Genomic DNA, 55,023 nt, shown 5'->3' on the forward strand with positions numbered 1-55,023 from the left:
AGGACCTCGTTGTGTTTCGGCACGGGGCTTGCGACCTCTTCCAGCACCAGATTGCCGGCCGGGCCGAGGGTTTTGCACAACACAGCTTTCATCGGGCTATTCCTTTGCGTGTAGTGGCCGATAAGTGTAGGAGTGCAGCCCGCCCGGTCAACGAGCATGGTCCGCCCTGATGGGCCGGCATAAGCCTGGGCTTGGGTTTGCGCAGCATGCTGGGTAAGCTGGCGCCAACTGTGTTTAGGAGCGAATTCGTGAAAGCGTGGATCTTGATGGTACTGGCGTTGCTGCTGCCAGCGGCGGCCATGGCTGAAGAGGCCAAGGAAGAAGGCGCACCCAAGGTGTCCTACATCAGCCTGAGCCCGCCTTTCGTCGGCAACTATGCGCTCGATGGCAGCCCCAAGCTGCGTGTGTACAAGGCCGATGTCGCCCTGCGCGTGACCGGCGATGCCGCGGCTGCGGCGGTCAAGCATCATGAGCCGCTGATTCGCAACCAGCTGGTGGCGCTGTTCACCCAGCAGACGGTGGACAACATGAGCAACGTCGACGCCAAGGAGCGGTTGCGCCAGGAAGCACTGAAGCAGGTTCAGCAGGTGATGGAGGCGGAGGAGGGCAAGCCGATCGTCGAAGATCTGTTGTTCAACAACCTGATCGTGCAGTGATCGGCCTGAGCTGACTGGCCCGACGGGCCTGGTCAGGGCTGGTTGATGTCGCGCTCTACGGCTAGGCCTTGCTAGTCAGCTAGCGCCACGATCGCCGACCATTGCGCTTCGGTCACCGGCATCACCGACAGGCGTGTGCCTTTCTGTACCAGCGGCAACTCGGCCAAGGCGCTCTGTTGCTTCAACAGACCCAGCCCCAGCACCTGCTTGAAGGTCCGTACATGGGCCACGTCCAATGCGCTCCAGGGATTCTTCTCGGCGCTGGCCTTGGCATCGTGGTAATGACTTTGCGGGTCCAGGGCAGTGGGGTCAGGGTAGGCTGGCGTGGTGATCCGGCCGATGCCGGCAATACCAGGCTGCGGGCAGCTGGAGTGGTAGAAGAAGAACTCATCGCCAACCGCCATGGCGCGCATGAAATTGCGTGCCTGATAGTTACGCACACCGTCCCAGCGCGCTTCGCCCACACGCGCCAGGCCTTCGATGGAAAGTTCATCAGGCTCGGATTTCATCAGCCAGTAAGCCATCGGCATTGCTCCTGAAAAAGTTTGAAATAACCTGTTGCACGAAACCGACGGCCGGTTGGCGTCAACGTTTGCGTGTCGACTCAGGTTGTCGGAAAATGCGCCGATTTTAAGCTAGACGCTCCGGCGGCACCAAGAAGGTCGCCGAGCCTGAACGTATGCCTAGGGGGGCATTCTTCAATGAATCAACGTAAACCGGATCTGCTCTGGATCCTGGTCTTCATCTTTGGTCTGGGCGTGGTCACCACCGGTTATGCCCAAGGCTTCTGGGAGCGCAAGCTCGACACTGCCTACCAGACCCCGATCGAGGCTCCCGCTCAGCAGCGCTGACCGGCCTCGCTCATTTACCCGCCAAGTACCAGCCGCGATCACTGACCGTACCTTGTAGCGGCACGTCCCAGCTGGCCTGCGCCAGTCGTTCGACTTTCTGGCACTCATGGGCCAACCCCAACAGCAGCGGCTTCTTCCATGTCTTGCGCCGTGTCTGATAGGCCAGGCTGCGGTCATAGAAGCCCCCGCCCATGCCCAGCCGGCCACCGACCGCGTCAAATCCCACCAGCGGCAACAGGATCAGGTCCAGCGACCAGATCGGCCGTTGACGCCGTCGGTCGGTGACCGGCTCGGGGATGCGAAAGCGGTTGCGCTTGAGTCTTTCACCCTGATCGAAGCGCTGGAATACCATGCGCGTGCGCGGCCACGCATGCAGCACCGGCAGATAGATGCGTTTGCCCCGCCGCTGCGCTTCACGCAGCAGCAGACGCGGGTCGATTTCACCGTCGTTGGGCAAGTACATGGCAATGTGCCTGGCGCGGCGAAATAGCGGGTCTTGCGCCAGTTGGCGGTACAAGCCGAGAGAGGCCTGGCGTTGCTCGGCGGGGGTGAGGGCGCGGCGCGCGTTGCGCAGCAGGCGACGAAGCTGGGGCCGGGTAAGCGGTGCGAGTTCAGTCATGGCACGGGCTACCCCAGGTGTCGAGCTGCCCAGCTGGACACTGGGCAAGAGGAATCAGGCTCCCCGATAAGACCGCTATCGGTGTAGCCCTTGAACCCGAAAGTTCAAGGTGGAGATTGCAGGGGGCGTTAAGGCTTTCCGTCTAGCGGACATGCACACCGGCCCCAGCGTGCAACCCCCGTGGTTGTGCGTATCGGCTCAGGGACATAACCGACTGGCGCATCCACCAGGGAGTGGCGCCAGTATACCAATCTCAGCCGTTTTTGGTACCCGCATCGTCGGCCAGTGCCTGATCGACCCGCTCCAGCAGATCGCGCACCTGTTCGCGGCTGGTGCCACCGCCTGGGGTGTCGTTGCGGTCTTCCTGACGGTGCAGCATCTCATGGGTAATGTTCAACGCCGCCATCACCGCGATGCGGTCGGCACCGATCACCTTGCCGCTGCTGCGGATCTCGCGCATCTTGCTGTCGAGGTAGCGCGCCGCGCTGACGAGGTTGTTGCGCTCCTCGGGCGGGCAGATGATCGAGTAATCCTTGTCGAGGATCTGCACGGTGACGCTATTGCTTGAACTCATGAGTCTTGCTCCAGGGCCTTGAGGCGTAAAATCATCGACTCGACCTTACGCTTGGCGATCTCGTTCTTTTCGATGAGGTGGGCGCGTTCCTCGCGCCAGGATCTTTCCTGAGCTACTAGGAGTGCATTTTGCCGTTTTAGTTGCTCGACACGTTCAATCAGCAACTCGAAGCGGCTCATCAGCGCTTGCAGGTCTTTCTCTTGCGTGGGTTGCACTCGATTCGCTCCGTCGTTCAATCACCCGCGATGATGCCTCTCCCTGTGCCACGACGGCCAGTGCCGATGGTCTTGGCGCGCCTGCCGGTGCTAGGATACAAGGCCTTCATTCTAGTCAAATGCGCCCTCTGGCGCCTAGCCGACCATGCCTAATACCCAATCACCTTATACCGCCTTCGCCGCGCTGCTCTCGAGCAACGGTCACCCTGTCTCCCCAGCCGAGCTGCACGGCCTGCTGATTGGCCGTAGCTGCGCCGGCGCGGGCTTCGATACCGAAGCCTGGCTGGCCGACGCTGCCGGCTTGCTGGAAAACGAGCCGCAAGACACCGTGCGCGCCGCGCTGCTTGGCCTGCAGGAAATGGTCAAGGCCGAACTGACCGGCGAAGACATCGCCATCGTCCTGCTGCTGCCGGGCGATGAAACGCCGCTCAGCGAACGCGCTACCGCCCTGGGTCAGTGGTGCCAAGGCTTCATCGCCGGTTTCGGGCTCAACGCCGGTGGCAAGGACCTGTCCAGCGATGCCAAGGAAGTGCTGCAAGACCTGGTCGCCATCTCCCAGGTCCAGGAAGCCCTCGAGGAATCCGAAGACGGCGAGACCGACTACATGGAAGTCATGGAATACCTGCGCGTCGCGCCGCTGCTGCTGTACACGGAACTGGCCGCGCCTGTCGCAGCTGCGCCCAAACCTTCGCTGCATTGATCGAACGGGGGTCGTTCTGCCCATGAGCCACATACCCAAGGCCGAATATGCCCGTCGGCGCAAGGCGCTGATGGCGCAGATGGTCCCCAACAGCATTGCCATCCTGCCGGCGGCCGCGGTGGCGATTCGTAACCGCGATGTCGAACACGTGTACCGCCAGGACAGCGATTTCCAGTACCTCAGCGGTTTTCCAGAGCCAGAGGCGGTGGTCGTGCTGATCCCGGGCCGCGAACATGGCGAATATGTGCTGTTCTGCCGCGAGCGCAACCCTGAGCGGGAGCTGTGGGACGGCCTGCGCGCCGGCCAGGAAGGCGCGGTGCGCGACTTCGGCGCCGACGATGCCTTCCCCATCACTGACATCGACGAGATTCTGCCGGGCCTGATCGAGGGCCGCGAGCGGGTCTACAGCGCCATGGGCAGCAACCCTGAATTCGACCGCCGGCTGATGGACTGGATCAACGTGATTCGCTCCAAGGCGCGCCTCGGTGCCCAACCGCCGAACGAGTTCGTTGCCCTGGATCATCTGCTCCACGACATGCGCCTGTATAAATCGGCAGCGGAAGTGAAAGTCATGCGCGCCGCGGCGGCCATTTCCGCGCGGGCTCATGTGCGGGCCATGCAGGCCTGTCGGGCGGGCTTGCACGAATACAGCCTGGAAGCGGAACTGGACTACGAGTTCCGCAAAGGCGGGGCGAAAATGCCGGCCTATGGGTCGATTGTCGCCGCAGGGCGCAACGGCTGCATCCTGCACTACCAGCAAAACGACGCGCCGCTGAAGAACGGCGACCTGGTGCTGATCGATGCCGGCTGCGAGATCGACTGCTATGCCAGCGACATCACCCGTACCTTTCCGGTCAATGGGCGATTCTCGCCTGAGCAGAAGGCCATCTACGAGCTGGTGCTCCAGGCGCAGGCCGCCGCCTTTGCTCAAATCGCCCCAGGCAAGCATTGGAACCATGCACACGAAGCTACCGTGCGGGTCATCACCGAGGGCCTGGTAAAGCTTGGCTTGCTCAAGGGCGAGGTGCAGGCGCTGATCGACAGCGAGGCTTATCGCGCGTTCTACATGCACCGCGCTGGGCATTGGCTGGGCATGGATGTGCATGATGTCGGCGAGTACAAAGTCGGTGGCGAATGGCGCGTGCTCGAGCCGGGCATGGCGCTGACGGTGGAACCGGGCATCTACATCGCCGCGGACAATCTAGACGTCGCGAAGAAATGGCGCGGCATTGGCATCAGGATCGAGGACGACGTGGTAGTGACCAAGCAAGGCTGTGAAATCCTCACATCGGGCGTACCGCGTACGGTCGCGGACATCGAGGCGCTGATGCAGGCTGCGCGCGCAGAAGCACCATGAGCCGGGTCAATCTGGCGATCGTCGGCGGTGGCCTGGTGGGCGCCAGCCTGGCCCTGGCCCTGCAGGCTGGCGCCAAGGCCCGTGGCTGGAAGATCCTGCTGATCGAGCCGTTCGCCCCTGGCGACAATTTTCAGCCCAGCTACGATGCGCGTTCCTCGGCGCTGTCGTTCGGCACGCGGCAGATCTATCAGCAACTGGGGGTGTGGCAGGCCATCAGCCCGCGTGCCGAACCGATCCTGCAGATCCAGGTGTCCGACCGTGGCCGCTTCGGGGCCACGCGGTTGGATGCGCAGGAAGAAGGCGTGCCGGCGTTGGGCTACGTGGTAGAAAATGCCTGGCTCGGGCAACGGCTGTGGCAGGCCCTGGATCCCGACGTGATCGCCTGGCGCTGCCCTGCTGAGGTGAAGGCCATGCAGGCCATCGAAGGTGGCTACCGCCTGCAACTGGATGACGACACGGATCTGGAGTGCGATCTTGCGGTGTTGGCCGATGGTGGTCGTTCCGGTCTGCGTGAGCAGCTTGGCATCCATGTGCGCCGAACGCCCTACGAGCAAAGCGCCTTGATCGCCAACATCACGCCAGGCCAAGCCCATCGCGGCCAGGCGTTCGAGCGTTTTACCGAACAGGGGCCAATGGCGTTGCTGCCATTGCCGGACAACCGCTGTGCCCTGGTTTGGACCCGACAGGGCATGGACGCCAAGCGCCTGGCAGAGATCGACGAGCGCAGTTTCCTGCACGAGCTGCAGGATGCCTTTGGCTATCGTCTCGGCGCCATGCGTCAGGTCGGCGCTCGGCATCTGTATCCGCTGGCGCTGGTGGAGGCCGAGGAGCAGGTGCGTCCGCATCTGGTGGTGCTGGGCAACGCTGCGCACAGCTTGCATCCGATCGCCGGACAGGGCTTCAACCTGTCGTTGCGCGATGTCCAGGCCCTGGCCGATGCCCTGCTGGCCGGCCCACAACATCCGGGCGATCTGGCCAGTCTGCAAGCCTATCGTCAGCGCCAGCGCCTGGACCAGGCGCTGACCGTGGGCTTCTCCGACCAGGTCACCCGCCTGTTCGGCAGCAATCAGCCACTGCTGGCCGCCGGGCGTAACATCGGTTTGCTCGGGCTCGACCTGCTGCCGCCGGCAAAAAGCTGGTTCGCCCGTCAGGCCATGGGCCTGGGCACCCGCCCCGATTCGCGGGGCCGAGCATGAGCAACCCGCGCAAACTCGCGCGCCGGGCGCGACTGTTGCGCTGGCTGTTGAACTTCTACCCGCCGTACATCGGTGCGGGTATTCGCATCCAGCACATCAGCCCAGACATGCGCAGCGCCAAGGTGTGCATGAAACTCACCCGCTGGAACCGCAATTACGTCGGTACTCAGTTCGGTGGCAGCCTGTATTCGATGGTCGACCCGTTCTACATGCTGCTGCTGATCGAGCAGCTTGGCCGGGAATACATTGTCTGGGACAAAGCGGCCGCCATCGATTTCATCGCGCCTGGCAAAGGCCCGGTGTACGCCGAATTCAACGTCGATGACGCGCTGCTCGACGAGATCCGTCAACAGACCGCCAACGGTAAGAAATACCTGCCGCGTGTGCAGGTCGATATCCGTGACGAAGCCGGTGAACTGGTAGCGCGGGTCGATAAAACCCTATACGTGCGGCTCAAGCCGCAAGCGAGGCAGGCGTAGGCATGGAAACGCGCGCAGATGTGTTGATCGTTGGTGCCGGCATGGTCGGCAGCGCCCTGGCCTTGGCGCTGCGCCACAGTGGTCTGGAAGTTCACCTGCTCGATGGCGGCCCGCTTGCGCTCAAGCCGTTCGATGCCCAAGCGCCATTCGAGCCGCGGGTCAGCGCCTTGTCGGCCGCCAGCCAGCGCATTCTCGAGCGGCTCGGTGCCTGGCAAGGGATCGCCGGCAGGCGGGTGTCGCCGTATACCGACATGCACGTGTGGGATGGTAGCGGCACCGGTCATGTGCACTTCTCGGCGGCCAGTGTGCATGCCGAGGTGCTGGGCCATATCGTCGAGAATCGGGTGGTTCAGGACGGCTTGCTGGAGCGCCTGCACGACAGCGACATTGGCCTTTGGCCCAATGCCCGTCTGGAACAGCTGCGGCGCTCGGGTGACGACTGGCTGCTGACCCTGGCAGACGGGCGCAAACTGCGCACGCCCTTGGTAGTGGCCGCGGATGGCGCCAACTCGGCGGTGCGGCGCCTGGCCGGTTGCGCTACCCGCGAATGGAATTACCTGCACCATGCCATCGTCACCAGCGTGCGCTGTAGCGCGGCGCATGCGGCCACTGCCTGGCAGCGCTTCACCGATGACGGGCCGCTGGCCTTTCTGCCGCTTGCACGTGACGGCAACCAGCAGTGGTGCTCGATCGTCTGGTCGACTACCCCTGAGCAGGCCGAGCGCGTCATGGCGCTCGATGATGCGGCCTTCCTCAAGGCCCTCGAGCGTGCCTTCGAAGGGCGTCTGGGCAGCGTGCTGCACGCCGATGCGCGCCTGTGCGTGCCGTTGCGCCAGCGCCATGCCAAGCGCTATGTCGACGAAGGCCTGGTGCTGATCGGTGATGCCGCGCACACCATCCACCCGCTTGCCGGGCAGGGCGTCAACCTCGGCTTTCTCGATGCGGCGGTATTGGCCCAGGTGCTCGAAGACGCCAGCCGGCGCGGTGAGCGCCTGGCAGACGTCAAGGTGCTCAGTCGCTACGAGCGTCGGCGCATGCCGCACAACCTGGCGTTGATGGGCGCGATGGAGGGCTTCGAGCGCCTGTTCCAGGCTGACCAGCTACCACTGCGTTGGCTGCGGAACAGCGGCTTGAAATTGATCCAGCACATGCCCGATGCCAAGGCGCTGTTCGTCCGGCAAGCGCTTGGCTTGATCGGCGACCTGCCGCCGCTGGCAAAGCCTTGAGCGAAGGGGCTGCCAGGCAGCCCCGTTCTGCAACATTCGGTAACTGCTGTGTGGATGAGTCGGAAAATGGGATTCACTACCATTTGCGCCTCTCATACGATCCGAGGAGCGCTTTCCATGTTGCCACGCAAGCCCCTACTGGCCGCCTTGGCCCTGACCCTGATCGGCGGCACCGCCCAGGCGGAAGAGGAAGTGGTGGTGTATTCCTCGCGCATCGACGAGCTGATCAAACCGGTGTTCGACGCTTATACCGCCAAGACCGGCGTGAAGATCAAGTTCATCACCGACAAGGAAGCGCCGTTGATGCAGCGCATCAAGGCCGAAGGGGAAAACGGCTTGGCCGACCTGCTGCTGACGGTCGATGCCGGCAACCTCTGGCAAGCCGAGCAGATGGGCATCCTGCAACCGATCGAGTCGGCGATCATCGAACAGAACATCCCGCCGCAGTACCGCGCTTCGTCCCACGACTGGACCGGCCTGAGCCTGCGCGCGCGCACCATCGTCTATGCCACCGAGCGGGTCAAGCCCGAGCAGCTGAGCACCTACGAGGCGCTCGCCGACAAGGACTGGGAAGGTCGCCTGTGCCTGCGCACAGCGAAGAAGGTCTACAACCAGTCGCTGACGGCGACATTGATCGAGAACCACGGCGAGGCCAAGGCCGAGCAGATCGTCAAAGGGTGGGTGAATAACCTGTCCACCGACGTGTTCTCCGACGATAACGCGGTGATCCAGGCCGTGGCCGCCGGGCAATGCGATGTGGGGGTGGTCAACACCTACTATTACGGCCGCCTGCACGCGCAAAACCCTGATCTGCCGGTAAAGATCTTCTGGCCCAACCAGGCTGATCGGGGTGTCCACGTAAACCTTTCAGGTATCGGCCTGACCAAGCATGCGCCGCACCCCGAAGCGGCGAAGAAACTGGTCGAGTGGATGACCGGCGAGCAGGCGCAGAAGCTGTTCGCCGACATCAACCAGGAGTTCCCCGCCAACCCGAAGGTCAAGCCTTCGCCTGAGGTGGCGGCGTGGGGCAGCTTCAAGGCCGATGACATCCCGGTGGAAGTGGCTGGCAAGCGCCAGGCCGAGGCCATCCGCCTGATGGATCGCGCCGGCTGGAACTAACCGCCAGATGCCGAGCCCGCGTTCCTCGCGGGCCGCGGCGATACACACCCTGACCCGCCATAGAGACTTCCAACTTGCCCCGTCACCACCAACGCCGCTGGTTCCTGCCGGTAGTCCTGACCGCAGCCTTGGTGCTCCTGCCGCTGAGCGTATTACTGCTGTCCTGGCAGTCGGTCGACCTGCAAATCTGGTCGCACCTGCTCGACACGCAGATGAGCCGCTTGCTGGGCAACACCGTGACGCTGGTGGTCGGGGTGGGCATCGGCGTGACGTTGCTGGGCGTAAGCCTGGCCTGGCTCACCAGCCTCTGCGAGTTTCCCGGCAGGCGCTGGCTGGATTGGGCGCTGATGCTGCCGTTCGCGATACCCGCTTACGTGCTGGCCTTCGTCTTCGTCGGCCTGCTGGACTTCGCCGGCCCCGTGCAAAGCGCCCTGCGCGAGGTGTTCGGGCCGATGCGTCTGCCGCGCGTACGCTCCACGGGCGGGGTGATCGTCGTCCTGGTGCTGGTGTTCTACCCGTATGTCTACCTGCTGGCGCGCACGGCCTTCCTGGCCCAGGGCAGAGGCCTGATGGAGGCGGCCCGGGTGCTCGGGCTGTCGCCGCTGCAGGCCTTCTGGCGGGTGGCTTTGCCCATGGCGCGGCCAGCGATCGGCGCAGGCATTGCGCTGGCGCTGATGGAAACCCTGGCCGACTTTGGCGCTGTGGCGGTGTTCAACTTCGACACCTTCACTACGGCCATCTATAAAACCTGGTATGGCTTTTTCAGCCTCTCCAGCGCCGCCCAACTGGCCAGCCTGCTGCTGCTGGCGGTGATGCTGGTGCTGTACGGCGAGCGCCGGGCCCGTGGCGCCAGTCACACTGGCAACGAACGCCCGCGGGTACAGGCGCTGTATCACCTGCATGGGGTCAAGGCATGCTTGGCCAGCGGCTGGTGCCTCCTGGTGTTCGCTTGCGCCTTCGCCATTCCGCTCGTGCAGTTGTTGGTGTGGTTCTGGCAACGCGGTCGGCATGATCTGGACGAGCGCTACGTCGGCTTGGTCATGCACACCCTGTATCTGGGCAGCATGGCGGCGTTGATCACCGTGTGCGTAGCGCTCGTGCTGGCATTTGCCCGCCGCCAGGCACCGACGCGCGGCATTCGCGCCGGGGTCGGGCTGGCCAACCTGGGGTACGCCTTGCCGGGGTCAGTGCTGGCGGTGTCGATCATGCTGGCCTTCAGTTACCTCGACAATCAGCTGGTCATCCCTCTGTCGAGCGGGTTGGGAGGCGCCGGTAAGCCTTTGTTGCTGGGCAGTCTGGCGGCGTTGCTGTTGGCGTACCTGGTGCGCTTCATCGCAGTGGCGTATGGCCCGCTGGAGAGCAGCCTGGCGCGTATCCGCCCGTCGCTGCCAGAGGCTTCGCGCAGCCTCGGGGTCGGCGGTATGCGCCTGTTCTTTACGGTATACCTGCCACTGCTGGTGCCCGGTGCGCTCAGCGCGGCGCTGCTGGTGTTCGTCGACGTGCTCAAGGAGATGCCCGCCACCTTGCTGATGCGACCGTTCGGCTGGGACACCCTGGCGGTGCGAGTCTTCGAAATGACCAGCGAGGGTGAGTGGGCGCGCGCTTCGCTGCCGGCGCTGACCCTGGTGCTGGTAGGGTTGTTGCCGGTGGTCGGCCTGATCCGCCGCTCGGCCCGACGTCCAGGTCACCGTCACTGAGGGTGCCAGGTAGCGCCCTTGCGGCTACAATGCGCGGCATTCGCGCGGCGGCTCCAATAACAACAGTTGACGATTGACCGTCACCGGCCGCCGCTGCTTCGCCACGCCCGGAAGGAGAAACCCATGGGACAGCGCACGCTTTTATTCGATCTGCACCTGGCGCTGGGCGCCAAAACGGTCGATTTCAGTGGCTGGGACATGCCGCTTCACTATGGCTCGCAGGTCGAGGAGCACCACCAGGTGCGCAGTGACTGCGGGGTGTTCGATGTATCGCACATGACGGTCACCGACATCGAGGGTGCAGGCGCCACCGTCTGGCTGCAGCGCCTGTTGGCCAATGACGTGGCCCGTCTCGATGGTATCGGCAGGGCACTTTACAGCTCGCTGCTCAATGAACAGGGCGGCATCATCGACGACCTGATCGTCTATCGCACCGCCGCCGGCTACCGCCTGGTGAGCAATGCCGCCACGCGGGCCAGGATGCTCGAATGGCTGGCGTTGCAGCGCGGCACCGCTGAGGTGGCGTTCCAGGTGCGCCCGGACTTGGCCATTCTCGCCGTACAGGGGCCACAAGCGCGGGAGAAGGTCGCGGCGCTGCTGAGCCCGGCCCGGGCCGCGCTGGTTCGCGAGCTGCGCCCGTTCGAAGGCCTTGCCGAAGGTGAGTGGTTCATCGCCCGCACCGGCTACACCGGTGAAGACGGATTGGAGATCATGCTGCCAGGTGATCAGGCCGTCGGTTTTTTCAACGACCTGGTCGGTGCTGGCATTGCGCCGAGCGGGTTGGGCGCTCGGGATACGCTGCGCCTGGAAGCCGGGATGAATCTGTATGGCCAGGACATCGACGAGCAGCATACGCCGCTGACCTCCAATCTCGGCTGGTGCATCGCCTGGGAGCCCGCCGAGCGTGATTTCATCGGTCGCACCGCTTTGCTGGCGGAAATCGAACACGGCGTGCAGGAAAAACTGGTCGGCCTGGTGCTTGAGGAGCGCGGCGTGCTGCGCGCCCATCAGGTCGTGCGGGTAGCGGGGATTGGCGAAGGAGAGATCACCAGTGGTAGTTTCTCGCCTACGCTGAGCAAATCCATTGCGCTGGCGCGCGTGCCCATGGCCACCGGCGATCGAGCCGAGGTTGAGATACGCGGCAAGTGGTACCCGGTTCGGGTGGTCAACCCGACCTTCGTGCGTCACGGCAAAGTCCTGATCTGATCATTCATTAACCGGCGGGCCTACCGCTGAGCCAATCGAGGAATTCAACACATGAGCAATATCCCCGCCGAACTGCGTTTTGCCGAAAGCCATGAATGGGCGCGCCTGGAAGCTGACGGCACCGTGACGGTAGGTATCAGTGACCACGCCCAGCAAGCGCTTGGCGACGTGGTGTTCGTCGAGTTGGCCGAGGTCGGCAAGGTGTTCGCTGCAGGTGACGCTGCAGGCGTCGTCGAGTCGGTCAAAGCCGCGTCGGACATCTATGCGCCCGTGGCAGGCGAGGTGATCGCGGTCAACGAGGAGCTGGCCGATAGTCCGGAACAGCTCAATGAGCAGCCGTACGAGGCGTGGATCTTCAAGCTCAAGCCAAGCGACAAGGCCGAGCTGGACAAGCTGCTCGATGCCGCCGGCTATCAAGCGGCAATCGGCGAATAAGCCAGGTTCATGGTTTTTGCCGCTCCACCACGCCAGGTGATGGAGGCGGCAAGACCCAGCGTGTGCGCTTAGTCGGCTAGCGCATGCTTGGCCAAGATGGCATTGGCCAAATCCATGTCCGAAGCCTGCAGGCCTGGATGCTCTGCCCGTACCTGCTTGAGTGCCGACTCCAGGAATGGTCCGCGAATCGCACCTTGACTTGCCACGAAACTGCCTGCGTCATCTTGCGCTGCCATGACCAGTTTGTGGTCGCGCGAGGTCAGGTAGGTCGAGCCGGTGGTGGCGCCCGACGAAATCACGTTACGCCAGAATGTATCGGCCATCGCCGAACCTACCGGAAGGGAAAGCAAAGCTGCGACAGCCAGGACAGTTTTGAGACGCATGCAAAACACCTCGAGGGGTGGGGCTTAAGTTGTGCGCTTTGATAGCGGCAACGGGGTCAAGTTCCTCATGGCCAGGACTGTGCTCAGCCACAGACGCGCAGGACTTCTTCTGCGCAGGTCTGGCCAGCCTCCACCTTCGCCTCAGCGCAGCGGCGCAGGTCTATCAAGCCATCAGCCAATGCTTGTCGACGCAGTGCTCTCAGATCGGTGTCGGGACCGATCAAGGCACGCAAGCTGTCGCTGGGTTGCAGCAGCTCGAACAAGCCCGTGCGGCCGTGAAAACCTGTGTCACGGCAGGTCCGGCAACCGCTCGCGGTACTCCCACGACAAGCGCTGCACAGCGTGCGTACCAGGCGCTGGGCCATGACGCCGGCCAGCGTGGCTTTGATCAGATAGTCGGCCACTCCCAATTCCTGCAAGCGAACGATGGCGGCGCAGGCATCATTGGTGTGCAGCGTCGATAGCACCAGGTGGCCGGTCAACGCCGCCTGCACGGCGACCAGCGCGGTTTCGCGGTCGCGAATTTCGCCGATCATGATGATGTCCGGATCTTGCCGCAGCAGGGCCCTGACCCCGCTGGCGAAATCCAGGTCGAGGGCCGGCTGCACCTGCAGCTGATTGAAAGCCGGCTCCAAGCGCTCGATCGGATCTTCGATGGTGCACACGTTGACCTGGGGTGTCGCCAGCGACTTGAGGCTGGCGTAGAGCGTGCTGCTCTTGCCGGAACCGGTGGGGCCGGTCACCAGAATGATGCCCTGGCGCGCGCTCAGCAGGCGCTGCCACTGCGCCAGCTGCTCGCCTGCCAGGCCCAGGCGCTCGAAGCCTTCCTGTAACTGTTGCGGGTCGAACAGGCGTAACACCAGCTTTTCGCCGAACGGCGTGGGCAGGGTGGACAAGCGCAGCTCGACTTCGCGACCGCCCGGCAAACGGGTTTGCAGACGGCCGTCCTGTGGCAGACGTTTTTGTGCCACATCCATGCGCCCCAGGTGCTTCAAGCGGCTGATCAGCGCCAGGGTGACGCTCAAAGGAAAGGCGTAGACGTTGTGCAGCAGCCCATCGATGCGGTAGCGCAGCTGGCCACGCTCCTGGCGAGGCTCGAGATGAATGTCGCTGGCGCGCTGCTCAGCGGCATACTGCAACAGCCAGTCGACGATATGCATGATATGCGCATCGTCAGCGCTGACATCAGCCTGCCGGGCGCTCAGTTCGAGCAGGTGTTCGAGTTCGCCCAAACCTTCTGCCTGCTGGTGCTGCGCGTCTCTGACCGACTGCGCCAGGCGTTGAAATGACTGCGCCGCTTCGCGTATCTGCACAGGGCTGGCCAGCACGCGCCGGATCGGCCGGTCCATGCTGCGTGCCAGGTCGCTCAGCCAGTCCTCCTGATAGGGCTGGGCGCTGGCCACACTGATGCCGGCGGCGTCGGCTGCGACGATGAGGATGCCGTGGCGCTGGGCAAACGCCGGGGATATCAGGCCGCTGACTTGATTCAGGTCCAGCTGCAGCGGGTCGATGCGCATGTACGGCTGCCCGACCTTGTCGGCCAGCCACTGACACAGGTAATCCAGGTCGAGCGGGTGGCCAGGCTGCCGCCGGCTTTGCAGGCCACAGGCGGCAATCTGTTGCAACGGGTGGGCGGCAGGATGCGCGGTCGCGTGTTCGAGGATCAGCAGCGTGTCATTGGCATGCAGGTGGTAGTCGGCCAGCAGCGCTTGCAGCACTGCGGCAAGGTCGAGGGAATCGTCGGTGGGGTTTTTCATGGTGGCGTCCGTGCCGTGTGGAGCGGAGAAGGTTAGTACCGCTTCATCGCTTCGCACAGGCCAGTACGTTTCACGATCTTGCAGCAGCCCTGGGCTTGCCAGCAAGGCTAACTCATGCCCGTTAAGGCGCGCTGAGTTGAAGTATGATTCGCGCTGACCAAGGGTATTGATCGCACGATGCGCTAAGCCTGCGATAGGAGAATTGACCATGCAAAGCGAACTGGATAACTACGACCGGCGCATTCTCGAACTGCTGCAGGAGGATGCCTCGCTGTCCAGTGCGCAGATCGCCGAGCGTGTCGGGTTGTCGCAATCACCGTGCTGGCGCAGGATCCAACGGCTCAAGGAAGAGGGCATCATTCGCGCCCAGGTGACTTTGCTCGACCGCAAGAAGATCGGCTTGAACACACAGATTTTTGCCGAGGTGAAACTCAACGCCCATGGGCGCTCGAATTTTACCGAGTTCACCGAGGCCATTCGTGGCTTTCCCGAAGTGCTGGAATGCTACGTGCTGATGGGCTCAGTCGATTTTCTGTTGCGTATCGTGACTTCGGATATCGAGGCCTACGAACGGTTTTTCTTCGAAAAACTGTCCAATGTGCCAGGCATTCAGGAAGTGAACTCGATCGTCGCGCTGTCGCAGATCAAGTCCACCACCAGCTTGCCACTGGCCGGTTGAGCAGGGTGGCGCCGCTCCCGTTGCGGGAGCGGCTGATATTCATGCCTTGAGCAGATGCTTCCAGCCGCGACTTTGGTCGACCGCACGCGCCTGGTCGATGCGCGCTTCGAGCAGCTCATCGCTGATCGGCAGTTCGGCCAGCTCATGCAGCTTGCGCAGGTCGCCATACAGGCGGTCCATCTGCGGCGCTTCCAGCACTTGGCGGGCATGGTGCAGCCAGGTCAACAGCTGTTCGATACGCGGCAGCTGCTCGGCCAGGTCTTCCGGACGCTGGGTATAGAGCGGCAGCTTCAGCGCGCGGCCTTCTTCACCTAGCAGGTGCGCCAGCCAGCTGGCCAGTTGCGCCTTGCCCTGACGCTCGCCGCGACCCTTGCGCTCTGCGGTCCAGGCGCGGGCCAGCAGCCAGCGCGATGTGTCCAGCGAGAACTGGCCCCAACGCACGTCTTCAAGTTCTTCGATGAACTGCTCGGGCGCGGCGCGACGGATGTCTTCGTCGTCATTGCCGGCCTGCACCAATGGCCGCCAGTCTTCAAGCAGGGCATCGAGGCTGGCGCGCAGCTCACGCGTGCTGGCACGCGGCGCCGCCTGGCCAAGGCTCGCCACCAGCGCACGCAGTTCGGCAAGGCACTGCACCCAGTCCTGCAGCAAACGCCAGTGACCGTTGTGGCGGTATTGCTCGGCCAGGCGCTGGCTGCTGGCAAGCAATTGCCAGGCAAGCGCGCTGAAGGCGTCGTCCAGGGCCATTTCGGCGTCCAGCTCAACGGCCGGCAGGCCTAGGTCGTAGCTGTCCGGCTCCAGCAGGCGGTACCCGCGCTCGGCCTTGCTGATATCGCAAGGCATCAACGGCAGGCTGGCGGCCAGTTCAGCGGCCAGCTCCAGCAGTGCCTGGGGTTCACCCTCGCGCAGCTCCAGTTCCAGTTCGCAGATTGCTTCCTTGCGCTTGCCGGCTACGACGAAGCCCTGGTCCAGCGCGGCCTCGATCACCACCTTGCTTTTGCCGCGGCCCCAGGCGATTTCCGCGTACTCACGGGTGAAATCGGTGGTGAACAGGGGCTTGATGGTTTTTTTGTCCAGCGCGGCCAGTTGCTCGGGCCAGCAAGTGGCATCGAGCTTTTTCAGGTCGAGCTTGGGCTTGTCCAGGTTCCACTCGTACTCGTTGCGCTCGGACAGGCCCGCCACGCTCTGGCCGCGGCACTTGAGGGTCTGGATGACCACATCGCCATCGCGGCGCAGGCGCAGGGCCACGCGGGCGGCGGACAGCTCGCGCTCGGGCGTGTCGAAGTACTGGTTGGTCAGTTCGCGGGTCTGCCAGCCGGACTTGTTGCGCTTTTTCAGCAGAGGGTGCTCGCGCAGGGCGGCAAGGGTCTCGCGGCTGGCGCGGAGCTTGAGTTCGGTTTCTTTGTGCATCGCAGGCTCGAAGGAGGGGCATCGTTGTCAGGCAGTCTACAGGAGTCGGCCGGCAACGGTTTATTCCAGACGGCGGATAGTCCTATGATGGGCAACGCTTCCGAGGAGTATGCGCATGCCGTTGCCGACACTGAAAGACCAGTTTGCCGCTCTGATCGCGGCGCCCTCGGTGAGTTGCACCCAGCCTGCGCTTGACCAGAGCAACCGTCAGGTCATCGACCTGCTCGCCGGCTGGCTGGGCGACCTGGGGTTCAATTGCGATATCCGCCAAGTGACGCCGGGCAAGTTCAACCTGCTCGCCAGCCGCGGCACCGGCCCTGGCGGCTTGGTACTGGCCGGCCACAGCGACACGGTGCCGTTCGATGAGCAACTGTGGAACAGTGACCCGCTGAAACTGACCGAGCTCGAGGGGCGTTGGGTCGGCCTGGGCAGCTGTGACATGAAGGGTTTTTTCGCCCTGGTGATCGAGGCGGTGATCCCATTGCTGGCGCACGATTTCAAGCAGCCGCTGCTGATTCTTGCAACGTGCGACGAGGAAAGCTCCATGTCCGGCGCCCGCGCGTTGGCCGAGGCCGGCCAGCCGCTCGGCCGTGCGGCGGTGATCGGCGAGCCCACTGGCCTGCGTCCGATCCGCATGCACAAGGGCATTCTGATGGACCGCATCGATATTCTCGGGCGCAGCGGTCATTCTTCTGATCCAAGCCTGGGCCACAGCGCCCTGGAAGCCATGCATGCGGTGATGGGCGAGCTGATGACCCTGCGCGGGCAATGGCAGGAAACCTACCGCAATCCGCAGTTCAGCGTACCCACCCCGACGCTCAACTTCGGCTGCATCCATGGCGGCGACAATCCCAATCGCATCTGCGGGCAGTGCGCCCTGGAATTCGACCTACGCCCGTTACCGGGAATGGATGCTGCGCAACTGCGCGCCACCATCAGCGAAAAACTGCGCCCGCTAGCCGAGCGTCACCAGGTGCGTATCGACTATGCGCCGCTGTTCCCCGAGGTACCGGCTTTCGAGCAGGCGGCCGATGCCGAGCTGGTGCAGGTGGCCGAGCGCCTGACCGGTCATCGCGCCGAGGCGGTGGCGTTCGGTACCGAAGCGCCTTATCTTCAGCAGCTCGGTTGCCAGACCATCGTGCTCGGCCCTGGTGACATCGCCTGCGCTCACCAGCCTGGCGAGTATCTGGAAATGTCACGTATCGAGCCGACCGTGCGTCTATTGCGTGAACTGATTGGGCACTATTGCCTGAAGTAAACGTCCACCCCCTTGATTCGTTATTGCCTGAAGGAGACCGCGCGTGACCGCAAGCCTGTTCCGACGATGATCTTGAACGCCGTGTGATCCCACCGTTCTCCGTCCACTTTATCCACAGGCCCTGTCATGCCCGAATACGTCAACTGGCTGCGTCATGCCTCCCCTTACATCAATGCCCATCGCGACTGCACCTTTGTCGTCATGCTCCCCGGCGATGGCGTCGAGCATCCCAACTTCGGCAACATCGTTCACGACCTGGTGCTGCTGCACAGCCTGGGCGTGCGCCTGGTGCTGGTGCATGGCTCGCGTCCGCAGATCGAAAGCCGCCTGGCCGAGCGCGGCCTGACCCCGCACTATCACCGCGGCATGCGCATCACCGACGCGGCCACCCTGGATTGCGTGATCGATGCCGTCGGTGCCCTGCGCCTGGCCATCGAAGCACGCCTGTCGATGGATATCGCCGCCTCGCCCATGCAGGGCTCGCGCCTGCGTGTGGCGTCCGGCAACCTGGTCACGGCGCGGCCGATCGGCGTGCTCGAAGGGGTGGACTATCACCATACCGGCGAAGTGCGCCGGGTCGACCGCAAGGGTATCAGCCGCCTGCTCGATGAGCGCTCCATCGTGCTGCTGTCGCCGCTGGGCTATTCGCCTACCGGTGAAATCTTCAACCTGGCTTGCGAAGATGTCGCCACCCGCGCGGCCATCGAATTGAGCGCCGACAAGCTGCTGCTGTTCGGCGCCGAGCCTGGCCTGCTGGATGAAAGCGGCAAGCTGGTGCGTGAGCTGCGCCCGCAGCAGATTCCCCCGCATCTGGCGCGCCTGGGCAGCGATTATCAAGGCGAGCTGCTCGATGCCGCTGCCCAGGCCTGCAAAGGTGGCGTGGCGCGCAGCCACATCGTCAGTTATGCCGAAAACGGCGCGCTGCTGACCGAGCTGTTCACCCGCGAAGGTGGCGGTACGCTGGTGTCCCAGGAGCAATTCGAGGTGGTGCGCGAGGCGACCATCGAGGACGTCGGCGGCCTGCTCGACCTGATCAGCCCGCTGGAAGAGCAGGGCATTCTGGTGCGCCGTTCACGCGAAGTGCTCGAACGTGAAATCGAGCAGTTCAGTGTGGTCGAGCGTGAGGGCATGATCATCGCCTGTGCGGCGCTGTATCCGATTGCCGACTCCCAGGCCGGCGAACTCGCCTGCCTGGCAGTGAACCCGGAATACCGCCACGGGGGGCGCGGCGATGAGCTGCTTGAGCGCATCGAGGAGCGCGCGCGGCAGTTGGGGATCAATACGCTGTTCGTGCTTACCACCCGGACTGCGCATTGGTTCCGCGAGCGCGGCTTCGCACCCAGCGGCGTCGAGCGGCTGCCGGCGGCGCGCGCTTCGTTGTACAACTACCAGCGCAACTCGAAGATTTTCGAGAAGACGCTCTAAGCCTGCACCGCCCCCAAGTGGGGGCGGCACTTCGACTCATACGGTATGCAGATACCAGTTGTACTCGAGGTCGGAGATCGAATGCTCGAACTCCTCCAGCTCGCTTTCCTTGCACGCGACGAAGATGTCGATGTACTTCGGATCGATGTACTTGTTCAGGATTTCACTGTCGTCCAGCTCGCGCAGCGCATCGCGCAGGTTGTTCGGCAGGCTCTGCTCCAGCTGCTCGTAGGAGTTGCCTTCGATCGGCTCGCCCGGTTCGATCTTGTTGGTCAGGCCATGGTGCACGCCGGCAAGCACGGCGGCCATCATCAGGTACGGGTTGGCGTCGGCACCGGCTACGCGGTGTTCGATGCGCACGGCGTCCGGTGAGCCGGTCGGTACGCGCAATGCCACGGTCCGGTTGTCCAGACCCCAGCTCGGCGCGTTCGGCACGTAGAACTGTGCGCCGAAGCGACGGTACGAGTTGACGTTCGGGCAGAGGAACGCCATGGACGCGGGCAGGGTCTCGAGCACACCGCCGACAGCGTGACGTAGCGCGGCGTTCTGCTCGGGATCCTCGCTGGTGAAGATGTTGTTGCCATCTTTGTCCAGCACGGAAATGTGTACATGCAGGCCATTGCCAGCCTGACCCGGGTAGGGCTTGGCCATGAAGGTGGTGTCCATTTCATGGTCGTAGGCGATGTTCTTGATCAGGCGCTTGAGCAGCACCGCGTAGTCGCAGGCCTTGAGCGGATCGGGAACGTGATGCAGGTTGACTTCGAACTGCGCCGGGGCGCTTTCCTTGACGATCGCGTCGGCAGGGATGCCCTGCTCCTTGGCGCCTTCGAGGATGTCCTGCAGGCAGTCGGCGTATTCGTCGAGGTCGTCGATCAGGTACACCTGGGTCGACTGCGGGCGTTTACCGGAGATGGGCGAGCGCGGCGGCTGTGGTCGGCCGTTCACGTTCTCCTGGTCGATCAGGTAGAACTCCAGCTCGAAAGCGGCGCAGATGGTCAGGCCCATGTCGGTGAACTTGCTCACCACCTGGCGCAACACTTCACGCGGGTCGGCGAAGAACGGCTCGCCTTCGATTTCGTGCATGGTCATCAGCAGCTGCGCAGTGGGGCGCTTCTGCCAAGGTTCGTTGGAAAGGGTGTCCGGAATCGGATAGCAGATGCGGTCTGCGTCGCCGATGTCCAGGCCGAGCCCGGTGCTTTCGACGGTAGAACCGTTGATGTCCAGGGCAAAGAGGGAGGCAGGCAGGTTGATGCCTTTTTCGTAAACCTTGTGGAGGCTGGTGCGCTCAATGCGCTTGCCACGCACCACACCATTCATATCTGCAATCAGAAGGTCAACGTAGAGAACCTCAGGATGTTCCTTAAGGAACGCGTTCGCTTCGTTAAGCTGAACGGCACGCGGGGGTACCGACATGATGCAACACCTTTGTTGTTAAAAATATCAATCAAGGGGGGCTTGCAGGTCCAGTCAATCGAAAAGACAAACTGATGTCAAGCCAACCCCGTGATGCCCTGAAATGGCACAGCGACGGCAGATTTGCTGCATATCGGGGCGCGCCATTATCCGCTATTTCCCGCTCGAAGAGCTATCTCCGCCAAGCCGTGTTTTATTTTTTACGGAAGAGTTGTGTAAAAAAATTAACAAGGCTAAGCTCGGACGCAACCCAAAACACAATAATACGAGGGTCACATGGTCCGCCTGTCGCGACCTGAATGCGCTGCCTGCGCAGTGCAGCCCGGTCTTCCTGACGTGCTCGCAGATGCCGCTAAAGCAGTGGCCGCCGTGGTCGCAATAATTGACGTTATGCGTCTGTGCGTCTTCCCTCGTTACGCTTTTTCGTTGCTCTTCTCGTACTCCTGCCCTTCGATGCCACCTTGGACACGCTTGATTTCAGTGTATCCACAGTGCGCCTGTGCGTGGGTTTTTGCTTTAGCAATCTACTCCATCCAGAATCAGAGCGCGGACCACCTTACCTCCTGAGGTATTTATGAGTAACAACCTCGACCAGCTCACCGATTGGTTGAAAGAGCACAAGATCACTGAAGTCGAATGCCTGATCAGCGACCTGACCGGCATCACTCGCGGCAAGATTTCGCCGACCAACAAGTTCATCGCCGAAAAGGGCATGCGTCTGCCCGAAAGCGTGCTGCTGCAGACCGTGACTGGCGACTACGTCGACGATGACATCTACTACGACCTGCTCGACCCGGCTGACATCGACATGATCTGCCGCCCCGACCAGGACGCCGTATTCCTGGTGCCCTGGGCCATCGAGCCGACCGCCCAGGTGATTCACGACACCTACGACAAGAAGGGCAACCCGGTCGAGCTGTCGCCGCGCAACGTGCTCAAGAAGGTACTCAAGCTCTACGCGGATCGCGGCTGGCAGCCAATCGTCGCGCCAGAAATGGAGTTCTATCTGACCAAGCGCAGCGAAGACCCCGACTTCCCCCTGCAGCCGCCAGTCGGCCGCTCTGGGCGCCCGGAAACCGGGCGCCAGTCGTTCTCGATCGAAGCTGCCAACGAATTCGACCCGCTGTTCGAAGATGTCTACGACTGGTGCGAACTGCAACGCCTGGACCTCGATACGCTGATCCACGAAGACGGCACGGCGCAGATGGAGATCAACTTCCGCCATGGCGACGCGCTGCACCTGGCCGACCAGATCCTGGTGTTCAAGCGCACCATGCGCGAGGCTGCGCTCAAGCACAACGTGGCTGCGACCTTCATGGCCAAGCCCATGACCGGCGAGCCGGGCAGCGCCATGCACTTGCACCAGAGCGTGGTCGACGTGAACACCGGCAAGAACATCTTCAGCAATGAAGACGGCAGCATGAGCCAGCTGTTCCTACACCACATCGGCGGCCTGCAGAAGTTCATCCCCGAAGCGCTGCCGCTGTTCGCCCCCAACGTCAACTCGTTCCGCCGCTTCCTGCCCGATACCTCGGCGCCAGTGAACGTGGAGTGGGGCGAGGAAAACCGCACCGTAGGCCTGCGTGTACCGGATGCCGGGCCGCAGAACCGCCGGGTCGAAAACCGCCTGCCGGGCGCCGATGCCAACCCGTACCTGGCCATCGCCGCCAGCCTGTTGTGTGGCTATATCGGCATGGTCGAGGGCATCGAGGCCAGCGCGCCGGTGCAAGGCCGTGGCTACGAGCGGCGCAACCTGCGCTTGCCGCTGACCATCGAAGATGCGCTCGAGCGCATGGAGATCAGCCGCGCGCTGGTGCAATACCTGGGCAAGAAATTCATCACCGGCTACGTCGCGACCAAGCGTGCCGAGCATGAAAACTTCAAACGCGTCATCAGCTCCTGGGAGCGTGAGTTCCTGCTGTTCGCTGTCTGATCAACCCTGAGCCCGCCTGGGCGGGCGCCGGAAAATGGAGAGGCACATGAGCGTCAACAACCCGCAAACCCGTGAATGGCAGAACCTGAGCGGTGAGCACCACCTTGCACCTTTCTCTGACTACAAGCAGTTGAAGGAGAAAGGGCCGCGTATCATCACCAGGGCCCAAGGTGTGCATTTGTGGGACAGCGAAGGTCAGCAGATCCTCGACGGCATGGCCGGACTTTGGTGCGTGGCGGTCGGTTACGGCCGTGAGGAACTGGTGCAGGCAGCCGAAAAGCAGATGCGCGAGCTGCCGTACTACAACCTGTTCTTCCAGACCGCTCACCCGCCGGCACTGGAGCTGGCCAAGGCCATCACCGAAGTGGCGCCTGCGGGCATGACCCATGTGTTCTTCACCGGCTCCGGCTCCGAGGGCAACGACACCGTGCTGCGCATGGTCCGTCACTACTGGGCCCTGCAAGGCAAACCGCACAAGCAGACCCTCATCGGCCGGGTCAATGGCTACCATGGCTCGACCGTCGCCGGTGCCAGCCTGGGCGGCATGAGTGGCATGCACGAACAGGGCGGCCTGCCGATTCCGGGCATCGTGCACATCCCGCAGCCTTACTGGTTTGGCGAAGGCGGCGACATGAGCCCCGATGAATTCGGCGTGTGGGCCGCCGAGCAGCTCGAGCAGAAGATTCTCGAAGTCGGCGAAGACAACGTCGCTGCATTCATTGCCGAGCCCATCCAGGGCGCGGGCGGGGTGATCATTCCACCGGAAACCTACTGGCCGAAGATCAAGGAAATTCTCGCCAAGTACGACATCCTGTTCGTCGCTGACGAAGTCATCTGTGGCTTCGGGCGTACCGGCCAGTGGTTCGGCTCCGACTACTACGGTCTGACCCCCGACCTGATGACCATCGCCAAGGGCCTGACCTCCGGTTACATCCCCATGGGCGGTGTGATCGTGCGTGACAAGGTGGCCAAGGTGCTCAGCGAAGGCGGCGACTTCAACCACGGCTTCACCTACTCCGGTCACCCGGTCGCGGCGGCTGTGGGTCTGGAAAACCTGCGCATCCTGCGCGATGAGAACATCGTCGAGAAGGCGCGCACGGAAGCGGCACCGTATTTGCAAAAGCGTTTGCGTGAACTGCAGGACCACCCACTGGTGGGCGAAGTGCGCGGGCTCGGCCTGCTCGGGGCGATCGAACTGGTCAAGGACAAGTCCACCCGCAGCCGTCACGAAGGCAAGGGCGTGGGCATGATCTGCCGCAATTTCTGCTTCGACAACGGCCTGATCATGCGCGCGGTGGGCGACACCATGATCATTGCGCCACCGTTGGTCATCAGTCATGCAGAGATCGACGAGCTGGTGGAAAAGGCGCGCAAATGCCTGGACTTGACGCTGGAGGCGCTTGCATAGGCGTTTGCTAGGCTAGCGATGTGACATTAAGTCGTTACAAGGCCCTGCTTTCCTTGATAGGGGGCCTTCTAACTTGCCAGACTAGCGACTGTTTCAGTCGCCGCGCGCGCTGCACCGTGGGTCCTGGCTGCTAAACAGTCGCTTAACAAAAATTCTGGAGCATTACGCATGAATAAAATGGGCAAGACGTTGCTGGCCGCCGCCCTGATGGGTGGCATGGCCTCCGCTGTTCAGGCTGAAGACAAAGTGTTGAATGTCTACAACTGGTCGGACTACATCGCGGCGGACACCATCGCCAAGTTCGAGAAGCAGACCGGCATCAAGGTCAAGTACGACGTCTTCGACAGCAACGAAACCCTGGAAGCCAAGCTGCTGGCAGGCAAGTCGGGTTACGACATCGTGGTACCGTCCAACAACTTCCTGGCCAAGCAGATCAAGGCTGGCGTGTACGAAGAGCTGGACCGCTCCAAGCTGCCGAACTGGAAAAACCTCGACCCCGACCTGCTCAAGGCCGTCGGCGATGCCAGTGACCCGGGTAACAAGCACGCTTTCCCGTACATGTGGGGCTCGATCGGCATCGGCTACAACCCAGAGAAGGTCAAGGCTGCGCTGGGCGTGGACAAGATCGATTCGTGGGACGTGGTGTTCAAGCCTGAAAACATTGCCAAGCTCAAGAGTTGTGGCGTGAGCTTCCTCGATGCGCCGACCGAAATGCTGCCAGCTGCGCTGCACTACCTGGGCCTGCCGAGCAACAGCACCAAAAAAGAAGACCTCAAGGCGGCAGAGGACCTGTTCCTCAAGATCCGTCCTTCGATCACCTACTTCCACTCGTCCAAGTACATCGGCGACATGGCCAACGGCAACATCTGCGTGGCGGTTGGCTACTCGGGTGACCTGGAGCAGTCCAAGGCCCGCGCCCACGAAGCCGGCGACAAGGTCAAGGTCGACTACGTGATTCCCAAAGAGGGTGCCGGCACCTTCTACGACATGGTCGCCGTTCCCAAGGATGCTGATCATAAAGACGCCGCCTACCAGTTCATGAATTTCCTCATGCAGCCGGAAATCATGGCCGAGATCACCAACGCCGTACGCTTCCCGAACGGCAACCAGGCCGCGACTCAGTTCGTCGACAAGGACATCACCAGCGATCCAAGCATCTACCCGCCTGCCGAGGTGAAGAAACAGCTGTATGCGATCGCCGCCCCCGAGGCCGCCGCGCAGCGTGTGATCACCCGCAGCTGGACCAAGATCAAGTCGGGCAAGTAAGCCCACGGCATCCGCTCTGGGCCGGGGGTCCCCGGTCCAGAGCCAGTGAAAGGCAATTGATGATTGCGGCATCGGGGCTGCGAAGGTAAGTTGCGCGCCGGTTTTGCGTGTGCGGCAGTCCCGTCGCGACCCAGGCACTGATTGTGAGGACCACCCACTTGTGTATTTCCATTTTGCGTAAGGCCTTGCTGGCCGGAGCGGGCCTGACGCTGGCATGCAGCGTCCAAGCGGCGCCAACGGTGCACCTTTACAACTGGTCCGATTACATCGGCCCGACCACCTTGGCAGATTTCCACAAGGCTACCGGCATCAAGCCCGTCCAGGATGTGTTCGACTCCAACGAAACTTTGGAAGGCAAATTACTGGCAGGCAATACCGGCTATGACGTGGTCGTGCCGTCCAACCATTTTCTGGGCAAGCAGATCAAGGCCGGTGCGTTCCAGAAGCTTGACCGCACCCTGCTGCCCAACTACGCCAACCTCGACCCCGCATTGATGAAGCGCCTGGAAAAGAACGACCCGGGCAATCAATACGCGGTGCCGTACCTGTGGGGCACCAACGGCATTGGTTACAACGTCGACAAGGTCAAGGCTGCGCTGGGCGTGGGCACCATTGACTCCTGGGCGGTGTTGTTCGAACCCGAGAACATGAAGAAGCTCTCCAAATGCGGCGTTGCCTTCCTCGACTCGGCCGATGAGATGCTCCCGGCGGTGCTCAACTACATGGGGCTGAACCCCAACAGCACCGACCCCAAGGATTACGCCAAGGCTGAAAAGAAACTGCTGGCCGTGCGTCCGTACGTCACCTACTTCCACTCTTCCAAGTACATCACCGACCTGGCCAACGGCGACATCTGCGTCGCGGCGGGTTTCTCCGGTGATGTGTTCCAGGCCAAGGCGCGCGCCGAAGAAGCCAAGAAGGGCGTGAACCTGGCATACGCCATTCCCAAGGAGGGCGGCAACCTCTGGTTCGATGTACTGGCGATCCCCAAGGACGCCAGGAACGTCAAGGAGGCCCATGCCTTCATCAACTATTTGCTGAAACCTGAGGTTATCGCCCAGGTCAGTGATTACGTCGGTTACGCCAACCCGAACCCCAAGGCTGGCGACCTGATGGACCAGGCCGTGAGGACTGACGCCGCGGTTTACCCACCGCAGGAAGTGCTGGACAAGATGTTCGTGAACTCAGAGTTGCCGCCGAAGGTGCAGCGTCTGATGACCCGCAGCTGGACCAAGGTCAAGTCGGGCAAGTAATCATCCAGACCCGCTGCGGCCTCCCTGGTGGGGCTGCGTGGGCACAAAAATCTTGTTGGGAGTTTCATTCATGGCAGTTGCCTCCGGTGCCTATAAAAAAGCCCTCGAGGGTGGCCAGCAACCCAAGCAGGTGCTGGTCAAGATCGATCGGGTTACAAAAAAATTCGACGAAACGGTGGCCGTGGACGACGTGTCCCTGGAGATCCGCAAGGGTGAGATTTTCGCCCTGCTCGGCGGCTCCGGCTCCGGCAAGTCGACCTTGCTGCGCATGCTGGCGGGTTTCGAGCGCCCGACCGAGGGGCGGATCTTCCTCGACGGCGTCGACATCACCGATATGCCGCCCTACGAGCGGCCGATCAACATGATGTTCCAGTCCTATGCGCTGTTCCCGCACATGACCGTGGCGCAGAACATCGCCTTCGGCCTGCAACAGGACAAGATGCCCAAGGCCGAGATCGACGCGCGGGTGGCCGAGATGCTCAAGCTGGTGCACATGACCCAGTACGCCAAGCGCAAACCGCACCAGCTCTCCGGTGGCCAGCGCCAGCGGGTGGCCTTGGCCCGCTCCCTGGCCAAGCGCCCCAAGCTGTTGCTGCTCGATGAGCCGATGGGCGCCTTGGACAAGAAGCTGCGCTCGCAGATGCAACTGGAGCTGGTGGAGATCATCGAGCGCGTGGGCGTGACCTGCGTGATGGTGACCCACGACCAGGAAGAGGCCATGACCATGGCCCAACGTATCGCCATCATGCACCTGGGTTGGATTGCCCAGATCGGCTCGCCTGTGGATATCTACGAGACACCGACCAGTCGCCTGGTCTGTGAATTCATCGGCAACGTCAACCTGTTCGAAGCCGAGGTGATCGACGATGCCGAAGGCCATGCGCTGATCGCCTCGCCCGAACTGGAGCGCAAGATCTACGTCGGCCACGGCGTGTCCACCTCGGTGGAAGACAAGCACATCACCTACGCGCTGCGCCCGGAAAAGATGCTGGTCACCACCGTGCAACCGGACTTCGAGTACAACTGGTCGCGTGGCAAGGTGCACGACATCGCCTACCTGGGCGGCCACTCGGTGTTCTATGTCGAGCTGCCAAGCGGCAAGGTCGTGCAGTCGTTCGTCGCCAATGCCGAGCGCCAGGGCGCCCGGCCGACCTGGGGCGATGAAGTGTACGTGTGGTGGGAAGACGACAGCGGCGTGGTACTTCGCTCATGAAAGTGCGCAAGCTCAAGCGAGCCTTCCGACGCGTCACTCCGCAAGGGCGGCATTGGGTGATCGGCGTGCCGTTCATCTGGCTGTTCCTGTTCTTCATGCTGCCGTTCTTCATCGTTTTGAAGATCAGCTTCGCCGAAGCCGACGTGGCGATTCCGCCTTATACCGAGGTCTTCAGTTACGTCGAAGACAAGCTGCAGCTGGTGCTCAACCTGGCCAACTACGGGCTGCTGACCGAGGATGAGCTGTACATCTCGGCCTATCTTGGGTCATTGAAGATGGCCTTCATCAGCACACTGCTGTGCCTGCTGATCGGCTACCCGATGGCTTACTCGATCGCCAACGCCAAGAAGGAAACCCAGACGGTCTTGCTGTTGCTGATCATGATGCCGACCTGGACGGCGATCCTGATCCGCGTCTATGCCTGGATGGGGATTCTCAGCAACAACGGTCTGCTCAACGGCTTCCTGATGTGGACCGGGTTGATCGACCAGCCGCTGCAGATCCTCAACACCAACCTGGCGGTGTATATCGGCGTGGTCTATTCCTACCTGCCGTTCATGATCCTGCCGCTGTTCGCCAACCTGGTGAAGCATGACCCCAGCTTGCTCGAAGCCGCATCCGACCTGGGCTCGAGTACCTTCAACAGCTTCTGGAAGATCACCGTGCCGCTGTCGAAGAACGGCATCATCGCCGGCTGCATGCTGGTGTTCATTCCAGTCGTGGGCGAGTTCGTCATCCCTGAACTGCTGGGCGGTCCGGAAACCCTGATGATCGGCAAGGTGCTGTGGCAGGAATTCTTCAACAACCGCGACTGGCCGGTGGCCTCGGCGCTGGCGGTGGTGATGCTGGCGATCCTGATCGTGCCGATTCTGCTGTTCAACCGCAGCCAGGCCAAAGAAATGGAGGGCAGGGCATGAAACGCTTCGGGTTTTCCAAGCTGATGCTGGTGCTCGGCTTGCTGTTCATCTACCTGCCGATGCTGATCCTGGTGATCTACTCGTTCAACGCCTCCAAGCTGGTGACGGTATGGGGAGGCTGGTCGGTGAAGTGGTACGTCGGCCTGCTCGACAACACCCAGCTGATGGGGTCGGTGATGCGCTCGCTGGAGATCGCCTGCTATACCGCGGTCGCCGCCGTGGCGCTGGGCACCCTGGCGGCGTTCGTGCTGACCCGGGTCACCCGTTTCAAGGGCCGTACCTTGTTCGGTGGCTTGGTCACCGCGCCGCTGGTCATGCCTGAGGTGATCACCGGTCTGTCGCTGTTGCTGCTGTTCGTGGCCATGGCGCAGTTGATCGGCTGGCCGCAGGAGCGCGGCATCGTCACCATCTGGATCGCACATACCACCTTCTGCGCGGCCTATGTCGCGGTGGTGGTGTCGGCCCGCCTGCGCGAGCTGGACCTGTCGATCGAAGAGGCGGCCATGGACCTGGGCGCCAAGCCGTGGAAGGTGTTCTTCCTGATCACCATCCCGATGATCGCGCCGTCGCTGGCGGCGGGCGGCATGATGTCGTTCGCCCTGTCGCTGGATGACCTGGTGCTGGCGAGCTTCGTTTCAGGCCCGGGATCGACGACCTTGCCCATGGAAGTGTTCTCGGCGGTGCGCCTTGGCGTGAAGCCAGAGATCAACGCCGTGGCCAGCCTGATCCTGCTGTCGGTGTCGCTGGTGACCTTCTTCGTCTGGTTCTTCAGCCGCCGCGCCGAAGAGCGTCGCCGCCGGGCCATTCAGCAAGCCATCGAGGAAGGCGCCGCGGCCAACGCCTCGCAGCCCCAGGTCAAGCGTCCCTCGCAGCAGCCAGCTTCCGCCTGATCTGCTCGCCCCGTGCCGTGCCGGTATCTGGCGTTGCGCGGGGCGGCAGGGCAAAAGTGATGTTTATCGAACCCTGATCTACGCTGACAGTCGCATACACAAATCATTTGTGCGCAAGCAGGGAGCCTGCATGACGTTCAATCGTCCGCTGTCGGTCATGTGCCTGGGGCTGCTGTTGGTGCTCGCTGGCTGTAGCAAGGAGGAAGCCCCCGAGATTCTGCCTCGGGTAGGCGTGCAGCAGGTACAGCCTACCGACTTCGCGGCCCGGGTGACCTTGACTGGCGATATTCAGGCGCGTGTGCAAACCGACCTGTCTTTCCGTGTTGGTGGCAAGATCATCTCCCGCAGTGTCGACGTCGGTGACCACGTCAAGGCCAACCAGGTGCTGGCGCGCCTGGACCCCAAGGACCTGCAGAACAACGTCGATTCGGCCAAGGCCGAAGTGTTCGCCGCACAGGCACGGGTTACCCAGACCAGTGCCGCCTTCGTGCGCCAACAGAAACTGCTGCCCAAGGGCTACACCAGCCGCAGCGAATACGATGCCGCCGAAGCGGCCCTGCGCAGTAATCAGAGCGCGCTCAAGGCCGCCCAGGCGCAACTGGCCAGCGCCAACGAGCAGCTGGGCTACACCGCTCTGGTGTCCGAAGCCGATGGCGTGATCACCGAGCGCCAGGCCGAGGTCGGCCAGGTGGTGCAGGCGACCATGCCGATCTTCGGCCTGGCTCGGGACGGCGATCGCGACGCGGTGTTCAATGTCTACGAATCCCTGCTGGTGGCGCCGCCTGGCGATGCTGGGGTGGTCGTCAGCCTGCTCGACGATCCCAAGGTCCAGGCGCGCGGCTTCGTGCGCGAGGTCACCCCGACCGTTTCCGCGCAGAGCGGCACCGTGCAGGTCAAGGTCGGCCTGAAGGACGTGCCTGCCGGTATGCAACTGGGCGCACCGGTGACCGCCACGGTCAACGGACAAGGCCAACCCAGCATCGAGCTGCCCTGGTCAGCCTTGACCAAGGCGCTGCACGAGCCTGCTGTGTGGGTGGTGGGCGAGGGTGACAAGGCCGAGCTGCGCAAAGTCCAGGTCGCGCGCTACCTGACCGGCAAAGTGGTCATCGCCAGCGGCTTGCAGGCGGGAGAAACCGTGGTGGTGAGCGGCGGGCAGCTGCTGCATCCGGACATGAAAGTGGAGAGGGTCGCAGCCAAGGATGGGGGTAAGGCGCCATGACCAAGCCCCTCATGCTATTGCTCGCCGGCCTGCTGCTGGCCGGCTGTGGGCAAGATGAACAGGCCCCGCCGCCCATTCGTCCGGTGTTGTCGGTCAAGGTCGAGCCCCAGGCCCAAGCCCAGCTCGGACGCTTCGCCGGCAGCATCCAGGCCCGTTATGAAAGCACCTTGGGCTTTCGGGTCGGCGGGCGTATCGCCCGGCGTTGGCTCGATGTCGGCGCCCAGGTCAAGGCGGGCGACACCTTGGCAACGCTCGATCCGACCGACCAGCAAAATCAGCTGCGCGCCGCCGAAGGCGATCTGGCCCGGGTCCAGGCGCAATGGATCAACGCCCAGGCCGATGCCCGCCGTCAGCAGCAGCTGTATGACCGCGGCGTGGGCGCCCAGGCCCAGCTGGACGTTGCCCAGACCAACCTGAAGACCACCGGCGCTTCGCTGGAGCAGGCACGCTCGGCAGTCAGCCAGGCCCGCGATCAGCTTGATTACAGCACCTTGCGCAGCGACCATGCAGCCGTCATCACCGCCTGGCAGGCCGAGGCCGGGCAGACCGTGACGGCAGGCCAGGCGGTTGTCACCCTGGCCCGTCCAGATGTGAAGGAAGCGGTGATCGACCTGCCCACTGGCCTTGCCGAGCAATTGGACCGGGGCCTGACCTTCACCGTGGCTTCGCAGCTCGATCCCACCATCAACACCACCGCCAGCCTGCGCGAACTCGAGCCGCAGGCCGACGCCACCACGCGCACCCGGCGAGCCCGCCTCAGCCTGGCCAGCACCCCGGCGGCGTTTCATCTGGGCACCGCCATCAGCGTGACCTTGAGTTCGCAGGTGACGCCACGCGCCGAATTGCCGGCCAGCGCCCTGCTCGAGCGGGACGGCAAGACACAGGTATGGGTGATCGACCCGCAGCAAAAGACCGTGGCGTTGCGTGACGTCACGCTGATTGCCCGTCGTGGTGACAGCATCGTGGTGGGCGAAGGCCTGCAGCCGGGTGAGCAGGTGGTCACCGCGGGCGTCAACAGCCTCAAACCTGAGCAGAAGGTCGCTTTCGACGAGGATGCGCAATGAAAGGAAGCTTCAACCTGTCCGAGTGGGCGCTCAAGCACCAGTCGTTCGTCTGGTACCTGATGTTCGTCGGGCTGTTGATGGGGATTTTTTCCTACTTCAACCTCGGCCGTGAAGAAGACCCTTCATTCACCATCAAGACCATGGTGATCCAGACCCGCTGGCCGGGCGCTACCCAGGACGAGACCCTCTACCAGGTCACCGACCGCATCGAAAAGAAGCTCGAGGAGCTCGACTCGCTCGACTACGTCAAGAGCTATACCCGCCCGGGCGAGTCCACCGTGTACGTGTACCTGCGTGACACCACCAAGGCCGAGGACATCCCGCAGATCTGGTACCAGGTGCGCAAGAAGATCCAGGACATTCGCGGCGACTTCCCTTCCGGCATCCAGGGCCCAGGCTTCAACGACGAGTTCGGTGACGTATTCGGCTCGATCTATGCCTTCACCGCCGACGGCCTGACCATGCGCCAATTGCGCGATTACGTCGAGCGGGCGCGCGCCGAAGTGCGCGAAGTGCCGAACATCGGCAAGATCGAGATGGTCGGCATTCAGGACGAAGTGCTGTACCTGAATTTCTCGACCCGCAAGCTGGCTGCGCTGGGCATCGACCAGCGCCAGGTCATGCAGGCCTTGCAGTCGCAGAACGCAGTGACGCCGGCAGGGGTGATCGAAGCAGGGCCGGAGCGCATCTCAGTGCGCACGACTGGCCAGTTCGCCTCGGAAAAGGACCTGGAGAACGTCAACCTGCGGATCAATGATCGCTTCTTCCGGCTGGCCGACATCGCCGCCATCGAGCGTGGCTATACCGACCCCCCGGCACCGATGTTCCGCTATGACGGCCAGACCGCCATCGGCCTGGCCATCGGCATGAAAGCCGGCGGCAATATTCAGGTATTCGGCGAAGCCCTGAAGGAAAAGATGGACCGCATCACCAACGAGCTGCCAGTGGGGGTTGGCGTGCATACCGTCTCCAACCAGGCCGTGGTGGTGAAGAAGGCGGTGGGTGGCTTTACCAGTGCACTGTTCGAGGCGGTGATCATCGTGCTGGCGGTAAGCTTCGTCAGCCTTGGCGTGCGCGCAGGGCTGGTGGTGGCCTGCTCGATCCCGTTGGTGTTGGCCATGGTCTTCGTGTTCATGGAATACAGCGGCATCACCATGCAGCGTATTTCCCTGGGTGCGCTGATCATCGCCCTGGGCCTGTTGGTGGATGACGCGATGATCACCGTCGAGGTCATGGTCACGCGTCTGGAAATGGGCGAAAGCAAGGAGCAGGCGGCCACGTTCGCCTACACCTCGACGGCCTTCCCGATGCTGACCGGGACCTTGGTGACGGTGGCCGGCTTCGTGCCGATCGGCCTTAACGCAAGCTCTGCAGGCGAGTACACCTTCACCCTGTTCGCGGTGATTGCGGTGGCCTTGCTGGTTTCCTGGGTCGTGGCGGTGTTCTTCGCCCCGGTGCTGGGGGTGCACATTCTCAACAGCAAGAAGATGAAAGCCCACGACGATGAGCCGGGGCGGGTGGGCCGCGCCTTCGAGCATGGCCTGCTGTGGTGCATGCGCCATCGCTGGCTGACGATCATCGGCACCATCGTGCTGTTCGCCTTGTCAGTGTTCTGCATGCGCTTCGTGCAGAATCAGTTCTTCCCGTCTTCGGACAGGCCAGAGATTCTGGTTGACCTGAACTTGCCGCAAAACGCCTCGATCAATGAAACCCGTAAAGTCGTCGATCGCTTCGAGGCGACGCTCAAGGACGATCCCGACATCGAAAGCTGGAGCACCTACATCGGCCAAGGCGCGATCCGCTTCTACCTGCCCCTGGACCAGCAGCTGCAGAACCCCTATTACGCACAATTGGTCATCGTCAGCAAAGGCCTGGAAGAGCGTGGCGAGCTGATGGCACGCTTGCAAAAGCGCCTGCACGAGGATTTCGTCGGCATCGGCACCAATGTGCAATCGCTGGAAATGGGCCCGCCGGTCGGTCGGCCGATCCAGTACCGAATCAGCGGCAAGGACATTGACCAGGTGCGCAAGCATGCCATCGACCTGGCCACCTTGCTCGACCAGAATCCGCATATCGGTGAGATGATCTACGACTGGAATGAGCCAGGTAAGGTACTGCGCATCGAGATCGCCCAGGACAAGGCGCGGCAACTGGGGCTGTCTTCCGAGGACGTGGCCAATGTCATGAACAGCATCGTCACGGGCGTACCGATCACCCAGGTCAACGACAACATCTACCTGATCGACGTGGTTGCACGCGCCGAGGACAGCGAACGCGGTTCACCCGACACGCTGCAGAATTTGCAGATACTCACCCCCAACGGCACCTCGATCCCGCTTTTGTCGTTCGCAACCGTGCGTTACGAGCTCGAGCAGCCGCTGGTATGGCGTCGCGATCGCAAACCTACCATCACCCTCAAGGCCTCGGTCAGCGGTGATATCCAGCCCACCGACCTGGTGGCTCAGCTCAAACCGAAGATCGAAGAATTTGCCGGCAAGCTGCCAGTCGGCTACGAAATCGCCACGGGCGGTACCGTGGAAGAAAGCGGCAAGGCCCAAGGGCCGATTGCCGCGGTGATCCCGCTGATGCTGTTCCTGATGGCGACCTTCCTGATGATCCAGCTGCACAGCGTGCAGAAGCTGTTCCTGGTGGTCAGCGTGGCGCCGCTGGGGCTGATCGGCGTGGTGCTGGCCTTGGTGCCAACCGGTACGCCGCTGGGCTTCGTGGCAATCCTCGGCATCCTCGCGCTGGCCGGCATCATTATTCGCAACTCGGTGATTCTGGTCACGCAGATCGATGAATTCGAGGCGCAAGGCTATTCACCCTGGGACGCGGTCGTGGAGGCGACCAACCACCGCCGCCGGCCTATCCTGCTCACGGCCGCCGCAGCAAGCCTGGGGATGATTCCGATCGCCCGCGAAGTGTTCTGGGGCCCGATGGCCTACGCGATGATCGGCGGGATCATCGTGGCCACGCTGCTGACGCTGTTGTTCCTGCCGGCGTTGTACGTGGCCTGGTACAAGATTCGCGAGCCGCAGGGGCAGAACTGAGCGCGCCTCCCGCGTACCTTGGAGCCTATCGGCGGGCTCCAAGGCCGTCTTGCCCACATCGAAATGCCCCTTGAACTTTGGTTATATAAAAATTCTTAAACAGTATTTTTAAGAATAAACCTGCCTGACTACTATAGCCCTCAAGCCAGGCGCTAATTCCTCCCATACCTCAGCCCGGCACCCTACTCCAAGGAGAACGAGCATGAGTGCATCGCTGCGCAGCATCGACGGTCAGGACGAAGCCACCATCCTGCGGGAAATCCAGAGCGCCCTGCGCGACCTGCGCTTCGGTGCAGTGGAGATCACCGTGCACAACGCCCAGGTGGTGCAGATCGAACGCAAAGAGAAGTTCCGCCTGCAACAGCCCAACAACAAGGCTGGCTAATTCGTATCCGCGTTTTCACAACTAGAAAAAATGCCAATCGGGAGCTTCACCATGTCCATCCGCCGTTATGCGCTGGCCGCCCTGGCCAGTGCTGTTTTTGCCGGTTCCGCCGTTGCCAAGGATTACCAGCTGCTGAACGTGTCCTATGACCCGACGCGTGAGCTTTACCAGCAGTACAACGCCGAATTCATCAAGCATTGGCAGCAGACTCACCCGGACGATACGGTGAAGATCCAGCAGTCCCACGGTGGTTCGGGCAAGCAAGGTCGTGCGGTGATCGACGGCCTGCGCGCCGACGTGGTGACCCTGGCCCTGGCCGGTGACATCGACGAAATCGCCAAGCTTGGCAAGACCTTGCCAGAGAACTGGCAGACCCGCCTGCCGGACGCCAGCACCCCCTACACCTCGACCATCGTGTTCCTGGTGCGCAAGGGCAACCCCAAGGGCATCAAGGACTGGGGCGACCTGATCAAGAAAGATGTCTCGGTCATCACGCCCAACCCGAAAACCTCCGGTGGCGCTCGCTGGAACTTCCTGGCGGCCTGGGCCTACGGCCTGAAGGCCGGCGGCAGTGAAGAAAAAGCCAAGGAATACGTGCAGGAGCTGTTCAAGCACGTCCCTGTGCTGGACACCGGCGCCCGTGGCTCGACCATCACCTTCGTCAACAACGGCCAGGGCGATGTATTGCTGGCGTGGGAAAACGAAGCCTTCCTGGCACTCAAGGAAGACGGCGGCAACGACAAGTTCGACATCGTCGTGCCATCGCTGTCCATCCTGGCCGAACCGCCGGTGGCAGTGGTCGACAAGAACGCCGAGAAAAAAGGCAATACCGAGATTGCCACCGAATACCTCAAGCATCTGTACAGCCCGCAAGGCCAGAAGATCGCCGCCGAGAACTTCTACCGCCCGCGCGATGAAAAGGTCGCTGCCGAATTCGGCAAGCAGTTCCCGAAACTGGACCTGGTGACCATCGACAAGGACTTCGGTGGCTGGAAGACCGCGCAGCCGAAATTCTTCAATGATGGTGGTGTGTTCGACCAGATCTATCAGGCACAGTAAGCGCCAGGTTTCAAAAGCCTGCACCGGCCCGGAATGTCTCCGGGCCACGTGCATTCATCCAGGGATCCTTATGTCGCGTCGTATTTCCCCCGTCATACCCGGCTTCGGGCTGACGCTGGGTTACACCTTGGTGTACCTCAGCCTGATCGTGCTGATACCGCTGGCTGCAATGTTCATCCACGCTTCGCAGCTGACCTTCGAGCAGTTCTGGAACATCATCAGTGCGCCGCGGGTGATCGCCGCGCTCAAGCTGAGCTTCGGCACTGCGCTGTTCGCCGCCATCATCAATGGTGTGATCGGTACCCTGCTGGCCTGGGTGCTGGTGCGCTACACCTTCCCCGGGCGCAAGATCATCGACGCGATGATCGACCTGCCGTTCGCCCTGCCCACCGCCGTTGCCGGTATCGCCCTGACCGCCCTGTACGCCCCTGCCGGCTGGGTCGGCCAGTTCGCTACCGACCTGGGCTTCAAGATTGCCTACACGCCGTTGGGCATCACCCTGGCGCTGACCTTCGTGACCCTGCCGTTCGTGGTCCGTACGGTGCAGCCGGTACTGGCCGACATTCCCCGTGAAGTGGAAGAAGCCGCCGCCTGCCTGGGCGCCAAGCCGCTGCAGGTGTTTCGCCACGTGCTGGCACCGGCGCTGCTGCCGGCCTGGCTGACCGGCTTTGCCCTGGCCTTCGCCCGCGGGGTCGGCGAGTACGGCTCGGTGATCTTCATCGCCGGCAACATGCCGATGAAGACCGAAATCCTGCCGTTGCTGATCATGGTCAAGCTCGACCAATACGACTACACCGGCGCCACCGCCATCGGCGTGCTGATGCTGGTGGTTTCCTTCATCCTGCTGCTGCTGATCAACCTGCTGCAGCGCCGCATCGAAACCCCGTGAAGGAGGCCGCATGTCCAGTTCGACCTTGAACGCAAGCGCCGCTGCCAATGCTGCCCGGCGCGGCAGCGCCACGTCACGGCGCATCCTCATCGGCCTTGGCTGGTTGGTGTTCGCGGTGTTTCTTCTGCTGCCGCTGGTGATCGTGGTGTCGCAGGCGCTGAAAAATGGCTTCGGCACGTTCTTCGAAGCGATTTTCGAACCTGACGCCCTGTCGGCGCTCAGGCTTACACTGTTGGCCGTGTTCATCTCGGTCCCCTTGAACCTGCTGTTCGGGGTCAGCGCCGCCTGGTGCGTGAGCAAGTATACGTTTCGTGGCAAGAGCATCCTGGTCACGCTGATCGACCTGCCGTTTTCGGTTTCGCCGGTGATCGCAGGCCTGGTCTATGTGCTGATGTTTGGTGCGCAAGGCTTTTTCGGGCCCTGGCTGCAGGATCATGACATTCAGATCGTCTTTGCCCTCCCCGGCATCGTCCTGGCCACCATCTTCGTCACCGTGCCGTTCGTGGCCCGTGAACTGATTCCGCTGATGCAGGAGCAGGGCACGCAGGAGGAAGAAGCAGCGCGCCTGCTGGGTGCCAATGGCTGGCAGATGTTCTGGCATGTGACCTTGCCGAACATCAAGTGGGGCCTGATCTACGGCGTGGTGCTGTGTACCGCGCGGGCGATGGGCGAATTCGGCGCGGTGTCGGTGGTTTCGGGGCATATTCGCGGCGTGACCAACACCTTGCCGTTGCACGTGGAAATCCTCTACAACGAGTACAACCACGTCGCGGCCTTCAGCGTGGCCAGCCTGTTGCTGATCCTGGCGCTCTTCATCCTGCTGCTCAAGCAGTGGAGCGAGAACCGTATTAACCGCCTGCGCCACAGCGCCGCGGAGGAATGATTCATGTCGATCGAAGTTCGTAACGTCAGCAAGCGCTTCAACAGCTTCCAGGCTCTGGACAACATCAACCTGGACATCAACAGCGGCGAGCTGGTGGCCCTGCTTGGCCCATCCGGCTGTGGCAAGACCACCTTGCTGCGCATCATCGCCGGCCTGGAGACGCCTGATCAGGGCAGTATCGTGTTCCATGGCGAAGACGTCTCCGGTCACGATGTGCGCGATCGCAACGTGGGCTTCGTGTTCCAGCACTATGCTTTGTTCCGCCACATGAGCGTGTTCGATAACGTCGCCTTCGGCCTGCGCATGAAGCCCAAGGGCGAGCGCCCGAGCGAAAGCCGAATTGCCGAGAAGGTGCACGAGTTGCTCAACATGGTTCAGCTCGACTGGCTGTCCGACCGTTACCCGGAACAGCTTTCCGGCGGGCAGCGTCAGCGCATTGCCCTGGCCCGCGCGCTGGCGGTCGAGCCCAAGGTGCTGTTGCTCGACGAGCCCTTCGGCGCGCTCGATGCCAAGGTGCGCAAGGAACTGCGCCGCTGGCTGGCGCGATTGCACGAGGACATCAACCTGACCTCGGTGTTCGTCACCCACGATCAGGAAGAAGCCATGGAAGTGGCCGACCGCATCGTGGTGATGAACAAGGGCGTGATCGAGCAGATCGGCTCGCCGGGTGAGGTCTACGAGCAGCCGGCCAATGATTTCGTCTATCACTTCCTGGGTGATTCCAACCGCCTGGCGCTCAGCGAAGGCCAGCATGTGTTGTTCCGCCCGCATGAAGTGTCGCTGTCGCGCCACGAAACCGAAGGCCACCATGCTGCTGAAGTGCGCGATATCCGGCCATTAGGGGCCACCACTCGGGTGACCTTGAAAGTCGAAGGTCAAAGCGAGCTGATCGAAGCCGAAGTGGTCAAGGACCATGACAGCCTCACTGGCCTGGCCCGTGGTGAAACCTTGTTCTTCCGGCCGAAGGTCTGGCAGAAAGTGGCGGATCTCTGAGTAAGATAAAGTCGATCAGACCCGGGCCCTGGCCCGGGTTTTTTATGCGCGCTTTGCCCATTTACCGGCCTTCGGGCGATGCATTTTTTGAATACGCAATATGCAAGCAAAGCATGAGTAATCCTGCCGAGGCTGCAGCCCGCGAATTCCGGGGCATGCTCGTCAGGACGTATTTTTTATATTCAATAAAGGACTAGCTTTAACTCGAAATATTACTTTCAGTGATAAGCCTGCAGTTCGATGATTCAGCCACACACCTGAATCAGCACTGCCAGGAGCTTCATCGATGGGTAATGTCCAGACGGCCGCCAGGGCCTACGACCAGTCATGGCGCCCCAGCCCGGGTGAGCTGCTCGACCTCGGTCGCACGCCGCGCCTGCCACTGGGACAATTACGACTGCAACGCCAACCGGTCAGCGGCCTCAAGCACCGCGACAAGTTACTGCTAGGGCTGCTGGTCGTGGGTCTGCACGCAGCTGCAGCCTACTACGTGAGCCAGACGCCGACCCCGGCACTGCCGATCGTGCCCCCGCAAATCCCGCCGATGACCATCGAATTCGCCGCACCTGCGCCCGCGCAGGTAGAGCCGCCACCTCCAGCGCCTGCACCGCCTGTGGTCGAACCGCCGCCACCCGTGGTCGATGAGCTGGCCAGCAAGCCCAAACCCAAGCCTAAGCCGGCGCCCAAGCCGGTGGCCAAGCAGCCGCCCAAGCCGCAGGCGTTGCCCAAACCCGTACAGGCGCCGACGCCGGCACCGGCACCGGCACCGGTTGCCGCTGCGGTTGCGCCAGCACCGGCGAAACCCGCACCGGTGACGCCCCCATCGGCCAATGCCGCCTACCTGAAAAACCCTGCGCCGGAATACCCGCAGATGGCGCTGCGCCGCGGCTGGGAAGGCACCGTGCTGCTGCGTGTCGAGGTCCTGCCTAGCGGCAAGCCAGGGCAAATCCAGATTCAGCAGAGCAGTGGTCGCGATGCCCTGGACGCCGCAGCCCTTGCCGCGGTCAAGCGCTGGAGCTTCGTGCCTGCCAAGCAGGGTGATGTGGCGCAGGCGGGCTGGGTCAGCGTGCCGATCGATTTCAAGCTTCGTTAACGTTTCGCAGAACACAGGAAGACACCCTCATGAGCTTGTTGGCATCCCCCCTTGCATCGGTTGAAAGTGCAGTCATCTGGCTGTTGGTCGGTTTTTCGGTCGCGACCTGGGCCCTGGCGTTGGCCAAGGCAGTGCAGTTCGTGCGTCTGAAGAACCAGGACAAACGTTTCCACAAACAGTTTTGGGCGGCGTCCAGTCTCGATTCGGCAGCGCAGTTGAGCCACGAACTGCCAGGCCCGGCGGCGCGCGTGGCGCAGTCAGGCTACGCCGCGATCGCCGTAGGTGACGCCCAGCCAAACGACCTGAGCCATGCCATCAATCACCAGGACCGCCTCGAGCGCGCGCTGCGTCAGCAGATCGTGCGTGAACGTCGCTCATTGGAGACCGGCCTGGCGGTGGTCGCGAGTATCGGCAGTACTTCGCCTTTCATCGGCCTGTTCGGGACCGTGTGGGGCATCATGGAAGCGCTCAAGGGCATCAGCGCTGCCGGCTCCGCCAGCCTGGAAACCGTGGCCGGCCCCATCGGCGCCGCACTTGTCGCCACCGGTGTGGGTATCGCCGTCGCGGTGCCAGCGGTGCTGGTGTACAACTATTTCCTGCGCCGCCTGAAGCTCACGGCTGCCGACCTGGATGACTTCGCCCACGACTTCTACAGCTTGGCGCAGAAGAGTGCCTTCCGGGTCCTGGTGCACCCTACGCTGCACAAGCACCAGGCCGGGTTCACCCAGCCGGTGAAGGAGGCCTCCTGACATGGCCTTCTCGACCCAGGACGGTGATGAAGTGCTCAGCGAGATCAACGTCACGCCATTGGTGGACGTCATGCTGGTGTTGCTGGTGGTGTTCATCGTCACCGCGCCGCTGCTGACCAACGCCATTCCCATCAACCTGCCCAAGACCGAGGCGGTGGCCCCAGTGGAGCAGAAAGATCCGTTGGTGGTGAGCATCGACGGCGGCGGCAAGCTGTTCATCAACAAGGATGAAATCCAGCCGCAGGTACTGGAAAGCCGGCTGAAGGCCGCCAAGCAGGAGGATGCCCAGGTGCGCGTGCAGCTCCAGGCTGACGATGGCGTGAATTATGGCGAAGTGGCACGTGCCATGGCGGCCATCGAGCGAGCGGGCATCAGCAAGCTGGCGGTTATCACAGCGCGCTGAGGGGCTTTGATTTTCTTCAGGCAAGGTGTTTGGGGGCCATATCTCGTGACAGGGATTGGCCCTCTTTTTTGCTTGTGGGCCCGGTCCTGGGAAAGTCGCGCAGCCCCGATTGAATAACTCTTATGGTTATTAATAAATAGCTTCTTATTCCTTTACCGATATAACCACAGCTTTATACTGGGGCCCAAGCACGCAAACACTGGAGGCGTCCCCATGCGCAATGAGTCGATTCGTTACCTGATTGTGCCGGGCTGGCAAGGATCGCCAGACAATCATTGGCAGAGCCATTGGCAACGCACGCTACCCAACGGGGCCAGGGTAGAGCAACGCGACTGGCTCACCCCGCAGCGCGATGACTGGGTACAGGCGCTGGAGCAAGCCATCGCCGGCGAACCCACGCCGGTGATTCTGATCGCTCATAGCCTCGGCTGCGTCACGGTCGCCCATTGGGCCGCGCAGGCAAGCCCGGCCTTGCTGCGCCGAGTCCGCGGCGCCCTGTTGGTGGCGCCGGCGGACGTCGAGCGACCTGGGTGTGCGGCTGCCCTGCGCAACTTTGCGCCGATTCCGCTGCAGGCGCTGCCGTTTCCCAGCCAAGTGGTGAGCTCCGACAACGACCCGGCGGTCAGCGTGCCGCGTGCGCTGTTGCTGGCCCAGGCCTGGGGCGCTGAGGTCGGGCTGCTGAGCAATGCTGGGCATATCAACGTCAAGTCCGGTCACCAGCGCTGGGAGCAGGGTTTCGCCTACCTGTATCGCTTGCAGAGCCGTGTCGAGCAGCGCGCCTTGCGCCTGGCCTGACCGGCTGATTTCGTTCACCGATTGCCTGACGCCCAGCCAGCCATGGCACGGGCGGGAGTTTCCCATGACTGTGCAAAATCCCTTCGGCCAGCCGCTGCTGACGTTTCCCGAACTGGACAAGAGCCCTTTGAGCATCCGCGCCAAGGCGCTGGTGTTCATCGATCCGCGCTCGCAGCAGCTGCGCCAGGCTCTGGAGCGACTGGCGCCGCAGGCGCTTGCGGTGTTGATCCGCGGCGAAACCGGCACCGGCAAGGAGCTACTGGCGCGGCAGATTCATCGTGCCAGTGATCGTCCCGGTTTATTCGTTTCGGTCAATTGCGCAGGTATCAGCCCGACCTACGCCGATGCCGAATTGTTCGGCTACAGCGCAGGCACCCAGGGCGGTACCGCCAGCAGCCGCGCTGGTTGGTTCGGCTCGGCCAACGGCGGCACCTTGTACCTGGATGAAATCGCCGACCTGCCGCTGGCCATCCAGGGCAAGTTGCTGGCCGCACTGGAAAACCGCGAGGTCACCCGGGTGGGCGCGCAGCAACCGCAGCCGGTGGATGTGCGCCTGGTTGCCGCGACCAGCATTGACCTGGCCCGCGTGGTGAAGGCTGGGCGCTTCAACGAACGCCTCTATCAGTACCTGCGTGAGGGCGCCTTGGAGCTACCGCCGCTGCGGGAGCGGCCGGGTGACATCCTGCCCTTGGCCGAGTATTTCGTGGGCATTTACAGCGTACGCTTGCAGCGGCCCCTGGCGCTGATCAGCGAGGCTGCGCAGCGGGTATTGGAAGCACACACCTGGCCCGGCAATACGCGTGAGCTGGAAAACGTCATCCACTTCGCCTTGCTGGTCAATGACAGCGAAGAGCTGCAACCCCATGACCTGGATTCGCTCAACCCGGCGCCCTAGAGAGGCTAAGAAGCAAAATGAGTGATGGCAGTTTGTTTTTGGCATAAGCAGCTAATTAAAAGATATTGTTGCGGCATAAGAATTCTCGGTATCGTCCGCTCCACGCCCAGCGGTGAAACGGTTGGGCACTTGACTTCGCCATCGCAATGGCCCCGATCCAGAACAAGGACCACCATGAAAAAAACCCTGATCACCACTGCACTGGCCGCCGCCTTGTCGTTCGCCGGCCTGGCGTCTGCCGCCGAGAAGCTGGTGGTAGCTGCGACCCCAGTTCCACACGCTGAAATCCTCGAGTTGATCAAGCCGACCTTGGCCAAGGAAGGGGTGGACCTGCAGATCAAGGTCTTTACCGACTATGTGCAGCCGAACGTGCAAGTTGATCAGAAGCGTCTGGATGCCAACTACTTCCAGACCCTGCCATACCTGCAGAGCTTCAACGAAGGCAAGGGCACCCACCTGGAAACGGTGATCGGCGTGCACGTCGAGCCTTTCGGTGGTTACTCGAAGAAGGTCAAGAGCCTGAACGACCTGCCTGAAGGGGCAAGCGTCGCCATTCCCAATGAAGGCAGCAACAGTGGCCGTGCCTTGTTGCTGCTGCAAAAAGCTGGGCTGATTACCCTCAAAGACCCGAAAAATGCGCTGGCGACCCCGAAAGACATCGCCGAGAACCCGAAAAAGCTGAAATTCCGCGAGCTCGAATCGGCCATGCTGCCGCGCGTACTGGATCAGGTCGACCTGGACATGATCAACACCAACTATGCGCTGGAAGCCGGCTTGAATCCGGCCAAGGATGCGCTGGTGATCGAAGGTAGCGACTCGCCTTACGTGAACTTCCTGGTGGCCCGTCCGGACAACAAAAACAGCGAGGCCATGCAGAAGCTGGCCAAGGCGCTGACCAGCCCGGAAGTGAAAGCCTTCATCGCCAAGAAATACCAAGGTGCGGTACTGCCTGCGTTCTGATTGGCTAAGCCGATAAAAAAACGCCGACGCGCTTGCGTCGGCGTTTTTGTTTGCTCAAGGCGCAGGTACCAGACGTAACCGACTCTGCGCACTGATCACGCCCAACTGCGCGCGTTGGTATCTGCCTTCTATATAACCCTCGGCCTGGTCCGAGAAGTGCCGATCGAAAGGCACGCCGCTTTGCCCGACCGGGTTGTTGGTCAGTGCCTGACCGGCATCGGCGAAGTCGACCAGGCGCCGGGTCGAGGGCCCATAGTTGACCGGCCAGGGAGCAGGGCCAAGTTTGGCCGAGAGGTTGTTGGGCACCTCGTGGGTGCCAGGGGCGGCGAACGGCCCGACGTTGAACAGCAGGTTCAGCGGTTTCTGCACGCCTAGCGGATGATTGTGGGTTAGGGTATGGGCTTTGCCCCACTGCCAGCTGGCTGGGTCCTGGCCAAGGGTTTCACGCAGGTGGGCAAGGCTGTTGTGCCAGGCCAGGCGCACGACGGCAGGACGCTCTCCAGGCTGGTCGCTGCCGCGGCTGCGCCACCAGGGCGACTCGGCGTCGGCCGCCAAGCGGGGTAGGGCGGCATCGATGGCGCGAGTGCTGAGCAACAGGGCGAACCAGGTATCGCCCAGCTCATCGTGCAAGGCGCCGTGGGCCAGCTCGTAGAGAAACTGGTTGAACAGCGTGGCACTGGTGGACGTCAGTGGATAGTCGCCACGCCAGCCGGCGAGCTGCTCGACCAGCTCCTTTTCTTCGTCACCCTCGGCCACCTGACGCAGCGTCGCCAACAGCGGCGCAAGGGTACGCGGGCCGTAGTCGCTGGCTGTGTCGAGCTGCAGCGCCTGGCTGTTCTCGGTGTCCCAGCGTATCTGGGGGTTGGCCAGATGACGATCGAGCTGGCGGCCACGGTCGGGGAGGTTGTAATACCCAGGGATCGGCATCGCCGCTGGCGGCTGGTAGTTCGCCGACACGATGTAACCGCTGGCCGGGTTCTCCTGCTGAGGGTTGGCACTGAAAGGATAGAAACCCAGTTTGTCCGCCTCTGCGCTGGCGCCGTCAAGCATGAACGCAGGATTGACACCTTCGGGGCGAATCGGCAACTGCGCCGCTGCCCACCAGCCGATATCGCCGCGGGCGTTGGCCCACACGAAGTTCAGCCCAGGTGACTGCACCTGGCTGGCCGCCGTGCGCATCTTGTCCAGGGTGTCGGCGCGGTTGAGCTGGTAGAAGCCCTGCAGAATAGGGTTTTCGGTTTCCAGGAATGCCCACCACATGGCGATGGGCCTGGCACCGGCAGCTTCGCCCAGCACGTCATTGACGATGGGGCCGTGGGCAGAGCGGCGCAGGTTCACCGTGACCGCAGGTTCGCCCTTGACCTGGATAGTCTGCACGGACTTTTCCAGTGCTTGCCACTGGCCGTCGATCAAGACCTCGTCGGCGTTGGCCGGGTTGGTTTTTTCGACGATCAAGTCGACATCGTCGTTCTGGAACATGGTCAGGCTCCAGCCGAAATCGCGGTTGTGGCCGAGCAGGGCGAACGGATTCAATGCTTGAAAGTAGCCGTACAGGTTGAAACCAGGCGCCGACAGCTCGGCTTCGTACCACACCGCTGGCACGGCAAAGCTGATGTGCGGATCGCCAGCGAGCAGCGGCTTGCCGCTGCGGGTCCGACTGCCGGCGACGACCCAGGCATTACTGCCCTCGAGTTGCGGGATCCCCGCCGCCAGCAGGGCGTCATGACCCGCACGGGCGACCATTTCCAGGCTTTTCCAGTCGCCGGCAGCCAGCGGCGTGGTCAGCGCCCCCTGTGGGACCCAGTCCAGATCGAAGATCTCCAGGTATTGTGGGCCAAGCTGATCACGAATGTAGGTCAGCGCAGGCTCGGTACGAAACGCGGCGGCGAAGCTGTAGGCCAGGTAGCCGGCAATGCTCAGGGTATCTTCTGCGGTAAAGGGCCGAGGGGTGATGCCGATCAGGTCGAATTCGACCGGCCGAGGGTGGCTGGCCTGCCAGGCGTTGACGCCTTCCAGATACGCCTGCAGGGCCTGCCAGGCGGGCGATTGCTGATCCTGGCGCTGCGCCATCAGCGCGGCCTGCTCACGAATGCGCAGGCTGCGAAACAACGTGTCGGTGGGCAACAGCTTGGCCCCCAGGACTTCGGCCAGCTCGCCGCGGGCCAGGCGGCGCATGATCTCCATCTGGAACAGCCGGTCCTGGGCATGCACGTAGCCCAGGGCCCGGTACAGGTCCGCTTCGCCTTGCGCCTGCAGGTGCGGTACGCCACGGCTGTCGTAGCGCACCGTGACCGGCGCCTGCAAACCCTTCACGGCGACCTCGCCCGCGCGTTGTGGCAGCTTGCCGTGTATGTACCAATAACCGGCACCAGCGCCCACGGCGACTACAAGGGCCAGTACTGACAGGCTGCGCTTCATCGAGACTCCTTGTGCATTCGAGCGGAAACTGTTGTCCGATCATCGACGGATTCGCGAAAAGAGCATAGCCCCTCGGTAGGAGTACCCATGTCCCTCAGCGAAAAACAGAAAATGCTCAGTGGTCAACTGTACCTGGCCAGTTGCCCCGAGCTGCAGGCCGAGCAGATTGCCAGCAAGCATTGGATGCACCGTTACAACAACAGCGTCGAGCTACTCGACGAGGCGCGCAACGGCCTGCTCGCCGAACACTTTGGCCATGTTGGCGAGGGCACGGTGATCCGCCCGCCGTTTCATTGCGACTATGGCTACAACATCAGTGTCGGGCGCAACACGTTCATCAACTTCAATTGCGTGATCCTCGACGTGGTGCCGGTGCGCATCGGCGATGATTGCCAGATCGGCCCCAACGTGCAGATCTATGCGGCAGATCATCCGCTCGACCCTGAAGTACGCCGCAGCGGACTGGAGAGTGGCCGGCCAGTGGTGATTGGCGACAACGTCTGGATTGGCGGAGCGGCGATCATCCTGCCGGGGGTGACGGTTGGCGACAACGCCGTGATTGGGGCTGGGAGCGTGGTGACGCGTGATGTGCCCCCGGGGGCAACCGTAGTGGGTAATCCGGCGCGGGTGCGTCAGCCCGCCCAGGAACAGTAGCAACCGACCGCCAGCGTGTTGGATGCAGTGACCTTGCGCCCCGCCAGCAGCGCCTTGATGATGGGCTCTATGAAGCTGTTGCTGGCATTGCAGACGGCCCCTTCGCTGTAGGGGCCGAAGTACGCCAGATGCCCTTCACGATCCCAGATGGCGACCGCCGGCGATGCTGGCAGTCGTTCGCTGCCGGGCAGGTAGGCGAGAGGCTGCAGGCTGTTCAGGTTGGCCGGCAACTGGCCGTGGCTGCCGGGCTTGTGCACGACGTGGAAGGTCACGCCTTGGCCGGCGAACTGGGTAATCAGGTCGCCCAGGTGCTGCTGGTTGCCAACATTGCAGGGGCAGGCCGGGTCCCAGAAGTGCACGACGCGGATCGGGCCGGGGCCGGCGAGTTCCGTAGGCAAGCGCAGTAAGCTGCCGTCGAATAGCGTGGCCTGCTCGTCGAAGGGCCGCAGGTAGCGGGACTGGAAGCTGCTGTAGGCCAGCCAGAACACCAAGCCGCTCAGCCCGATCGCTGCAATCACCAGTAGCTGTTTGATTCGCTTTGCCATGCTCGATCCGCAGTGCGGGCCGTCAGCGGCCCGAGAAGAAAAGTGCTCAAGCTTGCCACGCCGCCGGCCAGAGCTGAATATCGCAGATCAATTCTCGCCCAGTTGTGGATGTAATCGATGCCCGCCAGCTTTCACCCTGACCTGCTGCGCGCCGAGTTGGCGCCGTTGGCTGCCCGTGCTGCAGTGTCCGAACAGGGCCAGCGCTATCAGCGGTTCTATGGCCTGGACCTGCCAGGGCAGCGCTGGCTGGGTGGTTTCTCAGCGGGGGGATTCGAGCTGGCCGCCCAGGCCTGGCTGCCAGCGCAGGCGGTTGCCACGGTGTTTCTCCTGCACGGTTACTACGATCACATGGGGCTCTATGGGCACGTGGTGAGCTGGGCACTGAACAGCGGCTTTGCGGTAATCAGCTGCGATTTGCCTGGCCACGGACTGTCCAGTGGCGAACGGGCCAGCATCAGCGATTTCGCAATCTATCAGCAGGTGCTCGAAGGGCTTTTCGAGCAGGCTCGAAGCCTGCAGTTGCCGCGCCCATGGCACTTGTGCGGGCAAAGTACCGGCGGCGCGATCGCGGTAGATCATGTGCTGCACCAGGGTGTGCACAGCCCGATCGATGGGCAGGTAATCCTGCTGGCGCCGTTGGTCCGCCCGCGCGCCTGGCACTGGTCGAAGTTCAGCTATCGGGTGCTGCGCCATTTCGTCGACGGCATCGAGCGGCGCTTCAGCGAAAACAGCAACGACCCGGATTTTCTGCCGTTCCTGCAGGCCGATCCATTGCAGCCGCGGCGGTTACCTACGGCCTGGGTCGGGGCCTTGATCGACTGGGTCACGCGCATCGAGGCGGCGCCGCGCAGCACGCGGCAGCCGCTGATCATTCAGGGCCAGGCAGATGGTACCGTGGACTGGCCGTACAACCTGCGGGTGCTCAAAAGCAAGTTCGCCGAGCCGCAGATCCTGATGCTGCCCGATGCCCGTCACCACCTGGCCAATGAGCTGCCAGCCATCCGTCAGCGCTACTTCGAGTTCATCGATCAGCGCCTGGGCTGATCACGGCTGCGTGGGATTCTGACCGACCGCCAGCCCAGCGCGCACTGCGGCGATGGCAGCCTGATAATAGGCCCTGCCTTCGGCCGACTCGGCGAACGTGGCGAACGCTTCCAGCTCGGCATCGGACAGGTTGCGGTAGACATACAGCAGGGTGTTGTTGAGGTCTTCGCCGATCTGGCTCATCAGGCGCTGGCGCTGCCCGTCGAGCAGCCCTTGGGCCTGACCCGCGCCGAACAGCCCTGGGATCATCGAGCTGAGACTGTCGGCCGCGACGCCGGCAATCGCCAGGCTGACCTCGGCACCGGCTTCACGCGCCGGCAGGGCCTGGGCCAGGTGGCCGATGATCAGCAGGCGGTCGTCGCTGGCCTGGATCTTCGGCAAGCCTTTGGCGTTCTTGGCCAGTTGATCCTTGCGCGTGGCGAGCAGCTCGGCAGCGACGATCTTGCGCCCCAGGGGCGATTGAAAGAAGGTCAGGGCCGGTGCCGGATCGGGCAGGGCGCTGCGCAGCTTGGCCAAGGCCCGGCTGTCCATGGCCTGGGCCTGGAAACGCTGGTTGCTGTTGCTGACCAACGCCTGGTACACCGCTGGCGGCAGGCTGTTGTGGTAGCGCTGCTGGGCTGCGCTGACGGCATCGGTGAAATGGGCACGCTGGTCGGGCCAACCGGCGGCCTTGTACAGTTGATCGACGCTGTCCGCCCAGGCAGGCATGGTGCAGATCATCAGCACAAGCAGGGAAAACAGACGGCGCATTCAAGACTCCTGTCGACAGGCAGCTATTGTCTGTGGCGCAGTGTCGTTTTGTCGAGCAATCCTGTCGCTTGTCAGCCAAGTGGCGCTGTGCGCCGACAGGGCGAATGGATATGATGCGCGCCATGCCCATCTCCCTTGAAAACCCGATGCTTGCGGCCGTCGTTGACGATCTGGCCACCCATGGCTGGTCGCAGCAGGCGCTCTTTTTGCCTGCCGACCTGGTGCGCGCGCTGGCGGCCGAGTGTCGGCGGCGTGATGCAGAGGGCGAACTCAACCCCGCCGGCATCGGCCGCGGTGACGCCCAGGCGGTGCGCGAAAGCATTCGCGGCGACCAGATCCAGTGGATCGATCCTGGCCAGGACGAGGCCTGCGACCGCTATCTGGCGGCAATGGACCAGTTGCGCCTGGCGATCAACCAGGGTTTGTTCCTGGGGCTTGAAGACTTCGAATGCCACTTTGCGCTCTATCCACCAGGCGCTTTCTACCGCCGTCACCTGGACCGTTTCCGCGACGATGACCGGCGCATGGTTTCGGCGGTGCTGTACCTCAACGAGGATTGGCAGCCGGAGCACGGCGGCCAGCTGCGCATGTTCCTGGCCAACGATGTCAACCACGACGTAGAGCCAGTGGCCGGATGCCTGGCGGTGTTTCTGTCTGGCGAAGTTCCACACGAGGTGCTGCCCGCCAGACGCGAGCGCCTATCCCTGACCGGCTGGTTCCGCCGCCGTGGCACAGAGCTTTTTTGAGCGGCAAGCTACAAGCTTCACGGCGTACGCAGGCCTGCTTCTAGCTTGCAGCTTGCCCCCGCCCCTCAGTGGGTGGCGGAGAACCATTTCTGTTCGAGTTCGGCCAGGCGGCCGCTGTCTTTCAGGCGCTGCAAGGCGTTGTTCACGGCGCTTTCGAAGGCCGGATTGTCCTTCTGGAACGGGATCACCATTTTCTGCTCGCCGAAGGCCTGGCTGACGTCCAATGCCCCGCCGGCCGGCGGCGACTCGCTCGACGGCATCAGTGAAATGTCGTACTTGCCCGTTTCCACGCCTGGCAGGGCCTCTGTCGCAGGCGCTTCGATGAATTCGGCGCGCAAGTCCAGCTCGCGGGCCAGTTCCTGACCGACCTCGATGTCGTAGCCGGTGAGGCGCTCGTTTTCCTTGAAGGAGTACGGTGCGTGATCGGCTTGCACGGCAATGCGCAATTCCCCCCGGTCGGCGATTTCGTCTATCAGTTCGGCCTGAGCCAGCGGCGTGATCAGTACTGCCAGCAGTACGCCAATGGTCGAACGCATGGAGTGCCCCTTTTTCTTGAATCCAATGAGTAACCTTCGCCGCCATTTTTCCTGAGGCGGTCGAGCGCAGCCTATGACCATCGAGCCTGGGCGAGGTTTAACCCTAACTGAAATATTGATGCCTCGGGGCCACGATTGCTCCAGCCTGCGGCACAAATGAAAAGGGAGGCCACCAGGGCCTCCCTCTACCATGCCGCGGAAAAGGTCAGAACAGTACGCGCGAGCGAATGGTGCCTTTGACCTGCTGCAGTTTTTCCTGAGCCAGGTCGGAGTATTCGGCGTCGACGTCGATGACCACGTAACCGACTTTCTCGTTGGTCTGCAGGAACTGGCCAGAGATGTTGATGCCGTTTTCGGCGAACACCTTGTTGATCTCGCTGAGCACGCCGGGGATGTTCTCGTGGATGTGCAGCAGGCGATGCTTGCCTGGGTGCGCTGGCAGCGCCACTTCCGGGAAGTTGACCGACGACACCGATGTACCGTTGTCGCTGTACTTCACCAGCTTCTCAGCCACTTCCAGACCGATGTTGGCCTGGGCTTCGGCGGTGGAGCCGCCGATGTGCGGGGTCAGGATCACGTTGTCCAGGCCGCGCAGCGGGCTTTCGAACTCTTCATCGTTGGAGCGCGGCTCGACCGGGAACACGTCGATGGCGGCACCGATCAGGTGCTTGTCCTTGATCGCGGCGGCCAGGTGGTCGAGTTCGACCACGGTGCCACGGGCGGCGTTGATCAGGATCGAGCCTTTTTTCATCGCCCGGATTTCCTTCTCGCCGATCATCCACTGGGTGGATGGCAACTCAGGCACGTGCAGCGAAACGATGTCGGCCAGGCCCAGCAGCTCGTTGAGGCTGGTGACCTGCACCGCATTGCCCAGCGGCAGCTTGGTCAGCGGGTCGAAGAAGTACACCTGCATGCCCAGGTTTTCCGCCAATACCGACAACTGCGTACCGATCGAGCCGTAGCCGACGATGCCCAGCTTCTTGCCGCGGATCTCGAACGAGTTGGCCGCGCTCTTGATCCAGCCACCTCGGTGGCAGGACGCGTTTTTCTCAGGGATACCGCGCAGCAGCAAGATGGCCTCGGCAAGCACCAGCTCGGCCACCGAACGGGTATTGGAGTACGGCGCGTTGAACACGGCGATACCGCGTTCGCGCGCAGCTTCCAGGTCGACCTGGTTGGTGCCGATGCAGAAGCAGCCGACGGCGACCAGCTTCTTGGCACAGTCGAAGATTTCTTCGGTCAACTGGGTGCGCGAGCGGATGCCGATGAAATGGGCGTCGGCGATCTTTTCCTTCAGCTCGGCTTCCGGCAACGAACCAGTGAGGTATTCGATGTTGGTGTAGCCGGCAGCCTTGAGGGTATCGACTGCGTTCTGGTGTACACCTTCAAGAAGAAGGAACCGGATCTTGCTCTTGTCGAGAGAAGTCTTGCTCATCTGCGTAAACCTGTATCCCGGAGAAAAAATGGCGAGGGGTGATGCCAGGCGCCAGGGCGTCCTTAGCATGAACAGCGGGGGCGCTATGCTAGCATACGCGACACAATCTGAGCTTATCCCGACAGGTGAAGACTGCTCAGGCTGACTATGAATAAGTCGAGAGTTGCAGCGATGACCCACCCTGCGGTAATTGATGAACTGATGGCCCTTGTCGACCCTGGCAAGGTATTGACCGACCCGGCGTCGCTCGAGGCCTACGGCAAGGACTGGACCAAGCATTACGCGCCAGCGCCGACGGCCGTCGTGTTTCCCAAATCGGTCGAGCAGGTCCAGGCCATCGTGCGCTGGGCCAATGTCCATGGGGTTGCGCTGGTGCCGTCGGGCGGGCGCACCGGATTGTCCGGCGGTGCGGTCGCCGCGCACGGCGAAGTGGTCGTGGCGTTCGACCAGATGAACCGGATTCTCGACTTCAATGCCTTCGACCGCACCGTGGTGTGTCAGCCGGGGGTGGTCACCGCTCAATTGCAAGCCTTCGCCCTGGAGCAGGGGCTGTACTATCCAGTGGATTTAGCCTCCAGCGGTTCGAGCCAGATCGGCGGCAACATCGGCACCAACGCGGGCGGCATCAAGGTGATTCGCTACGGCATGACCCGCAACTGGGTGGCCGGCCTGAAAGTCGTCACCGGTCAGGGCGAGTTGCTGGAACTCAACAAAGACCTGATCAAGAACGCCACCGGCTATGATTTGCGCCAGCTGTTCATCGGTGCCGAGGGCACCCTGGGGTTCGTGGTGGAGGCGACCATGCGCCTGGACCGCGCCCCGCGAAATCTCACCGCCATGGTCCTCGGCACGCCGGATTTCGACTCCATCATGCCTGTGCTGCATGCCTTCCAGGGCAAGCTTGACCTGACCGCTTTTGAATTCTTTTCCGACAAGGGCCTGGCCAAGATTCTGGCCCGAGGCGACGTGCCCGCGCCATTCGCCAGCGACTGCCCGTTCTATGCCTTGCTGGAGTTCGAGGCGACTACCGAGCAGGTTGCCGAGCAGGCGCTGGCCACCTTCGAGCACTGCGTCGAACAGGGCTGGGTACTCGATGGCGTGATGAGTCAGAGCGAAACCCAGCTCAACAACCTGTGGAAGCTGCGTGAGTACCTGTCCGAAACCATTTCCCACTGGACGCCCTACAAGAACGACATCTCCGTCACCGTTTCCAAGGTGCCAGCATTCCTGCGCGACATCGATGCCATCGTCAGCGCCCACTACCCCGATTACGAAGTGGTCTGGTACGGCCATATCGGCGACGGCAACCTGCACCTGAACATCCTCAAGCCCGAGCACATGGACAAGGATGCGTTTTTCGCCTCGTGCACCAAGGTCAACAAATGGGTGTTCGAGATCGTCCAGCGCTATGACGGCTCGATCTCTGCCGAACATGGCGTGGGCATGACCAAGCGCGACTATCTGGGCTACAGCCGCTCCCCCGAAGAAATTGCCTGCATGAAGGCGATAAAGGCCGTGTTCGACCCTAATGGCATCATGAATCCGGGTAAGATCTTCGCTCCTGAACAAAAGCAGTGATCAAAGGAGTCGGCCATGAGTTACCAGCACCAGTACGTAGACGGCACGCGCATCCATTTCCCCCTGGGCAAGGTGGTGTGCATCGGTCGCAACTATGCCGAGCACGCCAGGGAACTGGACAACCCCATTCCTTCCGAACCGCTGCTGTTCATCAAACCGGGCAGCTGCGTGGTGCCGCTCGAAGGTGGGTTCAAGATTCCGACCGACCGTGGTTCCGTGCACTACGAGGCGGAGATCGCCGTGCTGCTGGGCAAGCCGCTGTCGGCTCATGCGTCGGTCGAAGAAGTGCTCGATGCCATCTCTGGTTACGCGCCGGCACTGGACCTGACCTTGCGCGATGTGCAGGCCAAGCTCAAGGAAAACGGCCTGCCGTGGGAGTTGTGCAAAAGCTTCGATGGCGCCTGCGTGCTGCCGCCGTTCGTCAGCGCCGCCTCCTTTGAAGACGTCACCGACATTCCCGTGCGCCTGACCATCAACGGCGAGGTTCGTCAGGATGGCAACAGCGCGATGATGCTCAACCCCATCGTGCCGATCATCCAGCACATGGCAGCGCAGTTTTCGCTGCAGGCGGGTGACGTGATCCTCACCGGCACCCCGGCCGGGGTAGGGCCATTCAACGTCGGTGATGAACTGGTGCTCGAACTGCCGGGGGTGTGCCGCTTCGAGAGCCGCGTGCGCTGATTGCGCAGGCAGTGGCCTGGCCACGGATAGCGACCAGGCCACTACCCTTTACCGTTTTTTCACACTGCATCGGCATAATGCGCGAACCTCGCTCATCGCTCCAGGACCTTTGCATGTCATCGCCCAGTCACGCCTCCGCCTCGCCCAAGCGTCGTTTCTTCCTGCGCTGGCCATTCGTCGCGGCCGTGTTCGCAGTGATCGCCTATGGCGTATCCGTGGCCATGCACTGGGACGACCGCGGTGCGCTGTGGGTCAAGGAAAGCTTCGAGAGCAGCGCCGAGCGCAGTGAGAGCGTGTGGTTGCCAGACTATCAGGTCGACATCGACGCCAAGGTGCTGCCAGGCATGGAGGACGACGAAGCCTCCGACGTCGCCTTCAACCCGCGCACCCGCACCCTGTTCGCGGTCATGGGCAAGAACCCGTTTCTGGTCGAGCTGAGCCTGGATGGCGATGTGCTGCGCAAGATGCCGCTGCTGGGCTGGAGCAATCCGGAAGGCGTTGCCGTCTTGGAAGACGGCCATCTGGCCATTACCGATGAGCGCTCACACGATCTGACCGTGATCAAGCTCGACGCCCACACCACAGTCCTCAATCATGCTGATTTCCCCAGCTACGACCTGGGCGAGTCGGCCAACAGCAACAAGGGCTTCGAGGGCCTGGCTTGGGA

General features: G+C 62.5%; 55 protein-coding genes and 1 other RNA gene (2 of these 56 running past the window's edge). 41 read left to right on the forward strand and 15 right to left on the reverse strand.

The window, feature by feature from the left end:
• Window positions 1–92, reverse strand: partial view of an NADPH:quinone oxidoreductase family protein gene (locus FS665_RS17340; protein ID WP_145190988.1) — the start only. It extends 886 nt beyond the left edge of the window; 92 of the gene's 978 nt are visible here — the first part of the coding sequence; the start codon lies at window positions 90–92; the stop codon falls past the left edge of the window.
• A 156-nt stretch (window positions 93–248) separates the two neighbouring features.
• Between FS665_RS17340 and FS665_RS17345 the strand changes: the two genes are divergently transcribed.
• Window positions 249–656, forward strand: a complete 408-nt coding sequence (locus FS665_RS17345) for a flagellar basal body-associated protein FliL (RefSeq protein ID WP_145190991.1) — start codon at window positions 249–251, stop codon at window positions 654–656.
• A 71-nt stretch (window positions 657–727) separates the two neighbouring features.
• On the opposite strand, the gene FS665_RS17350 is transcribed toward FS665_RS17345, so the two are convergent.
• Complete coding sequence (locus FS665_RS17350; protein ID WP_145190994.1) at window positions 728–1,180, reverse strand: EVE domain-containing protein; 453 nt, start codon at window positions 1,178–1,180, stop codon at window positions 728–730.
• Window positions 1,181–1,357: 177 nt separating this feature from the next.
• Between FS665_RS17350 and FS665_RS23435 the strand changes: the two genes are divergently transcribed.
• Window positions 1,358–1,507 carry a hypothetical protein gene (locus tag FS665_RS23435; protein ID WP_178108363.1) on the forward strand — a complete coding sequence of 50 codons (150 nt, stop codon included), beginning with the start codon at window positions 1,358–1,360 and terminating at the stop codon, window positions 1,505–1,507.
• Window positions 1,508–1,517: 10 nt separating this feature from the next.
• Here the strand turns inward: FS665_RS23435 and FS665_RS17355 are convergent, their stop codons facing one another.
• The 4 genes from FS665_RS17355 to FS665_RS17370 form a co-directional block, all read right to left on the reverse strand.
• The gene (locus tag FS665_RS17355) at window positions 1,518–2,126 is read right to left on the reverse strand and encodes a 5-formyltetrahydrofolate cyclo-ligase (protein ID WP_145190997.1); all 609 of its coding nucleotides are present in this window, start codon (window positions 2,124–2,126) and stop codon (window positions 1,518–1,520) included.
• A 56-nt stretch (window positions 2,127–2,182) separates the two neighbouring features.
• Window positions 2,183–2,362: non-coding RNA, 6S RNA (ssrS, locus tag FS665_RS17360), on the reverse strand.
• Between the two features lie 17 nt (window positions 2,363–2,379).
• Window positions 2,380–2,700, reverse strand: a complete 321-nt coding sequence (locus FS665_RS17365; RefSeq protein ID WP_145191000.1) for a cell division protein ZapA — start codon at window positions 2,698–2,700, stop codon at window positions 2,380–2,382.
• The gene (locus FS665_RS17370) at window positions 2,697–2,879 is read right to left on the reverse strand and encodes a TIGR02449 family protein (RefSeq protein WP_119371819.1); all 183 of its coding nucleotides are present in this window, start codon (window positions 2,877–2,879) and stop codon (window positions 2,697–2,699) included. The genes FS665_RS17365 and FS665_RS17370 overlap by 4 nt, the downstream gene beginning before the upstream one ends.
• A 181-nt stretch (window positions 2,880–3,060) precedes the next feature.
• Here FS665_RS17370 and FS665_RS17375 point away from each other — a divergent pair, with 181 nt between their 5' ends.
• The 9 genes from FS665_RS17375 to gcvH all read left to right on the forward strand — a co-directional run bounded on the left by FS665_RS17375 (window position 3,061) and on the right by gcvH (window position 12,330).
• Window positions 3,061–3,615, forward strand: coding sequence for a YecA family protein (locus tag FS665_RS17375; protein WP_145191003.1), 555 nt, complete (start codon window positions 3,061–3,063; stop codon window positions 3,613–3,615).
• Between the two features lie 22 nt (window positions 3,616–3,637).
• The gene (pepP, locus tag FS665_RS17380; RefSeq protein ID WP_145191005.1) at window positions 3,638–4,972 is read left to right on the forward strand and encodes a Xaa-Pro aminopeptidase; all 1,335 of its coding nucleotides are present in this window, start codon (window positions 3,638–3,640) and stop codon (window positions 4,970–4,972) included.
• A complete protein-coding gene (gene ubiH / locus FS665_RS17385; RefSeq protein ID WP_145191008.1) occupies window positions 4,969–6,168 on the forward strand; it encodes a 2-octaprenyl-6-methoxyphenyl hydroxylase in 1,200 nt (399 codons plus the stop codon). The genes pepP and ubiH overlap by 4 nt, the downstream gene beginning before the upstream one ends.
• On the forward strand, window positions 6,165–6,647 hold the full coding sequence (locus tag FS665_RS17390) for a DUF4442 domain-containing protein (RefSeq protein WP_145191011.1): 483 nt from the start codon (window positions 6,165–6,167) through the stop codon (window positions 6,645–6,647). The genes ubiH and FS665_RS17390 overlap by 4 nt, the downstream gene beginning before the upstream one ends.
• 2 nt (window positions 6,648–6,649) lie before the next feature.
• On the forward strand, window positions 6,650–7,873 hold the full coding sequence (locus tag FS665_RS17395) for a 2-octaprenyl-3-methyl-6-methoxy-1,4-benzoquinol hydroxylase (protein WP_145191014.1): 1,224 nt from the start codon (window positions 6,650–6,652) through the stop codon (window positions 7,871–7,873).
• 117 nt (window positions 7,874–7,990) lie between these two features.
• Window positions 7,991–8,992, forward strand: coding sequence for an extracellular solute-binding protein (locus FS665_RS17400; RefSeq protein ID WP_145191016.1), 1,002 nt, complete (start codon window positions 7,991–7,993; stop codon window positions 8,990–8,992).
• Window positions 8,993–9,066: 74 nt separating this feature from the next.
• On the forward strand, window positions 9,067–10,689 hold the full coding sequence (locus tag FS665_RS17405; RefSeq protein WP_145191019.1) for an iron ABC transporter permease: 1,623 nt from the start codon (window positions 9,067–9,069) through the stop codon (window positions 10,687–10,689).
• Between the two features lie 123 nt (window positions 10,690–10,812).
• A complete protein-coding gene (gene gcvT / locus FS665_RS17410) occupies window positions 10,813–11,895 on the forward strand; it encodes a glycine cleavage system aminomethyltransferase GcvT (protein WP_145191022.1) in 1,083 nt (360 codons plus the stop codon).
• A gap of 51 nt (window positions 11,896–11,946) precedes the next feature.
• The gene (gene gcvH / locus FS665_RS17415) at window positions 11,947–12,330 is read left to right on the forward strand and encodes a glycine cleavage system protein GcvH (protein WP_145191025.1); all 384 of its coding nucleotides are present in this window, start codon (window positions 11,947–11,949) and stop codon (window positions 12,328–12,330) included.
• A gap of 68 nt (window positions 12,331–12,398) precedes the next feature.
• Here the strand turns inward: gcvH and FS665_RS17420 are convergent, their stop codons facing one another.
• Window positions 12,399–12,713, reverse strand: coding sequence for a DUF2388 domain-containing protein (locus FS665_RS17420; protein WP_145191028.1), 315 nt, complete (start codon window positions 12,711–12,713; stop codon window positions 12,399–12,401).
• A gap of 83 nt (window positions 12,714–12,796) precedes the next feature.
• Window positions 12,797–14,470, reverse strand: a complete 1,674-nt coding sequence (locus FS665_RS17425; RefSeq protein ID WP_145191031.1) for a GspE/PulE family protein — start codon at window positions 14,468–14,470, stop codon at window positions 12,797–12,799.
• A gap of 208 nt (window positions 14,471–14,678) precedes the next feature.
• Between FS665_RS17425 and FS665_RS17430 the strand changes: the two genes are divergently transcribed.
• Entirely contained in the window at window positions 14,679–15,149 is a 471-nt protein-coding gene (locus FS665_RS17430; RefSeq protein WP_145191034.1) for an Lrp/AsnC family transcriptional regulator, read from the forward strand.
• A gap of 39 nt (window positions 15,150–15,188) precedes the next feature.
• On the opposite strand, the gene FS665_RS17435 is transcribed toward FS665_RS17430, so the two are convergent.
• Window positions 15,189–16,556: a CYTH domain-containing protein gene (locus FS665_RS17435; protein ID WP_145191037.1), complete on the reverse strand. Its 1,368-nt coding sequence runs from the start codon at window positions 16,554–16,556 to the stop codon at window positions 15,189–15,191.
• Between the two features lie 115 nt (window positions 16,557–16,671).
• On the opposite strand from FS665_RS17435, the gene argE reads away from it, so the two are divergent.
• Complete coding sequence (argE, locus tag FS665_RS17440; RefSeq protein WP_145191040.1) at window positions 16,672–17,814, forward strand: acetylornithine deacetylase; 1,143 nt, start codon at window positions 16,672–16,674, stop codon at window positions 17,812–17,814.
• Window positions 17,815–17,940: 126 nt separating this feature from the next.
• Window positions 17,941–19,239, forward strand: a complete 1,299-nt coding sequence (gene argA, locus FS665_RS17445; protein WP_145191043.1) for an amino-acid N-acetyltransferase — start codon at window positions 17,941–17,943, stop codon at window positions 19,237–19,239.
• 36 nt (window positions 19,240–19,275) lie between these two features.
• Here argA and FS665_RS17450 read toward each other — a convergent pair whose 3' ends face one another.
• A complete protein-coding gene (locus FS665_RS17450) occupies window positions 19,276–20,652 on the reverse strand; it encodes a glutamine synthetase family protein (RefSeq protein ID WP_145191046.1) in 1,377 nt (458 codons plus the stop codon).
• 574 nt (window positions 20,653–21,226) lie between these two features.
• On the opposite strand from FS665_RS17450, the gene FS665_RS17460 reads away from it, so the two are divergent.
• From FS665_RS17460 to FS665_RS17560, 21 genes are all read left to right on the forward strand, one after another.
• Complete coding sequence (locus FS665_RS17460; RefSeq protein WP_145191049.1) at window positions 21,227–22,585, forward strand: glutamine synthetase family protein; 1,359 nt, start codon at window positions 21,227–21,229, stop codon at window positions 22,583–22,585.
• A gap of 46 nt (window positions 22,586–22,631) precedes the next feature.
• Complete coding sequence (locus tag FS665_RS17465; protein ID WP_145191052.1) at window positions 22,632–23,993, forward strand: aspartate aminotransferase family protein; 1,362 nt, start codon at window positions 22,632–22,634, stop codon at window positions 23,991–23,993.
• Between the two features lie 168 nt (window positions 23,994–24,161).
• A complete protein-coding gene (locus tag FS665_RS17470) occupies window positions 24,162–25,259 on the forward strand; it encodes a polyamine ABC transporter substrate-binding protein (RefSeq protein WP_145191055.1) in 1,098 nt (365 codons plus the stop codon).
• A gap of 158 nt (window positions 25,260–25,417) precedes the next feature.
• The gene (locus tag FS665_RS17475; RefSeq protein ID WP_145191058.1) at window positions 25,418–26,512 is read left to right on the forward strand and encodes a polyamine ABC transporter substrate-binding protein; all 1,095 of its coding nucleotides are present in this window, start codon (window positions 25,418–25,420) and stop codon (window positions 26,510–26,512) included.
• A gap of 70 nt (window positions 26,513–26,582) precedes the next feature.
• Window positions 26,583–27,725 carry a polyamine ABC transporter ATP-binding protein gene (gene potA / locus FS665_RS17480; protein WP_145191061.1) on the forward strand — a complete coding sequence of 381 codons (1,143 nt, stop codon included), beginning with the start codon at window positions 26,583–26,585 and terminating at the stop codon, window positions 27,723–27,725.
• Window positions 27,722–28,642 carry an ABC transporter permease subunit gene (locus tag FS665_RS17485; RefSeq protein ID WP_145191064.1) on the forward strand — a complete coding sequence of 307 codons (921 nt, stop codon included), beginning with the start codon at window positions 27,722–27,724 and terminating at the stop codon, window positions 28,640–28,642. Before potA ends, FS665_RS17485 begins: the two co-directional genes overlap by 4 nt.
• Window positions 28,639–29,532, forward strand: a complete 894-nt coding sequence (locus FS665_RS17490; RefSeq protein ID WP_145191067.1) for an ABC transporter permease subunit — start codon at window positions 28,639–28,641, stop codon at window positions 29,530–29,532. The genes FS665_RS17485 and FS665_RS17490 overlap by 4 nt, the downstream gene beginning before the upstream one ends.
• A 130-nt stretch (window positions 29,533–29,662) precedes the next feature.
• Entirely contained in the window at window positions 29,663–30,751 is a 1,089-nt protein-coding gene (locus FS665_RS17495; RefSeq protein ID WP_145191070.1) for an efflux RND transporter periplasmic adaptor subunit, read from the forward strand.
• The gene (locus FS665_RS17500) at window positions 30,748–31,815 is read left to right on the forward strand and encodes an efflux RND transporter periplasmic adaptor subunit (RefSeq protein ID WP_145191073.1); all 1,068 of its coding nucleotides are present in this window, start codon (window positions 30,748–30,750) and stop codon (window positions 31,813–31,815) included. The genes FS665_RS17495 and FS665_RS17500 overlap by 4 nt, the downstream gene beginning before the upstream one ends.
• Window positions 31,812–34,865, forward strand: coding sequence for an efflux RND transporter permease subunit (locus tag FS665_RS17505; protein ID WP_145191076.1), 3,054 nt, complete (start codon window positions 31,812–31,814; stop codon window positions 34,863–34,865). The genes FS665_RS17500 and FS665_RS17505 overlap by 4 nt, the downstream gene beginning before the upstream one ends.
• Window positions 34,866–35,067: 202 nt before the next feature.
• On the forward strand, window positions 35,068–35,250 hold the full coding sequence (gene oscA / locus FS665_RS17510; protein ID WP_145191078.1) for a sulfur starvation response protein OscA: 183 nt from the start codon (window positions 35,068–35,070) through the stop codon (window positions 35,248–35,250).
• A 51-nt stretch (window positions 35,251–35,301) separates the two neighbouring features.
• Entirely contained in the window at window positions 35,302–36,309 is a 1,008-nt protein-coding gene (locus FS665_RS17515; protein ID WP_145191081.1) for a sulfate ABC transporter substrate-binding protein, read from the forward strand.
• A gap of 70 nt (window positions 36,310–36,379) precedes the next feature.
• Window positions 36,380–37,198, forward strand: a complete 819-nt coding sequence (gene cysT, locus FS665_RS17520; protein ID WP_145191084.1) for a sulfate ABC transporter permease subunit CysT — start codon at window positions 36,380–36,382, stop codon at window positions 37,196–37,198.
• Window positions 37,199–37,208: 10 nt separating this feature from the next.
• Entirely contained in the window at window positions 37,209–38,081 is an 873-nt protein-coding gene (gene cysW, locus FS665_RS17525) for a sulfate ABC transporter permease subunit CysW (RefSeq protein ID WP_145191087.1), read from the forward strand.
• Window positions 38,082–38,084: 3 nt separating this feature from the next.
• Entirely contained in the window at window positions 38,085–39,074 is a 990-nt protein-coding gene (locus tag FS665_RS17530) for a sulfate/molybdate ABC transporter ATP-binding protein (protein WP_145191091.1), read from the forward strand.
• A 286-nt stretch (window positions 39,075–39,360) separates the two neighbouring features.
• The gene (locus FS665_RS17535; protein ID WP_145191094.1) at window positions 39,361–40,167 is read left to right on the forward strand and encodes an energy transducer TonB; all 807 of its coding nucleotides are present in this window, start codon (window positions 39,361–39,363) and stop codon (window positions 40,165–40,167) included.
• A gap of 29 nt (window positions 40,168–40,196) precedes the next feature.
• Entirely contained in the window at window positions 40,197–40,916 is a 720-nt protein-coding gene (locus FS665_RS17540; protein WP_145191097.1) for a MotA/TolQ/ExbB proton channel family protein, read from the forward strand.
• Window position 40,917: 1 nt separating this feature from the next.
• Complete coding sequence (locus FS665_RS17545) at window positions 40,918–41,319, forward strand: biopolymer transporter ExbD (RefSeq protein WP_145191099.1); 402 nt, start codon at window positions 40,918–40,920, stop codon at window positions 41,317–41,319.
• Between the two features lie 213 nt (window positions 41,320–41,532).
• Window positions 41,533–42,114: an alpha/beta hydrolase gene (locus FS665_RS17550; protein WP_145191102.1), complete on the forward strand. Its 582-nt coding sequence runs from the start codon at window positions 41,533–41,535 to the stop codon at window positions 42,112–42,114.
• 64 nt (window positions 42,115–42,178) lie between these two features.
• Window positions 42,179–43,009: a sigma 54-interacting transcriptional regulator gene (locus FS665_RS17555; RefSeq protein ID WP_145191105.1), complete on the forward strand. Its 831-nt coding sequence runs from the start codon at window positions 42,179–42,181 to the stop codon at window positions 43,007–43,009.
• 174 nt (window positions 43,010–43,183) lie between these two features.
• Entirely contained in the window at window positions 43,184–43,969 is a 786-nt protein-coding gene (locus tag FS665_RS17560) for a MetQ/NlpA family ABC transporter substrate-binding protein (protein ID WP_145191108.1), read from the forward strand.
• Window positions 43,970–44,023: 54 nt separating this feature from the next.
• Here the strand turns inward: FS665_RS17560 and FS665_RS17565 are convergent, their stop codons facing one another.
• Complete coding sequence (locus FS665_RS17565) at window positions 44,024–46,387, reverse strand: penicillin acylase family protein (protein WP_145191111.1); 2,364 nt, start codon at window positions 46,385–46,387, stop codon at window positions 44,024–44,026.
• Between the two features lie 87 nt (window positions 46,388–46,474).
• Between FS665_RS17565 and FS665_RS17570 the strand changes: the two genes are divergently transcribed.
• Entirely contained in the window at window positions 46,475–47,041 is a 567-nt protein-coding gene (locus tag FS665_RS17570) for a sugar O-acetyltransferase (RefSeq protein WP_145191114.1), read from the forward strand.
• Here FS665_RS17570 and FS665_RS17575 read toward each other — a convergent pair.
• Window positions 47,020–47,586: a DUF6436 domain-containing protein gene (locus FS665_RS17575; RefSeq protein WP_145191117.1), complete on the reverse strand. Its 567-nt coding sequence runs from the start codon at window positions 47,584–47,586 to the stop codon at window positions 47,020–47,022. The two genes, FS665_RS17570 and FS665_RS17575, sit on opposite strands and share 22 nt — an antisense overlap.
• 117 nt (window positions 47,587–47,703) lie before the next feature.
• On the opposite strand from FS665_RS17575, the gene FS665_RS17580 reads away from it, so the two are divergent.
• Window positions 47,704–48,630 (forward strand): alpha/beta hydrolase, encoded by a 927-nt coding sequence (locus tag FS665_RS17580; RefSeq protein ID WP_145191120.1) that lies wholly within the window; start codon window positions 47,704–47,706, stop codon window positions 48,628–48,630.
• Here FS665_RS17580 and FS665_RS17585 read toward each other — a convergent pair whose 3' ends face one another.
• Window positions 48,631–49,380 (reverse strand): DUF2059 domain-containing protein, encoded by a 750-nt coding sequence (locus tag FS665_RS17585; RefSeq protein WP_145191123.1) that lies wholly within the window; start codon window positions 49,378–49,380, stop codon window positions 48,631–48,633.
• Window positions 49,381–49,490: 110 nt separating this feature from the next.
• Here FS665_RS17585 and FS665_RS17590 point away from each other — a divergent pair, with 110 nt between their 5' ends.
• Window positions 49,491–50,126: a 2OG-Fe(II) oxygenase gene (locus FS665_RS17590; RefSeq protein ID WP_145191445.1), complete on the forward strand. Its 636-nt coding sequence runs from the start codon at window positions 49,491–49,493 to the stop codon at window positions 50,124–50,126.
• A 65-nt stretch (window positions 50,127–50,191) separates the two neighbouring features.
• Here FS665_RS17590 and FS665_RS17595 read toward each other — a convergent pair whose 3' ends face one another.
• Window positions 50,192–50,662, reverse strand: coding sequence for an ABC transporter substrate-binding protein (locus tag FS665_RS17595; protein ID WP_145191126.1), 471 nt, complete (start codon window positions 50,660–50,662; stop codon window positions 50,192–50,194).
• 205 nt (window positions 50,663–50,867) lie between these two features.
• A complete protein-coding gene (gene serA, locus FS665_RS17600) occupies window positions 50,868–52,097 on the reverse strand; it encodes a phosphoglycerate dehydrogenase (RefSeq protein WP_145191129.1) in 1,230 nt (409 codons plus the stop codon).
• A gap of 171 nt (window positions 52,098–52,268) precedes the next feature.
• On the opposite strand from serA, the gene FS665_RS17605 reads away from it, so the two are divergent.
• The 3 genes from FS665_RS17605 to FS665_RS17615 form a co-directional block, all read left to right on the forward strand.
• Window positions 52,269–53,675 carry an FAD-binding oxidoreductase gene (locus FS665_RS17605; protein ID WP_145191132.1) on the forward strand — a complete coding sequence of 469 codons (1,407 nt, stop codon included), beginning with the start codon at window positions 52,269–52,271 and terminating at the stop codon, window positions 53,673–53,675.
• 15 nt (window positions 53,676–53,690) lie between these two features.
• Complete coding sequence (locus FS665_RS17610; RefSeq protein ID WP_145191135.1) at window positions 53,691–54,356, forward strand: fumarylacetoacetate hydrolase family protein; 666 nt, start codon at window positions 53,691–53,693, stop codon at window positions 54,354–54,356.
• A gap of 113 nt (window positions 54,357–54,469) precedes the next feature.
• A protein-coding gene (locus tag FS665_RS17615) for an SdiA-regulated domain-containing protein (protein ID WP_145191138.1) crosses the window boundary here: on the forward strand, window positions 54,470–55,023 show its 5' portion. The gene runs 370 nt beyond the window's last position; only the first 554 of its 924 coding nucleotides appear in the window; the start codon lies at window positions 54,470–54,472; the stop codon falls past the right edge of the window.

Source organism: Pseudomonas sp. URMO17WK12:I11 (genome assembly GCF_007677725.1).
In the GTDB taxonomy this organism is placed as follows: Bacteria; Pseudomonadota; Gammaproteobacteria; order Pseudomonadales; family Pseudomonadaceae; genus Aquipseudomonas.

What these genes read in the sequence shown, in the direction of transcription:
- FS665_RS17350 (WP_145190994.1), bottom strand. Translation starts at nt 1,180, where the DNA reads ATGGCTTACTGGCTGATGAAATCCGAGCCTGATGAACTTTCCATCGAA.
- FS665_RS23435 (WP_178108363.1), top strand. Translation starts at nt 1,358, where the DNA reads ATGAATCAACGTAAACCGGATCTGCTCTGGATCCTGGTCTTCATCTTT.
- FS665_RS17355 (WP_145190997.1), bottom strand. Translation starts at nt 2,126, where the DNA reads ATGACTGAACTCGCACCGCTTACCCGGCCCCAGCTTCGTCGCCTGCTG.
- FS665_RS17365 (WP_145191000.1), bottom strand. Translation starts at nt 2,700, where the DNA reads ATGAGTTCAAGCAATAGCGTCACCGTGCAGATCCTCGACAAGGATTAC.
- FS665_RS17370 (WP_119371819.1), bottom strand. Translation starts at nt 2,879, where the DNA reads ATGAGCCGCTTCGAGTTGCTGATTGAACGTGTCGAGCAACTAAAACGG.
- FS665_RS17375 (WP_145191003.1), top strand. Translation starts at nt 3,061, where the DNA reads ATGCCTAATACCCAATCACCTTATACCGCCTTCGCCGCGCTGCTCTCG.
- pepP (WP_145191005.1), top strand. Translation starts at nt 3,638, where the DNA reads ATGAGCCACATACCCAAGGCCGAATATGCCCGTCGGCGCAAGGCGCTG.
- ubiH (WP_145191008.1), top strand. Translation starts at nt 4,969, where the DNA reads ATGAGCCGGGTCAATCTGGCGATCGTCGGCGGTGGCCTGGTGGGCGCC.
- FS665_RS17390 (WP_145191011.1), top strand. Translation starts at nt 6,165, where the DNA reads ATGAGCAACCCGCGCAAACTCGCGCGCCGGGCGCGACTGTTGCGCTGG.
- FS665_RS17395 (WP_145191014.1), top strand. Translation starts at nt 6,650, where the DNA reads ATGGAAACGCGCGCAGATGTGTTGATCGTTGGTGCCGGCATGGTCGGC.
- FS665_RS17400 (WP_145191016.1), top strand. Translation starts at nt 7,991, where the DNA reads ATGTTGCCACGCAAGCCCCTACTGGCCGCCTTGGCCCTGACCCTGATC.
- gcvT (WP_145191022.1), top strand. Translation starts at nt 10,813, where the DNA reads ATGGGACAGCGCACGCTTTTATTCGATCTGCACCTGGCGCTGGGCGCC.
- gcvH (WP_145191025.1), top strand. Translation starts at nt 11,947, where the DNA reads ATGAGCAATATCCCCGCCGAACTGCGTTTTGCCGAAAGCCATGAATGG.
- FS665_RS17420 (WP_145191028.1), bottom strand. Translation starts at nt 12,713, where the DNA reads ATGCGTCTCAAAACTGTCCTGGCTGTCGCAGCTTTGCTTTCCCTTCCG.
- FS665_RS17425 (WP_145191031.1), bottom strand. Translation starts at nt 14,470, where the DNA reads ATGAAAAACCCCACCGACGATTCCCTCGACCTTGCCGCAGTGCTGCAA.
- FS665_RS17430 (WP_145191034.1), top strand. Translation starts at nt 14,679, where the DNA reads ATGCAAAGCGAACTGGATAACTACGACCGGCGCATTCTCGAACTGCTG.
- FS665_RS17435 (WP_145191037.1), bottom strand. Translation starts at nt 16,556, where the DNA reads ATGCACAAAGAAACCGAACTCAAGCTCCGCGCCAGCCGCGAGACCCTT.
- argE (WP_145191040.1), top strand. Translation starts at nt 16,672, where the DNA reads ATGCCGTTGCCGACACTGAAAGACCAGTTTGCCGCTCTGATCGCGGCG.
- argA (WP_145191043.1), top strand. Translation starts at nt 17,941, where the DNA reads ATGCCCGAATACGTCAACTGGCTGCGTCATGCCTCCCCTTACATCAAT.
- FS665_RS17450 (WP_145191046.1), bottom strand. Translation starts at nt 20,652, where the DNA reads ATGTCGGTACCCCCGCGTGCCGTTCAGCTTAACGAAGCGAACGCGTTC.
- FS665_RS17460 (WP_145191049.1), top strand. Translation starts at nt 21,227, where the DNA reads ATGAGTAACAACCTCGACCAGCTCACCGATTGGTTGAAAGAGCACAAG.
- FS665_RS17465 (WP_145191052.1), top strand. Translation starts at nt 22,632, where the DNA reads ATGAGCGTCAACAACCCGCAAACCCGTGAATGGCAGAACCTGAGCGGT.
- FS665_RS17470 (WP_145191055.1), top strand. Translation starts at nt 24,162, where the DNA reads ATGAATAAAATGGGCAAGACGTTGCTGGCCGCCGCCCTGATGGGTGGC.
- potA (WP_145191061.1), top strand. Translation starts at nt 26,583, where the DNA reads ATGGCAGTTGCCTCCGGTGCCTATAAAAAAGCCCTCGAGGGTGGCCAG.
- FS665_RS17485 (WP_145191064.1), top strand. Translation starts at nt 27,722, where the DNA reads ATGAAAGTGCGCAAGCTCAAGCGAGCCTTCCGACGCGTCACTCCGCAA.
- FS665_RS17490 (WP_145191067.1), top strand. Translation starts at nt 28,639, where the DNA reads ATGAAACGCTTCGGGTTTTCCAAGCTGATGCTGGTGCTCGGCTTGCTG.
- FS665_RS17495 (WP_145191070.1), top strand. Translation starts at nt 29,663, where the DNA reads ATGACGTTCAATCGTCCGCTGTCGGTCATGTGCCTGGGGCTGCTGTTG.
- FS665_RS17500 (WP_145191073.1), top strand. Translation starts at nt 30,748, where the DNA reads ATGACCAAGCCCCTCATGCTATTGCTCGCCGGCCTGCTGCTGGCCGGC.
- FS665_RS17505 (WP_145191076.1), top strand. Translation starts at nt 31,812, where the DNA reads ATGAAAGGAAGCTTCAACCTGTCCGAGTGGGCGCTCAAGCACCAGTCG.
- oscA (WP_145191078.1), top strand. Translation starts at nt 35,068, where the DNA reads ATGAGTGCATCGCTGCGCAGCATCGACGGTCAGGACGAAGCCACCATC.
- FS665_RS17515 (WP_145191081.1), top strand. Translation starts at nt 35,302, where the DNA reads ATGTCCATCCGCCGTTATGCGCTGGCCGCCCTGGCCAGTGCTGTTTTT.
- cysT (WP_145191084.1), top strand. Translation starts at nt 36,380, where the DNA reads ATGTCGCGTCGTATTTCCCCCGTCATACCCGGCTTCGGGCTGACGCTG.
- cysW (WP_145191087.1), top strand. Translation starts at nt 37,209, where the DNA reads ATGTCCAGTTCGACCTTGAACGCAAGCGCCGCTGCCAATGCTGCCCGG.
- FS665_RS17530 (WP_145191091.1), top strand. Translation starts at nt 38,085, where the DNA reads ATGTCGATCGAAGTTCGTAACGTCAGCAAGCGCTTCAACAGCTTCCAG.
- FS665_RS17535 (WP_145191094.1), top strand. Translation starts at nt 39,361, where the DNA reads ATGGGTAATGTCCAGACGGCCGCCAGGGCCTACGACCAGTCATGGCGC.
- FS665_RS17540 (WP_145191097.1), top strand. Translation starts at nt 40,197, where the DNA reads ATGAGCTTGTTGGCATCCCCCCTTGCATCGGTTGAAAGTGCAGTCATC.
- FS665_RS17545 (WP_145191099.1), top strand. Translation starts at nt 40,918, where the DNA reads ATGGCCTTCTCGACCCAGGACGGTGATGAAGTGCTCAGCGAGATCAAC.
- FS665_RS17550 (WP_145191102.1), top strand. Translation starts at nt 41,533, where the DNA reads ATGCGCAATGAGTCGATTCGTTACCTGATTGTGCCGGGCTGGCAAGGA.
- FS665_RS17555 (WP_145191105.1), top strand. Translation starts at nt 42,179, where the DNA reads ATGACTGTGCAAAATCCCTTCGGCCAGCCGCTGCTGACGTTTCCCGAA.
- FS665_RS17560 (WP_145191108.1), top strand. Translation starts at nt 43,184, where the DNA reads ATGAAAAAAACCCTGATCACCACTGCACTGGCCGCCGCCTTGTCGTTC.
- FS665_RS17565 (WP_145191111.1), bottom strand. Translation starts at nt 46,387, where the DNA reads ATGAAGCGCAGCCTGTCAGTACTGGCCCTTGTAGTCGCCGTGGGCGCT.
- FS665_RS17570 (WP_145191114.1), top strand. Translation starts at nt 46,475, where the DNA reads ATGTCCCTCAGCGAAAAACAGAAAATGCTCAGTGGTCAACTGTACCTG.
- FS665_RS17575 (WP_145191117.1), bottom strand. Translation starts at nt 47,586, where the DNA reads ATGGCAAAGCGAATCAAACAGCTACTGGTGATTGCAGCGATCGGGCTG.
- FS665_RS17580 (WP_145191120.1), top strand. Translation starts at nt 47,704, where the DNA reads ATGCCCGCCAGCTTTCACCCTGACCTGCTGCGCGCCGAGTTGGCGCCG.
- FS665_RS17585 (WP_145191123.1), bottom strand. Translation starts at nt 49,380, where the DNA reads ATGCGCCGTCTGTTTTCCCTGCTTGTGCTGATGATCTGCACCATGCCT.
- FS665_RS17590 (WP_145191445.1), top strand. Translation starts at nt 49,491, where the DNA reads ATGATGCGCGCCATGCCCATCTCCCTTGAAAACCCGATGCTTGCGGCC.
- FS665_RS17595 (WP_145191126.1), bottom strand. Translation starts at nt 50,662, where the DNA reads ATGCGTTCGACCATTGGCGTACTGCTGGCAGTACTGATCACGCCGCTG.
- serA (WP_145191129.1), bottom strand. Translation starts at nt 52,097, where the DNA reads ATGAGCAAGACTTCTCTCGACAAGAGCAAGATCCGGTTCCTTCTTCTT.
- FS665_RS17605 (WP_145191132.1), top strand. Translation starts at nt 52,269, where the DNA reads ATGACCCACCCTGCGGTAATTGATGAACTGATGGCCCTTGTCGACCCT.
- FS665_RS17610 (WP_145191135.1), top strand. Translation starts at nt 53,691, where the DNA reads ATGAGTTACCAGCACCAGTACGTAGACGGCACGCGCATCCATTTCCCC.